The organism is Arthrobacter senegalensis, from assembly GCF_059091765.1.
Window position 1 is genome coordinate 1 of record NZ_JBNHGZ010000007.1, and the last position, 57,671, is coordinate 57,671.

General features: G+C 66.7%; 48 protein-coding genes and 3 tRNA genes (1 of these 51 running past the window's edge). 21 read left to right on the forward strand and 30 right to left on the reverse strand.

All coding sequences use genetic code 11. The features are described from left to right. Positions 1-303: 303 nt before the first annotated feature. The 3 genes from glgB to AC5RVG_RS16595 are packed head-to-tail and all read right to left on the reverse strand — an operon-like array spanning position 304 to position 8,076. Entirely contained in the window at positions 304-4,236 is a 3,933-nt protein-coding gene (gene glgB / locus AC5RVG_RS16585; protein ID WP_494014725.1) for a 1,4-alpha-glucan branching protein GlgB, read from the reverse strand. Then, positions 4,229-6,028 carry a maltose alpha-D-glucosyltransferase gene (gene treS, locus AC5RVG_RS16590; protein ID WP_494002334.1) on the reverse strand — a complete coding sequence of 600 codons (1,800 nt, stop codon included), beginning with the start codon at positions 6,026-6,028 and terminating at the stop codon, positions 4,229-4,231. Before treS ends, glgB begins: the two co-directional genes overlap by 8 nt. After that, a complete protein-coding gene (locus AC5RVG_RS16595) occupies positions 6,028-8,076 on the reverse strand; it encodes an alpha-1,4-glucan--maltose-1-phosphate maltosyltransferase (RefSeq protein WP_494014769.1) in 2,049 nt (682 codons plus the stop codon). The genes treS and AC5RVG_RS16595 overlap by 1 nt, the downstream gene beginning before the upstream one ends. A 146-nt stretch (positions 8,077-8,222) precedes the next feature. On the opposite strand from AC5RVG_RS16595, the gene glgP reads away from it, so the two are divergent. From glgP to AC5RVG_RS16620, 5 genes are all read left to right on the forward strand, one after another. Continuing rightward, positions 8,223-10,856, forward strand: a complete 2,634-nt coding sequence (gene glgP, locus AC5RVG_RS16600; RefSeq protein ID WP_494014726.1) for an alpha-glucan family phosphorylase — start codon at positions 8,223-8,225, stop codon at positions 10,854-10,856. Between the two features lie 251 nt (positions 10,857-11,107). Next, positions 11,108-12,172: a YihY/virulence factor BrkB family protein gene (locus tag AC5RVG_RS16605; RefSeq protein WP_494002332.1), complete on the forward strand. Its 1,065-nt coding sequence runs from the start codon at positions 11,108-11,110 to the stop codon at positions 12,170-12,172. 48 nt (positions 12,173-12,220) lie between these two features. Beyond that, the gene (locus AC5RVG_RS16610; protein ID WP_494002331.1) at positions 12,221-13,045 is read left to right on the forward strand and encodes a hypothetical protein; all 825 of its coding nucleotides are present in this window, start codon (positions 12,221-12,223) and stop codon (positions 13,043-13,045) included. Positions 13,046-13,056: 11 nt separating this feature from the next. Continuing rightward, complete coding sequence (locus AC5RVG_RS16615) at positions 13,057-13,509, forward strand: phage holin family protein (RefSeq protein WP_494014770.1); 453 nt, start codon at positions 13,057-13,059, stop codon at positions 13,507-13,509. Continuing rightward, positions 13,506-14,093, forward strand: a complete 588-nt coding sequence (locus tag AC5RVG_RS16620) for a DUF3618 domain-containing protein (protein ID WP_494002330.1) — start codon at positions 13,506-13,508, stop codon at positions 14,091-14,093. Before AC5RVG_RS16615 ends, AC5RVG_RS16620 begins: the two co-directional genes overlap by 4 nt. Before the next feature lie 82 nt (positions 14,094-14,175). Here the strand turns inward: AC5RVG_RS16620 and glgX are convergent, their stop codons facing one another. From glgX to AC5RVG_RS16650, 6 genes are all read right to left on the reverse strand, one after another. Continuing rightward, positions 14,176-16,269 (reverse strand): glycogen debranching protein GlgX, encoded by a 2,094-nt coding sequence (gene glgX, locus AC5RVG_RS16625; protein WP_494014727.1) that lies wholly within the window; start codon positions 16,267-16,269, stop codon positions 14,176-14,178. 16 nt (positions 16,270-16,285) lie between these two features. Next, positions 16,286-17,266: a 23S rRNA (guanosine(2251)-2'-O)-methyltransferase RlmB gene (gene rlmB / locus AC5RVG_RS16630; protein WP_494014728.1), complete on the reverse strand. Its 981-nt coding sequence runs from the start codon at positions 17,264-17,266 to the stop codon at positions 16,286-16,288. 120 nt (positions 17,267-17,386) lie between these two features. Beyond that, positions 17,387-18,847: a cysteine--tRNA ligase gene (gene cysS / locus AC5RVG_RS16635; protein ID WP_494014729.1), complete on the reverse strand. Its 1,461-nt coding sequence runs from the start codon at positions 18,845-18,847 to the stop codon at positions 17,387-17,389. Positions 18,848-18,893: 46 nt separating this feature from the next. Next, positions 18,894-19,394: a 2-C-methyl-D-erythritol 2,4-cyclodiphosphate synthase gene (gene ispF / locus AC5RVG_RS16640; RefSeq protein WP_494002326.1), complete on the reverse strand. Its 501-nt coding sequence runs from the start codon at positions 19,392-19,394 to the stop codon at positions 18,894-18,896. Positions 19,395-19,396: 2 nt separating this feature from the next. After that, positions 19,397-20,167, reverse strand: a complete 771-nt coding sequence (gene ispD, locus AC5RVG_RS16645; RefSeq protein WP_494014730.1) for a 2-C-methyl-D-erythritol 4-phosphate cytidylyltransferase — start codon at positions 20,165-20,167, stop codon at positions 19,397-19,399. A gap of 89 nt (positions 20,168-20,256) precedes the next feature. Beyond that, complete coding sequence (locus tag AC5RVG_RS16650) at positions 20,257-20,739, reverse strand: CarD family transcriptional regulator (RefSeq protein WP_127513280.1); 483 nt, start codon at positions 20,737-20,739, stop codon at positions 20,257-20,259. Between the two features lie 256 nt (positions 20,740-20,995). Between AC5RVG_RS16650 and AC5RVG_RS16655 the strand changes: the two genes are divergently transcribed. After that, positions 20,996-21,568, forward strand: coding sequence for a hypothetical protein (locus tag AC5RVG_RS16655; protein WP_494014731.1), 573 nt, complete (start codon positions 20,996-20,998; stop codon positions 21,566-21,568). A gap of 81 nt (positions 21,569-21,649) precedes the next feature. On the opposite strand, the gene AC5RVG_RS16660 is transcribed toward AC5RVG_RS16655, so the two are convergent. Further along, the gene (locus AC5RVG_RS16660) at positions 21,650-22,330 is read right to left on the reverse strand and encodes a winged helix-turn-helix domain-containing protein (RefSeq protein WP_494002323.1); all 681 of its coding nucleotides are present in this window, start codon (positions 22,328-22,330) and stop codon (positions 21,650-21,652) included. Then, the gene (locus tag AC5RVG_RS16665; RefSeq protein ID WP_494002322.1) at positions 22,327-23,529 is read right to left on the reverse strand and encodes a sensor histidine kinase; all 1,203 of its coding nucleotides are present in this window, start codon (positions 23,527-23,529) and stop codon (positions 22,327-22,329) included. The genes AC5RVG_RS16660 and AC5RVG_RS16665 overlap by 4 nt, the downstream gene beginning before the upstream one ends. 175 nt (positions 23,530-23,704) lie before the next feature. Between AC5RVG_RS16665 and phoU the strand changes: the two genes are divergently transcribed. Further along, complete coding sequence (gene phoU / locus AC5RVG_RS16670) at positions 23,705-24,364, forward strand: phosphate signaling complex protein PhoU (RefSeq protein WP_494002321.1); 660 nt, start codon at positions 23,705-23,707, stop codon at positions 24,362-24,364. Positions 24,365-24,447: 83 nt separating this feature from the next. Here the strand turns inward: phoU and AC5RVG_RS16675 are convergent, their stop codons facing one another. Next, on the reverse strand, positions 24,448-25,206 hold the full coding sequence (locus AC5RVG_RS16675) for a phosphoglyceromutase (protein ID WP_494014732.1): 759 nt from the start codon (positions 25,204-25,206) through the stop codon (positions 24,448-24,450). 159 nt (positions 25,207-25,365) lie between these two features. Between AC5RVG_RS16675 and AC5RVG_RS16680 the strand changes: the two genes are divergently transcribed. Then, positions 25,366-26,184: a class I SAM-dependent methyltransferase gene (locus AC5RVG_RS16680; protein ID WP_494014733.1), complete on the forward strand. Its 819-nt coding sequence runs from the start codon at positions 25,366-25,368 to the stop codon at positions 26,182-26,184. Positions 26,185-26,196: 12 nt separating this feature from the next. Here the strand turns inward: AC5RVG_RS16680 and AC5RVG_RS16685 are convergent, their stop codons facing one another. Next, complete coding sequence (locus AC5RVG_RS16685) at positions 26,197-26,520, reverse strand: DUF2516 family protein (protein ID WP_493976898.1); 324 nt, start codon at positions 26,518-26,520, stop codon at positions 26,197-26,199. Between the two features lie 38 nt (positions 26,521-26,558). Beyond that, the gene (locus tag AC5RVG_RS16690) at positions 26,559-27,725 is read right to left on the reverse strand and encodes a trans-sulfuration enzyme family protein (RefSeq protein ID WP_494014734.1); all 1,167 of its coding nucleotides are present in this window, start codon (positions 27,723-27,725) and stop codon (positions 26,559-26,561) included. 82 nt (positions 27,726-27,807) lie between these two features. On the opposite strand from AC5RVG_RS16690, the gene tmk reads away from it, so the two are divergent. The 4 genes from tmk to AC5RVG_RS16710 all read left to right on the forward strand — a co-directional run bounded on the left by tmk (position 27,808) and on the right by AC5RVG_RS16710 (position 31,355). Then, entirely contained in the window at positions 27,808-28,458 is a 651-nt protein-coding gene (gene tmk, locus AC5RVG_RS16695; protein WP_494014735.1) for a dTMP kinase, read from the forward strand. Further along, positions 28,455-29,594, forward strand: coding sequence for a DNA polymerase III subunit delta' (locus tag AC5RVG_RS16700; RefSeq protein ID WP_494014736.1), 1,140 nt, complete (start codon positions 28,455-28,457; stop codon positions 29,592-29,594). Before tmk ends, AC5RVG_RS16700 begins: the two co-directional genes overlap by 4 nt. Before the next feature lie 41 nt (positions 29,595-29,635). Next, positions 29,636-31,189 carry an alpha/beta hydrolase gene (locus tag AC5RVG_RS16705; RefSeq protein ID WP_494014737.1) on the forward strand — a complete coding sequence of 518 codons (1,554 nt, stop codon included), beginning with the start codon at positions 29,636-29,638 and terminating at the stop codon, positions 31,187-31,189. A 90-nt stretch (positions 31,190-31,279) separates the two neighbouring features. Then, positions 31,280-31,355 (forward strand) — tRNA-Thr (locus AC5RVG_RS16710). 120 nt (positions 31,356-31,475) lie between these two features. On the opposite strand, the gene AC5RVG_RS16715 is transcribed toward AC5RVG_RS16710, so the two are convergent. Beyond that, the gene (locus AC5RVG_RS16715; RefSeq protein ID WP_494014738.1) at positions 31,476-31,634 is read right to left on the reverse strand and encodes a type II toxin-antitoxin system Phd/YefM family antitoxin; all 159 of its coding nucleotides are present in this window, start codon (positions 31,632-31,634) and stop codon (positions 31,476-31,478) included. A 75-nt stretch (positions 31,635-31,709) separates the two neighbouring features. On the opposite strand from AC5RVG_RS16715, the gene AC5RVG_RS16720 reads away from it, so the two are divergent. Further along, entirely contained in the window at positions 31,710-31,880 is a 171-nt protein-coding gene (locus tag AC5RVG_RS16720) for a hypothetical protein (RefSeq protein ID WP_494014739.1), read from the forward strand. Between the two features lie 211 nt (positions 31,881-32,091). On the opposite strand, the gene AC5RVG_RS16725 is transcribed toward AC5RVG_RS16720, so the two are convergent. The 5 genes from AC5RVG_RS16725 to AC5RVG_RS16745 form a co-directional block, all read right to left on the reverse strand. Beyond that, the gene (locus tag AC5RVG_RS16725) at positions 32,092-32,961 is read right to left on the reverse strand and encodes a hypothetical protein (RefSeq protein ID WP_494014740.1); all 870 of its coding nucleotides are present in this window, start codon (positions 32,959-32,961) and stop codon (positions 32,092-32,094) included. 275 nt (positions 32,962-33,236) lie between these two features. After that, positions 33,237-34,109 carry a hypothetical protein gene (locus tag AC5RVG_RS16730; RefSeq protein ID WP_494014741.1) on the reverse strand — a complete coding sequence of 291 codons (873 nt, stop codon included), beginning with the start codon at positions 34,107-34,109 and terminating at the stop codon, positions 33,237-33,239. Positions 34,110-34,483: 374 nt separating this feature from the next. Continuing rightward, on the reverse strand, positions 34,484-34,723 hold the full coding sequence (locus tag AC5RVG_RS16735; RefSeq protein ID WP_494014742.1) for a hypothetical protein: 240 nt from the start codon (positions 34,721-34,723) through the stop codon (positions 34,484-34,486). Then, positions 34,720-36,126, reverse strand: coding sequence for a hypothetical protein (locus AC5RVG_RS16740; RefSeq protein WP_494014743.1), 1,407 nt, complete (start codon positions 36,124-36,126; stop codon positions 34,720-34,722). Before AC5RVG_RS16740 ends, AC5RVG_RS16735 begins: the two co-directional genes overlap by 4 nt. Before the next feature lie 269 nt (positions 36,127-36,395). Further along, positions 36,396-36,662 carry a hypothetical protein gene (locus AC5RVG_RS16745; RefSeq protein ID WP_494014744.1) on the reverse strand — a complete coding sequence of 89 codons (267 nt, stop codon included), beginning with the start codon at positions 36,660-36,662 and terminating at the stop codon, positions 36,396-36,398. 212 nt (positions 36,663-36,874) lie between these two features. On the opposite strand from AC5RVG_RS16745, the gene AC5RVG_RS16750 reads away from it, so the two are divergent. Together AC5RVG_RS16750 and AC5RVG_RS16755 are read left to right on the forward strand one after the other, a co-directional pair. Further along, positions 36,875-37,333, forward strand: coding sequence for a hypothetical protein (locus AC5RVG_RS16750; protein WP_494014745.1), 459 nt, complete (start codon positions 36,875-36,877; stop codon positions 37,331-37,333). Between the two features lie 199 nt (positions 37,334-37,532). Beyond that, positions 37,533-39,638, forward strand: coding sequence for a fibronectin type III domain-containing protein (locus tag AC5RVG_RS16755; RefSeq protein WP_494014746.1), 2,106 nt, complete (start codon positions 37,533-37,535; stop codon positions 39,636-39,638). Positions 39,639-40,503: 865 nt separating this feature from the next. Here AC5RVG_RS16755 and AC5RVG_RS16760 read toward each other — a convergent pair. The 8 genes from AC5RVG_RS16760 to AC5RVG_RS16795 form a co-directional block, all read right to left on the reverse strand. Beyond that, the gene (locus tag AC5RVG_RS16760; protein WP_494014747.1) at positions 40,504-40,845 is read right to left on the reverse strand and encodes a tyrosine-type recombinase/integrase; all 342 of its coding nucleotides are present in this window, start codon (positions 40,843-40,845) and stop codon (positions 40,504-40,506) included. Then, on the reverse strand, positions 40,727-41,755 hold the full coding sequence (locus AC5RVG_RS16765) for a tyrosine-type recombinase/integrase (RefSeq protein ID WP_494014748.1): 1,029 nt from the start codon (positions 41,753-41,755) through the stop codon (positions 40,727-40,729). The genes AC5RVG_RS16760 and AC5RVG_RS16765 overlap by 119 nt, the downstream gene beginning before the upstream one ends. Beyond that, complete coding sequence (locus tag AC5RVG_RS16770; protein ID WP_494014749.1) at positions 41,755-41,961, reverse strand: helix-turn-helix transcriptional regulator; 207 nt, start codon at positions 41,959-41,961, stop codon at positions 41,755-41,757. Before AC5RVG_RS16770 ends, AC5RVG_RS16765 begins: the two co-directional genes overlap by 1 nt. A gap of 313 nt (positions 41,962-42,274) precedes the next feature. Further along, on the reverse strand, positions 42,275-42,730 hold the full coding sequence (locus AC5RVG_RS16775) for a hypothetical protein (protein WP_494014750.1): 456 nt from the start codon (positions 42,728-42,730) through the stop codon (positions 42,275-42,277). Positions 42,731-42,735: 5 nt separating this feature from the next. Further along, positions 42,736-43,374 (reverse strand): bacterial proteasome activator family protein, encoded by a 639-nt coding sequence (locus tag AC5RVG_RS16780; protein WP_494014751.1) that lies wholly within the window; start codon positions 43,372-43,374, stop codon positions 42,736-42,738. A 52-nt stretch (positions 43,375-43,426) separates the two neighbouring features. Next, positions 43,427-43,633 (reverse strand): YbdD/YjiX family protein, encoded by a 207-nt coding sequence (locus AC5RVG_RS16785; protein WP_494014752.1) that lies wholly within the window; start codon positions 43,631-43,633, stop codon positions 43,427-43,429. Continuing rightward, positions 43,633-45,930 carry a carbon starvation CstA family protein gene (locus tag AC5RVG_RS16790; RefSeq protein ID WP_494002303.1) on the reverse strand — a complete coding sequence of 766 codons (2,298 nt, stop codon included), beginning with the start codon at positions 45,928-45,930 and terminating at the stop codon, positions 43,633-43,635. The genes AC5RVG_RS16785 and AC5RVG_RS16790 overlap by 1 nt, the downstream gene beginning before the upstream one ends. Positions 45,931-46,012: 82 nt before the next feature. Next, positions 46,013-46,993 (reverse strand): NAD(P)H-quinone oxidoreductase, encoded by a 981-nt coding sequence (locus AC5RVG_RS16795; RefSeq protein WP_494014753.1) that lies wholly within the window; start codon positions 46,991-46,993, stop codon positions 46,013-46,015. Between the two features lie 89 nt (positions 46,994-47,082). Here AC5RVG_RS16795 and AC5RVG_RS16800 point away from each other — a divergent pair. From AC5RVG_RS16800 to AC5RVG_RS16810, 3 genes are all read left to right on the forward strand, one after another. Then, a tRNA-Ser gene (locus tag AC5RVG_RS16800) sits at positions 47,083-47,170 on the forward strand. 191 nt (positions 47,171-47,361) lie between these two features. Then, the gene (locus tag AC5RVG_RS16805; RefSeq protein WP_494014754.1) at positions 47,362-47,862 is read left to right on the forward strand and encodes a septum formation family protein; all 501 of its coding nucleotides are present in this window, start codon (positions 47,362-47,364) and stop codon (positions 47,860-47,862) included. A 294-nt stretch (positions 47,863-48,156) separates the two neighbouring features. Next, complete coding sequence (locus AC5RVG_RS16810) at positions 48,157-52,551, forward strand: ExeM/NucH family extracellular endonuclease (protein ID WP_494014755.1); 4,395 nt, start codon at positions 48,157-48,159, stop codon at positions 52,549-52,551. Positions 52,552-52,627: 76 nt separating this feature from the next. Here AC5RVG_RS16810 and AC5RVG_RS16815 read toward each other — a convergent pair whose 3' ends face one another. Next, the gene (locus AC5RVG_RS16815) at positions 52,628-54,631 is read right to left on the reverse strand and encodes an FAD/NAD(P)-binding protein (protein ID WP_494014756.1); all 2,004 of its coding nucleotides are present in this window, start codon (positions 54,629-54,631) and stop codon (positions 52,628-52,630) included. 58 nt (positions 54,632-54,689) lie between these two features. On the opposite strand from AC5RVG_RS16815, the gene AC5RVG_RS16820 reads away from it, so the two are divergent. Together AC5RVG_RS16820 and AC5RVG_RS16825 are read left to right on the forward strand one after the other, a co-directional pair. Beyond that, on the forward strand, positions 54,690-56,756 hold the full coding sequence (locus AC5RVG_RS16820; RefSeq protein ID WP_494014757.1) for a prolyl oligopeptidase family serine peptidase: 2,067 nt from the start codon (positions 54,690-54,692) through the stop codon (positions 56,754-56,756). Between the two features lie 65 nt (positions 56,757-56,821). Continuing rightward, positions 56,822-56,910, forward strand: a tRNA-Ser gene (locus AC5RVG_RS16825). Between the two features lie 354 nt (positions 56,911-57,264). Here AC5RVG_RS16825 and AC5RVG_RS16830 read toward each other — a convergent pair. After that, complete coding sequence (locus AC5RVG_RS16830; RefSeq protein WP_494014758.1) at positions 57,265-57,489, reverse strand: hypothetical protein; 225 nt, start codon at positions 57,487-57,489, stop codon at positions 57,265-57,267. A gap of 25 nt (positions 57,490-57,514) precedes the next feature. Here AC5RVG_RS16830 and AC5RVG_RS16835 point away from each other — a divergent pair, with 25 nt between their 5' ends. Further along, a protein-coding gene (locus AC5RVG_RS16835) for a tyrosine-type recombinase/integrase (protein WP_494014759.1) crosses the window boundary here: on the forward strand, positions 57,515-57,671 show its 5' end (the start). 566 nt of this gene lie beyond the right edge of the window; 157 of the gene's 723 nt are visible here — the first part of the coding sequence; it begins with the start codon at positions 57,515-57,517; its stop codon lies beyond the right edge, outside the window.

Here is a 57,671-nt window from a genome sequence, read left to right on the forward strand (position 1 = left end):
GACACACCACAGGGGCGGCACGCCACGGCACTTTCAACCAATAAATAATTGGTATCAACAAACTTGGCACACTATTGAGTTCTCAAACAACAGGAGCGCCCGGCACCAGGACGACCCTCTCAGGCCCTCCATCGCTCCGGAGCAACTTTTCTAACTTACCCGCGCCGGCAGTTCTTGTCAAACCGCCCGGTCCCGCTCCGCCCGTTGGCAACTGCCTTCGGCCGGTTCGGCGAGGCGGCCTTACCGCCCTGCGCGGCTTTAAACTCTAGCACCGGTCGGCGCGGATGTAAATTCCGCTGCCGTTCATCCTTCCTCCACCCTGGCCGGGCCACCGGCAGCCGGCTTCAGGTACACCACGCCCAGCGGCGGCACCCGGAGCGTCGCAGAAGCGGGGCTGCCCTTCCAGCCGCCTTCCACGGCGGTGACCGCACCTGCGTTGACCACTCCGGATCCGCCGTATTCGGCGGAATCGGTATTCAGGGCCTCGTCCCATTCGCCCGCCCACGGCATTCCCAGCCGGAACCCTTCGTGCGGGGCCCCCGAGAAGTTAGCCACGCAGACGAGCGGGTTTCCGTGCTGGTCCCAGCGGATGAAGGACAGCGTGTTGTGCGCGCCGTCGTTCTCGTCGATCCACTGGAAGCCGGCCGGCTCATTGTCGCGCTCGTACAGGGCCGGCGTGGAACGGTAGATCCCGTTGAGGTTGCGGACCAGGTGCTGCAGGCCCTTGTGCGGAACGTTTTCGGAGAGCCACCAGTCCAGCCCGTGCTGCTCCGACCATTCCGACTCCTGGCCGAATTCGGTACCCATGAAGATCAGCTGCTTGCCGGGATGCGCCCACTGGAAGGCCAGGTAGGCGCGCAGGTTGGCCAGCTGCTGCCAGCGGTCGCCGGGCATCTTGCGCAGCATCGACCCCTTGCCGTGGACCACCTCGTCATGGCTGATCGGCAGCAGGAAGTTCTCCGTGTAGGCATAGACCATCGAGAAGGTGGCCTTGCCGTGGTGGTACATCCGGTTGACCGGGTCCTCGGCGATGTATTCGAGCGTGTCGTGCATCCAGCCCATGTTCCACTTCAGGCCGAAGCCGAGGCCCCCCGCGCTGGTCGGGCGGGTCACGCCGTCGAACGCGGTGGACTCTTCCGCGATCATGACGATGCCCGGCACCCGCTTGTACGCGGTGGCGTTGACTTCCTGCAGGAAGGAAATGGCTTCCAGATTTTCGCGGCCGCCATGGATGTTGGGGACCCACTCCCCGTCATTGCGCGAGTAGTCGAGGTACAGCATGGAGGCCACCGCGTCCACCCGGAGTCCGTCGATGTGGAACTCCTCCAGCCAGTACAGCGCGTTGGCGACCAGGAAGTTCCGCACCTCGCGGCGGCCGAAGTCAAAGATCAGCGTGCCCCAGTCCGGGTGTTCGCCCAGCCGGGGGTCTGCGTGTTCATACAACGGCTGGCCGTCGAACCGGGCCAGCGCCCACTCGTCCTTGGGGAAGTGTGCCGGGACCCAGTCCAGGAGGACTCCGATGCCGGCCTGGTGCAGCCTGTCCACGAGGTACTTGAAGTCGTCGGGGTGCCCGAAGCGCGAGGTCGGCGCGTAATAGGAGGTGACCTGGTAGCCCCACGATCCGCCGAACGGGTGCTCGGCCACCGGCATGAACTCCACGTGCGTGAAGCCCTGCCAGCTGACGTATTCGGCGAGCTGGTCGGCCAGCTGCCGGTAGTCCAGCCCCAGCCGCCACGACCCCAGGTGCACCTCGTACACGCTCATCGGCCCGTTGTGCGGGTCGCGGGCGGCACGCCGCTCCATCCATTCCTGGTCGCCGAAGCGGTAGTGCGATTCGACCACGCGGGACCCGGTCAACGGCGGGACCTCGGTCCAGCGGGCCATCGGGTCGGCCTTCTCCCGCCACTGGCCGTCCTGGCCCAGCAGCTCGTACTTGTAGACGGCACCGGCCTCGACGCCGGGGATGAACAGCTCCCACACGCCGGATCCGCCCATGGAACGCATCGCGTGCCGGGCGCCGTCCCAGTGGTTGAAGTCGCCCTTGACCCGGACCGCGCGGGCATTCGGCGCCCAGACGGCGAAGCTGGCCCCGGACGTGTCGCCCAGCGCGGAGTTGTAGCGGCGCACGTGGGAACCGAGCGCGGTCCACAGGGTCTCGTGCCGGCCCTCGCCGATCAGGTGCAGGTCGATTTCGCCCAGGCTGGGCAGGTAGTGGTACGGATCGTCGCTGATGGCGGGAGCACCGCCGTCGTACGCCACCTCGAGGCGGTAATCCGGGACGCGTCCCGGATCATCGGCCGGGAATACCGCCACCCAGATGCCCTCGTGCTCGTGTTCCATCGGCACGCGCAGTGACGGCGTGATCACCGTGACGGAGTCGGCCAGCGGACGCCGGGTGCGGACGGTGACGTGTCCATGGTCGTCCAGGTGGGCACCGAGCACTGCGTGCGGCTGGTGGTAGGACCCGTGCGCGACGGCGGAGAGCACCTCCGGCTCGACACGCACCGGCGTGCGGGAGCGGCTGCCCGACGGCGATGCCGGTCCGGGGGTGCCGGCCGCGCCGGAAGTGTTGGCCGCGCCGGAAGTGTTGGCCGCGCGGGAAGTTGCCGGGACGGAAGTTCCGGCCGCGGACGCACCCGCGAAGGCGGGAGCTACCGGCGCCGCTGCGCCGACTGCGGCAGACGTCCGGCCGCTTCCGGGCCCGGTGCCGGTGCCCGCCAGTGGTGCCAGGGCCTCGCGTACGCCGCGGACCGGCACCTGTACCCAGCGCGGGCGGTTGCGCTGTTCGTACACCACTTCATAGAGGGCCTTGTCCAAAAGCAACGCGCGGAAGAGCGTGGAGGACGTGTCCACCGGTTCGCCCGTCCCCTCCCGGTAGCCGTCCAGGAAGGCGGAGCTGGCCTGCGCCGCCCAGTTGTCGGCGGCGGCGCCGGCCGCATCGTCGGGCTCCGCGAGCCGGGCAACGCCGGCGGCGTAATCAAACGAGCGGAGCATGCCCACCACATCGCGCAGCGGCACGTCGTCGGTGCCGCGGTCGCCCATGGGCCGCAGCGGTTCGCCCTCGAAATCAAGCACTACCCAGCCCCGCTGTGCCGAGAACAGCACCTGGCCCAGGTGGTAGTCGCCGTGGATCCGCTGCAGCTGAGGAAGCTCGGTCACCTGGTCCAGCCGGTCCAGCAGTTCCTGCACCGCGTCGTCCAGGGGCCCCACGGACGCCCCGGCTTGGGCCCAGCCCCAGCGGATCCGTTCCGCCAGCGCGGCCTTGAACGCCTCGACGGCCTTGGCGTCCGCCGGGGAGGCGCCGGCCGCGTCGCGCAGGCTGCGGTGGATCCGTCCGGTGACGGCGCCGAGCTCGCGGGCCTGGGAGCTGAAGTCCGTGCCGTCCAGGGCGGAGCCCGACGCGGTGCGCCACGCATCCTGGCTGTCCGGAATGAATTCCCGCAGCACGCTCAGGTGTCCGGTGTCCCAGAGGCGGTCGCCGCCGTCGTTGTCCTGTCCGGGAGTCAGCCAGCCGCCGGTCACCCAGCCGTAGGTGACCGGGACTTCGCGGCACCCGGCCTCCGTGAGCAGCACACCGACCTCGACGTCCGGATTGGTGCCGGCTTCCAGCACGCGGAAGAACTTCACGATCAGCGGACCCTGGTCGGACTGGACCACCACCGAGGTGTTCGACTGCTCACCCAGCAGCACGGAGGCCTGCAGCCCGGTGGTGAACTCCGGCCAGGAATCGAATCCGGCCCCGGCGTGGCCGCGGGTATGCCCGTCGCCCGTCACCGACTGCCGCCGCATCAGTTCCAGCCAGGCGGCCACGAACACCGGGTCGTGGGCGCCGTCGTAAATCCAGCGCTCTTCGGTACCGCCCGCAGTACCGCCCGCGGCGCCGCCGGCCGCCCCCGCGGTACCGCCCGCCGGCTTGTCCGGCCCAACGGTCTCGCCCTCTTCGCGGGTTGCCGCCCACGTGTCCTCGGAGCCCTGCTGCACGCGCCCAAGCAGGGCCGCCTCCCCGCCGGCCATGGGCTCCCGGCGGTAGCTCAGCGGCACGTTGACCACGTGGACGGCGTCGGCAGTGTGCACGGCCACGATGTGCACTTCCAGTCCCACCGCCCCGGCCGGGTCCTGCAAGCGGATGCCGCCCAACCGGCGCAGGACCGACTCTTGGCCCTTGGCGGGGAACCAACGCTGGGCGGGGAGCCACTGGTGCAGCAGTTCGGGCAGGCTCGGCGTGAAATCAGGCATGTGATGCCACCTCTGTTCCTTCAGTCGCGGGTCTGATGACTGGGAGTGTCTCGGTCTGTGGAGATGCCGGGTTGGACGCGGCCGAACGCAGCCGCAACCAGAAAAAGTCGTGGCTGCCCAGCGTCAGCGTGAGTTGGCCGGCGTCGTCAAAGGCCGGGAAGGGGACGCCTCCAAACGTGTCGCGCAGCCCCCGGCCGGCAAATTCGGGCAGCCGCAGCGGTGCCGCCACGGGGTGCTGCGACAGGTTGAACACGCACAGCAGCACCTCTTTCTCCAGGCCTTCCGGATTGTCCTCCGGCAATTCGCGCAGAAAGGCCAGCACAGATTCGGAGTCCACCGGCACGTTCCGGTAGGTGCCCAGGCCGAAGGCGGGATGGGCCTTGCGCACGGCCAGCATCTGGCGCACCCAGTGCAGCAGCGAACTGTTGTGCGCCAGCTGCGCCTCGACGTTGACGTAGTTGTAGTGATAGACCAGCGACTGCACCACCGGCAGGTACAGTTTGCCGGGGTCCGCGGTGGAGAAGCCGGCGTTGCGGTCGGGGTTCCACTGCATCGGGGTGCGGGAGGCATCGCGGTCTTCGAGCCAGATGTTGTCGCCCATGCCGATCTCGTCCCCGTAATACAGGAACGGGCTGCCCGGCAGCGACAGCAGCAACGCGTGAATCAGTTCGATCTCGGCGCGCGAGTTGTCCAGCAGGGGGGCCAGCCGGCGGCGGATTCCGATGTTGGACCGCATCCGGGAATCCGGCGCGTACCAGCCGAACATCGCCTCACGTTCTTCGCGGGTGACCATTTCCAGCGTCAGTTCGTCGTGGTTGCGCAGGAACGTTCCCCACTGGGCCCCGGCCGGGATCGCCGGAGTCTGCTCCATGGTGGCGATGATCGGGGCGGCCTTCTGGTCCCGGAGCGCGTAATACAGCCGCGGCATGATCGGGAAGTGGAAGGCCATGTGGCATTCGGGGCGCAACCCGCCGTCGCCGTCCGGCTGGCCGAAGTATTCCACCACCTCGTGTGGCAGCTGGTTGGCTTCGGCGATGATCACGCGGCCGGGGTATTCCGTGTCCACCAGTGCGCGCAGGTCCTGCAGGAAGGCGTGCGTTGCGGGCAGGTTCTCGCAGTTGGTCCCGTCTTCCTCGAACAGGTACGGGATGGCGTCCGCGCGGAAACCGTCAATCCCCTGGTCCAGCCAGAAGCGCACGACGTCGAACAAAGCCTCGATCACCTTGGGGTTCTCGAAGTTCAGGTCCGGCTGGTGGCTGAAGAAGCGGTGCCAGTAGAACTGCCGCCGGATCGGGTCGAACGCCCAGTTCGAATCCTCGCTGTCCACGAAGATGATCCGCGCGTCCTGGTATTTCTCGTCCGTGTCGGACCAGACATAGAAGTCTCCGTACGGCCCCTCCGGGTCCCGCCGGGACTGCTCGAACCAGTCGTGCTTGTCCGACGTGTGGTTTATCGGCAGGTCGATGATCACCCGGACGCCGCGGGCGTGGGCCTCGGCGACCAGGCGTTTGAAGTCGCCGATGGTGCCGAACTCGTCCAGCACGTCGAAGTAGTCCGCGACGTCGTACCCGCCGTCCCGCAGCGGGGACTTGAAGAACGGCGGGATCCACAGGCAGTCGACGCCCAGCCACTGCAGGTAGTCCAGCTTGTCGATCAGCCCGGAGAAGTCGCCCGATCCGTCCCCGTTGGAGTCCGCGAAGCCCCGCAACAGCACCTCGTAGAACACTGCCTTGCGGTACCAGTGGGGGTCATGCGTCAGCCCCGGAGCGTGCAGCTGGAAGGGGCCGGCCATCAGCGGTTCCTTCGGATGTGCAGGATGTGGGCGGGTTCCACGTGTGCGTCCAGCCGCACGTAGTTGTGTTCGCCCCAGCGCCAGCTCTGCCCGCTGAGCAGGTCATCGACCCAGAACGTGCCGTCGTCGTTAAGGTCCTCCTCCCGCAGCCCCAGCGCCGCCAGGTCCAGCGAGACCGTCGATTCGCGCGCGCTGTGCGGGTCCACGTTGACGACGACGATGATCGTGTCCCGCCCGCCGCCGTGGCTTTCGGGCAGGTGCGCCTTGTGCTTGGAGTACACCACCGTGGCCGGGTCGGTGCTGCGGTGCACGGTGAGGTTGCCCAGGTCGCCCAGCGCCGGGTGGGCCCGCCGGATGGCATTGAGCCGGGTCAGGTACGGGGCGAGCGAGCGCCCTTCGGCCTCCGCGGCGGCGAAGTCGCGGGCCTTGTATTCGTACTTTTCGTTGTCGATGTATTCCTCGGCGCCCGGCCGGGCCACGTGCTCGTAGAGTTCGTAGCCGGCGTAGACGCCCCAGAGCGGGCTGGCCGTGGCCGCCAGCACGGCCCGGACCTTGAACGCGGCGGGGCCGCCGTACTGCAGGTACTCGGTGAGGATGTCCGGGGTGTTGACGAAGAAGTTCGGCCGGAAGAACGGCGCCGTCTCGTGGCTGATCTCGGTGAAGTACTCCTCGATCTCTTCCTTGGTGTTGCGCCAGGTGAAATAGCTGTAGGACTGCTGGAAGCCCGCGCGGCCCAGCGCGTGCATCATGGCCGGCCGGGTGAAGGCCTCGGCCAGGAACACCACCTCAGGGTGCTCGCGGTTCACCGTGCCGATCAGCCATTCCCAGAACCACAGGGGCTTGGTGTGCGGGTTGTCCACCCGGAAGATCTTCACGCCGTGCGAAATCCACAGCTTCACGATCCGCAGGACCTCTTCGGACAGGCCGCGCGGGTCGTTATCGAAGTTCAGCGGATAGATGTCCTGGTACTTCTTCGGCGGGTTCTCGGCGTAGGCAATCGTGCCGTCGGCCCGCGTGGTGAACCATTCGGGATGCTCGGTGGCCCACGGGTGGTCCGGGGCGGCCTGCAGCGCCAGATCCAGGGCCACCTCCATGCCGAGCGCCTCGGCGGCGGCCACGAAGGCATCGAACTGCTCAAATCCGCCCAGGTCGGGGTGGATGGCGTCATGCCCGCCGTCCTTGGATCCGATGGCCCACGGCGATCCGGGGTCGCCGGGCCCGGCGGTCAGCGTGTTGTTCGGTCCCTTGCGGTTGACCTCGCCGATCGGGTGGATGGGCGGCAGGTACACCACGTCGAAGCCCATGGCCGCGACGGCCGGAAGCCGCTCGGCCGCCGTCGTGAAGTCGCCGGAGGTCCAGCGCCCGTTCGCCGGGTCGTAATGCGCGCCCTCGGAGCGCGGGAAGAATTCGTACCAGGCGCCACGGCCGGCCCGTTCACGCTCCACCAAAATGGGGTACCGCTTCGAGGGGCTCACCAGGCTGCGGATCGGATGGCTGTTCACGGCGTCCAGCACGGCGTCCGAGGTTCCTGCGGCCAAACGTTCATGCACGGTGAGCGATCCGTCGGCGAGCGCGGCGGCGGCGTCGCGCAGCACCTGCGAGTTGCCGTCCGGCCGCCCGCCCTGGCCCGCGGCCTGCTCCAGCAGCAGCCGGCCCTCGGCCAGCATGAGGTCCACGTCCACGCCGGCGGCGATTTTCACCTCGGCGTTGTGCCGCCAGGTGGCGTAATTGTCTCCCCAGCCTTCCACGTGGAAGGTCCAGAGGCCGGTGCCGGTGGGCCGGAGGGTTCCATGCCAGCGGTCGGTGCCGGGCGTGCCGGGCGTCAGCCTTGCCCGCTGGACGGGCCGGCCGTCCGGGTCGAACAGCACCGCGGTCGCGCCGATCTTGTCGTGCCCCTCGCGGAAGACGGTGGCGGCTACCTCCAGGTCCTCGCCCGGTATCGCCTTGGCCGGAAACTCGCCGCCGCCGACCACGGGCCAGACGTCGACCACCGGGATCCGGCCGAACTTCAGGCGGGGGGCTGGCTGGGTCGTACTCTGCTCCTGCATCGAAGTCGTCACAAGACAGACGTTAGCGAGATTCCTTCCCGATTGCGAAGGATCCCCACGCCCTGCGACCGGGTTGACGGCCAGTTCGACGCGCATTCACCCGCCGGCCATCAACGGCGCAGGGGATCTGCGCTAGCCTAGGCCGGGTGAAGGCAATCCGCAGATTTACTGTCCGAACTGTCCTCCCCGAGAGCATTGCTCCGTTGGCCCGCTTGGCCGGCAACCTCCGCTGGTCCTGGCACCGGCCCACCCAGCAACTCTTTGAACAACTGGATCCTCAGGCCTGGTCCGAGGTGCGCCAGGATCCCGTCGCCCTGCTCGGCTCGTTCACCCGCGAACGGCTGCGGGCGCTGGCCGACGACCGGGACGTCGTCGCGCGGGTGCGGGAACTGGACGCCGACCTGGAGCAGTACCTGACCGAGGACCGCTGGTACCAGACGCTGGGAGCGGACGCACCGGCGTCGATCGCCTATTTCTCCCCCGAGTACGGCATCTCCCATGTGCTCCCGCAGTACTCCGGCGGCCTGGGCATCCTGGCCGGCGACCACCTGAAGGCCGCGTCCGACCTGGGCGTGCCGCTGGTGGGCGTGGGCCTGCTCTACGCCGCCGGCTACTTTAAGCAGTCGCTGAGCCGCGACGCCTGGCAGCAGGAGACGTACCCCGTCCTGGACCCGGACGGCCTGCCGCTGACGCTGCTGCGCGAGCCTGACGGGCAGCCGGCCCAGGTCACGCTGCCGCTGCCGAACGGCCGCAGGCTCGGCGCCTACATCTGGCGCGCCGACGTGGGCCGGGTGCCGCTGCTGCTGCTGGACTCCAACATCCCGGGCAACGACGAGGCCGCCCGCGGCATCACCGACCGGCTCTACGGCGGGGGCGGCGACCACCGCCTGCAGCAGGAACTGCTGCTGGGCATGGGCGGCGTGAAGGCGCTGCGCATCCACCAGCGGCTCACGGGCGCCCCGGCGCCGGAGGTCTTCCACACGAACGAAGGGCACGCGGGCTTCCTGGGCATCGAACGCATCCAGGAGCTGGCGGCCGCCGGGCTGACGTGGGACGAGGCCTTGGCCGCCGGCCGCGCCAACACCGTGTTCACCACGCACACGCCGGTGCCCGCGGGCATCGACCGGTTCGACAAGGCGCAGATCCAGCATTTCTTCAGCGCCGGCCTCGCCCCGGACGTGCCCACCGCGAAGATCCTGGAACTCGGCGACGAGAATTACGACGGCGGAGATCCGTCCAAGTTCAACATGGCCGTGATGGGCCTGCGGCTGGCACAGCGGGCCAACGGCGTGGCCAAGCTGCACGGTGTGGTCTCCCGCGGCATGTTCTCCGGGCTCTGGCCGGGCTTCGACCAGGAGGAAGTGCCGATCACCTCGGTGACCAACGGCGTGCACGTGCCGACCTGGGTGGACCCGCGGATCGCCGAGTACGCGCGGTCGGCGTTCGGCGACGAGCCGGTGATCGCCCGCCAGTGGGACCGGGTCTACGACGTGTCCGACGAGGACATCTGGGCGCTGCGCCGAAGCCTGCGGACGGCCCTGATCGAGGATGTCCGCCGCCGGCTGCGGGCCGCCTGGAAGAAGCGCGGGGCCGCGGACGCGGAGCTGGCGTGGACCGACGCCGTGCTGGACCCGGACGTGTTGACCATCGGTTTCGCCCGCCGGGTGCCGACCTACAAGCGGCTGACCCTGATGCTGCGCGACCCGGCCCGGCTCAAGGCGCTGCTCCTGCACCCGAAACGGCCCATCCAGCTGGTCATCGCCGGCAAGTCCCACCCGGCGGACGAACAGGGCAAGCGGATGATCCAGGATCTGGTCCGCTTCACCGACGACCCGGAGGTCCGGCACCGGATCGTGTTCCTGCCCAACTACGACATCGCCATGGCCCGCACGCTGTTCCCGGGCTGCGACGTGTGGCTGAACAACCCCCTGCGCCCCTTGGAAGCCTGCGGGACGTCCGGCATGAAGGCAGCCATCAACGGCGGGCTGAACCTCTCCGTGTTGGACGGCTGGTGGGACGAGATGTACGACGGCGACAACGGCTGGGCGATCCCGACGGCGAACCCGTCCACCGATGCAGGGACCGCGGACATGTTCAGCGCGGACGATCGGGACGATATCGAAGCAGCCGCGCTCTACGACCTGATCGAGCACCACGTGGCGCCCCGCTTCTATGCCGCCGAGGTCTCCGAGGGCGCTGGGGCGGCCGGCCCGTCCCAGCCGATAGCCGACGATGCCGTACCGCACCAGTGGATCGCCATGATCAAGCACACGCTGGCCAATCTGGGTCCGGCGGTTTCCGCCGAACGGATGCTGCATGACTATGTGGAGCAGCTGTACCGTCCCGCCTGGGCATCCGGCCGGACGGCCCGGGCCGACGATTTTGCGGCGGCGAAGGAACTGGCGGCGTGGACCAGCCGTGTGCATGCAGCCTGGGCCGACGTGTCGGTGGAGCACGTGGACTCGCTCGGCATCACGGACGAGCCGCAGATCGGCGAATCGCTGACGGTCAATGCCTATGTCCGGCTCGGCTCGCTGGCGCCGGACAGCGTCACCGTCCAGGTGGTGCATGGCCAGGTCACCGAAAACGACGACCTCGCCCAGACCTCCAGTGACGAACTTGCCCTCGCCGAACAGCTGGGCGATGGCCGCTATCTCTTCACCGGCCCGGTCACCATCGACCGATCGGGGTCGTTCGGGTACAGCGTGCGGGTGCTGCCCAAACACCCGGCGCTGGCAAACCATGCCGAACTCGGACTGGTGTCCAACGCCACCGGCTGATCCACGGGCAGCGCCCGTTGCCGCTCGCGCCCGTCGCCCGCCCGGGCGGCGGGCGCGAGTGGCAACAGAACGGCTGAAACGTAGCTATCCGACAGTTTCTTTAAATCGGCCGGGACCCCCCGTTTCATGCCGGATTAGAGCGGAAATGTGCTGCTTCGTACGTCCTTCTGTGTGACTCACCCCTTTATTATCAGCATGCTGACTAATAGCATGAGGGTGTTCCGTCCGAATGGACTACGAAGGAGGCGAACATGGGCACGAGTACCGAGCGGGAGGCACCACCGCCGGACCACGGGGACAAGCCGCAGCAACCGCAGCAAGTAAAAAAGTCTTCGTGGAAGTACATCCTCCGCAAGACCATTCGGGAGTTCTCCGACGACAACTGCACCGATCTTGCGGCGGCGCTCACGTACTACGCGGTGCTGTCCCTGTTCCCCGGCCTGCTGGCGCTGGTTTCCATCCTGGGCTTGGTAGGGCAGGCGGAACAAACCACCAACGCCATGATGAACATGCTGGGGCAGGTAGCACCCGGCCAGGCCGTTGATGTCATCCGCCAGCCGATCCAGCAGCTCGCCACTTCCCAGGGAGCCGGGCTGGCGTTCGTCGTCGGCCTCGTAGGCGCGATCTGGTCGGCATCCGGTTATGTCACCGCCTTCGGCCGGGCCATGAACAGGATCTACGAGGTCGAAGAAGGCCGCCCGTTTTGGGTGCTCCGCCCGATGATGCTGTTGGTGACCCTCGTGGTGCTGCTGTTGGCCGTCCTGACGCTGCTGATGCTGGTCGTGTCCGGCCCGGTGGCGGAGGCGATCGGCTCGGTGATCGGACTCGGCGAGGCGGCAGTGACCGCCTGGAACATCGCCAAATGGCCGGTCGTCGTCATCTTCGCCGTGGTGATCGTGGCCGTGTTGTACTACGCGACGCCTAACGTGAAGCAGCCGAAGTTCCGCTGGATGAGCCTGGGCGCCCTGGTCGCGCTGATCGTGCTGGCCCTGGCGACCTTGGGCTTCGCCTTCTACGTAGCCAACTTCGGCAACTACAACGCGACCTACGGAGCCATCGGCGGGGTGATCGTCCTGCTGCTGTGGTTCTGGCTGGCCAACCTCGCCCTGCTGTTCGGCGCAGAGTTCGATGCCGAGACCGAACGCGGCCGCGAACTGCAGGCCGGCATGGCCGCCGAAGAAAACATCCAGCTTCCGGTCCGCGATAACCGCAAGATCGAGAAGAATGCCGAGAAGGAAGAGGAGGACATTGCACGGGGGCGCGATCTGCGCCGCGAGCACGCGCATTCCCACGAGGAATCCCGTGAGCATAGCTGACCAAGATCAGGACTGACAGGAAGAACCCGACTAGGAAAAGGAATTGCCATGACCACGAATCCACATTCCGGCAGTTACGACGAGGGCGCTCCCGTTTACCCCACAGGTGGCACGGCCGTACCGCCGCCGTCGAACCCGCCCTCAACCGGCCAGTCCAGGAGCGAAACCGCCAAGACCGAGGCACGGGAAGTAGGGCGTGAAGGGGCCGAAGCCGGCCAGCACGTTGCGCAGACGGCCAAGGACGAGGCAAAGCAGGTGGCGTACGAAGCCAAAGACAAGGCCCGCAACCTGATGTCCGAACTGGGCGACGGTGTCCGCGGCCAGGCCAACACGCAGCAGCAACGCGTGGCTTCGGGGCTGCGGTCCATCGGGGAGGAGCTAAACTCCATGGCCCGCAACTCGGAACAGTCCGGACCGGCGACTCAACTGGTCAGCCAGGTGGCGGGCCGGGCCGACTCAGTCGCAGGATGGCTCGAGAACCGCGACCCGGGATCCCTGCTGGACGAGGTCAAGCGTTTTGCCCGACGGCGGCCCGGAGCCTTCCTGGCGATCGCGGCGGGGGCCGGCGTCTTGGCCGGGCGCCTGACCAAGGGCCTGACTGCCGACAGCGGAGCAGGCAGCGGCTCCATGACCGGCAGGAGCGTGGGCACGCACCGTGCAACCACCGGTTCCGTCTACGACACGGCAGGAACGGGCAGCTATGAGGCCCAAAGCGCCGCCGGCTTCGCGGCGCCGGGAGCGCAGACGGGTTCCGCCCTCGGCGGCGCCCCGGCACAGCCCGAAACCACCTACCCTGTGGGCGAACCGCCCGTCGGTGGCCGAGGCACCGCGATCCCGGAGCGGAACCCCTATGAGGACGGAGGGACTCGATGAGTCACCAGCAAATGCCGGGCCCGAGCAATCAACGCGTGCCCGGCCAGGATGGCGCCGAACCGACACGGGCGGAAATCAAGGCCGAGAACGAATCCTTGGGCGATCTGCTCAGCCAGGTCAGCAAGGACATCTCCGTCCTGATGCGCCAGGAGGTTGAGCTGGCCAAGGCCGAACTCAAGGAGACCGGCACCAAAGCCGGCAAGGGCGCGGGCCTGCTGGGCGGAGCCGGCGTGGCCGGCCACTTCGTCCTCCTGTTCCTGTCCCTGGCCCTGTGGGCGCTCATCGCCGGCGGGATCGGGTGGGCCTGGTCCGGCCTGATTGTGGCAGTCATCTGGGCCATCATCGCGGCCATTCTGTATTCGGTTGGCCGCAAGCAGCTGAAGACGGTCGAAGGGATGCCCCGGACCACCGAGTCAGTGAAGCAGATTCCGGAAACATTGAAGCCAAGTGAGGAAGCGCTATGAGCCAGTCACCCGAAGAAATCCGAGCCGACATCGAACGTACCCGCGCCCGGCTGGGCACGGATGTGGACGCCGTGGCGGAAAAAGCGTCGCCGTCGAACATCGTCCACCGGCAGACGGACAAAGTGAAGGATTCCGTGGGCCGCGTCAAGGAGAAGATCATGGGCGCGGCTGACGACGCCACCGGCGGCACCCGCTCCATGATGCACGATGCCGGCGAGATGGCCAGCGACGCCCCGCACCAGCTTGCCCGCAAGACCGAGGGCAACCCGGTGGCGGCCGGCCTGATCGCCTTCGGCGCCGGCTGGCTGCTGTCCTCGCTGTTCCCGGCCAGCCGGGTGGAGCAGCAGGCAGCCGACAAGGTCAAGGAACAGGCCGAACCGGTGGTGCAGGAAGTCAAGGACTCCGCCCGCCAGGTGGCCCAGGACATGAAGGAGCCGGCCCGCGAGGCAGCCGAAGACCTGAAGTCCTCGGCCCAGGACTCGGCGGGCAGGGTGAAGTCCGAAGGAGCGTCCGCCGCCGAGGACGTGAAGGCACGGGCACAAGAGGCCCGCGGCAACGTCCAGGAGGAGCCCCGGCAGATCTGACCCCTGGGTGCACGCCGGCTAATGGCCGGCATGCCGGCGCCGGGAAGGCTTTGAGGGCCTTCCCGGCGCCGGCTGCGTTAAGTCAGGAGCGGTAGACGGAGAGGCTGTTGGCGGCCACCATGTCCTTCTCGCCGCTGCGGACCTTGGCGCCGCGCCGCTGCTCCTCGGAATGCGCGGTGGTGTAGAGCAGTTCGAACACGTGGTTCCCGCCGCGGTTCTTGCCGAAGTCCTGCAGCGCGTGCGGGGCCGGCATCACGATTTTCTGCGGCTGGCACGCCCCGTTGATCACCAGCAGACCATCGATCACGCCCTGGGGCGATCCCATCAGCAGCTGGACCAGGCGGCAGTCCGGGTTGTTCCAGTCGTCCGGAGTCATCGGTTCGCCGTCGGCGTTGAACCAGAGCAGGTAGGAACTGTCCGCCCGTGCCGGGTAGTTATACGGCTGGTGCGCCAGGAAGGACCGGCGGATCTGGATAAGCCGGCGGGTGGCATCGAACATCCGGTGTTCGCGCTCGTCCAGCTGCCAATTGGTCCACGCCAGCTCGTTGTCCTGGCAGTATGCGTTGTTGTTTCCCTGCTGGCTGCGGCCGATCTCGTCACCGGCGCAGATCATGGGCACCCCGAGCGACAGCAACAGGGTAGCCATCAGGTTACGCGCGCTCCGGTCCCGGGCGTCGAGGACCCGGCCGTCCCCCGTGTGCCCCTCTATGCCGTGGTTGTAGCTGCGATTATGGTCGTGGCCGTCGCGGTTTTCTTCGCCGTTGTTTTCGTTGTGCTTGCGGTTGTACGCCGTCAGGTCGGCCAGGGTGAAGCCGTCGTGGGCGGTCACGAAATTCAGCGAGGCCAGCGCGGTGCGGCCGGAACCGGCGAACAGCTCGGTGGAGCCGGCCAGGCAACCCGCCAGCCGCGCCACCGTCCCGGCCTGCCCGCCGCCCGCCAACGCGGCCTGGTCCGCCAGCCAGAAATCGCGGACGGTGTCGCGGAAGCGGTCGTTCCAGTCGGCCCAGCCCGGCGGGAAGTGCCCCGTCTGCCAGCCGCCGTCGCCGACGTCCCACGGTTCCGAGATGAGCTTTGCCCCGGAGAGCACCGAGTCGGCGCCCACGGCTACCAGGAACGGATGGCGGGGATTGAAATGGTTGTTTCCGTCGCGGGCCAGGGACACCGCCAGGTCGAAGCGGAACCCGTCGATGTGGAACTCTTCCACCCAGTAGCGGAGCGAGTCGAGGGCCAGCTGGATCACGCGCGGCTCGTTGAAGTCCATGGTGTTGCCGCAGCCGGTGGTGTCCAGGTAATTCCCGTGGCCGTCGTGCCGGTAGTACACGTGGTCCGCCAGCCCCCGGAAGGAATACGTGTCCTGGTCCTTGCCGCCCTCGGCCGTGTGGTTGTAGACCACGTCCAGGACCACCTCGAGTCCGGCGGCGTGCAGCTGCTTGACCATGGTGCGGAACTCGTCCTGCACGGCCCGCGGTCCGGCGGCCTGCGCCGCGGCGGTGGCGTAGCCCGGCCAGAGGGCGAAGAAGCCGAGCGTGTTGTAGCCCCAGTAGTTGGCCAGGCCCAGGTTTTGCAGGTGCGGTTCGTCCAGGTGGTAGTGCACCGGCAGCAGCTCCACCGTGGTGATCCCCAGCTCCAGCAGGTACTCGACCATCACCGGGTGCGCCAGCCCGGCGTAGGTGCCGCGCAGTTCTTCCGGGATGTCCGGGTGCAGCATGGTCTGGCCCTTGACGTGGCACTCGTACACCACGGTGTCCCGCCACGGCACGTGCGGCCGGGCGTCGTTCCCCCAGTCGAAACCGCCGGTGACGTACACCGAGCGCAGCACACCGCCGTCGTCGTCGATGGCGCGGCCGTAGGGGTCCAGCAGCAGCTGCCCGGACGCCGGCAGTTCCTCGCCGTGGGGCCAGAAGGCGTACCGGCTGCCGGCCTCGAGTCCCTCGACCGTGCCGTGGTGGACGCCGTCGGTGAGCGCCGTCAGTTCGACGCGCCGCCAGGTGCCCGCCGCGTCCTGGAAGTGCACGTCCACCGAACCGAAGTCCGGGGCGAAGACCGCCACGTTGACCGCGCCGGGAATCGGCGGCAGGCCCGGGGCGGCGTCGCTCACGCCGAGCGGGAAGGCACGCGAAAGCCGGGCCTGGCGCGTCGGACGCTCAGGGGAAAGGCTCTTGGCGTGACGGGCCACAACGGTCCACCTGCTCCTAGCGCGCGCGCTGCCGCGAAATCTCGTACAGGCTGATGCCCACGGCCATGGAAGCGTTGAGCGACTCCATCGCCGAGTCGATCGGGATGGAGACGATCTGGTCGCAGTGTTCCCGGACCAGCCGGGACAGGCCCTTGCCCTCGGATCCCACCACGAGGCACACCGGTTCGGTGGCCAGCGACAGGTCCGGCAGCGAGACGTCGCCGCCGCCGTCCAGGCCGAGCACGAAGATGCCCAGCTGCTGGAAAGCCTTGAGCGTATTGGTCAGGTTGCCCGCCTTGGCCACCGGCACGCGCACCGCCGCGCCGGCGCTGGTCTTCCATGCGGAGGCCGTCATCCCGACCGAGCGGCGCTCGGGCACGATCACGCCGTGGCCGCTGAAGGCCGAGGCCGAACGGATGATGGCGCCGAGGTTGCGCGGGTCGGTGATGCCGTCCAGGGCCACGAACAGCGGGGCGTTGTTGATGTAGCCCTTCTTGAACTTGGCCATGGTTTCCTCGGCCAGTTCCAGGGCGTCCTGGTAGTCATAGGGCGGGATCTGCAGCACCAGGCCCTGGTGGACGGCCTCATCGGTCATCCGGTCCAGTTCCGGCTTGTGCGATTCGAGCACCGGAATGCCTCGTTCGGCGGCGATCTTCAGGGATTCCCTGACGCGGTCGTCCATCTCGATCCGGACCCCTACGTGCAGCGCCTTGGCGGGAACACCGGCGCGCAGGGCCTCCACCACGGAGTTGCGTCCGGTCACCATCTCGCCGGCGGACTTGCCGCGGCGGGGCGCCGGGCCGCGCTGGCCGGCCGGGCGCTTGGCGGCCGACCGTTCGGAGAGCTGCTTGGTGCGGTACGCCTTGTGGTACGGGCGGTCTTCGGCCTTCGGGGTCGGCCCCTTGCCTTCGAGCGCCTTGCGCCCGTGTCCGCCGGTTCCGGCGGTGGGTCCCTTTTTGGACTTGCGCACCGCTCCGGGGCGAGGTTTGTTGGCCATCGAAAAACTACCTTTGTGTTGGGGAAGATACGTTCCCACGCGCGGCGCACCGGCTGTGAGCGGCAGGCCCGACGGGAATCGTCTGCTTTAAAGGGTACCGCCCAACGGTGCGGGCTGCCGTCAGCCGAGATTCCAGCTGGCGCCCTCGGCCGAATCCTCCACCACGATCCCGGCGGCCGCCAGGGTGTCGCGGATGGCATCGGCGCGGGCCCAGTCCTTCGCCTCGCGGGCCAGCCGACGCTCCTCCAGTTGCGCGCTGACCAGCACGTCCAGGGCCTGAAGGGCCGCGGGGTCCGCGCCGCCGCTGCTCCAGTGCGGATCCAGCGGGTTGATGTACAGCACCTCGGTCATCGCCATGACCTGGTGCAGCGCGCGGGTGGCCGCTTCCTTGTCCCTGGCGTCCAGCGCGGTGTTGCCGGCCCGCACCGTTTCGTGGACCACTGCCAGCGCCTGCGGCACGTTGAGGTCGTCGTCCATGGCCGCGGCGAAAGCCTCCGGGACGCGTTCGGTCACGACGAAGCCGAACTGCTCGCCGTAGAGGAACTTCAGCGCCCGCTGCATGAATCCCTCGATCCGCTCCACCGCGGCGCCCGCTTCCACCAGCGAGCCGGGGTTGTAGTCCAGCGCGGACCGGTACTGGGCCTGGCCCAGGTAGTAGCGGACCACCAGCGGCCTGGCGTCCTGGAGCATCTCCGCGGGGGTGATGATGTTGCCGATCGATTTGGACATCTTCTCGCCCTCGAAGGTGACCATGCCGTTGTGCATCCAGAAGTTGGCGAACCCGTGCCCGGCCGCCTTGGATTGGGCCATCTCGTTCTCGTGGTGCGGGAACCGCAGGTCCAGCCCGCCCCCGTGGATGTCGAACTCGGTGCCCAGGTACTTGGTGACCATGGCCGAGCACTCCAGGTGCCAGCCCGGGCGGCCGGCTCCCCACGGGCTGGACCAGCTGGCGGTCTCCGGCTCGCCGTCCTTGTGTCCCTTCCAGAGCGCGAAGTCGCGCGGATCCTTCTTGCCGCGCGGGCCGGCGTCGGGCGCCGCCTGCATGTCCTCGATCCGCTGATGCGTCAGCGAGCCGTAATCCGGCCACGAGCGCACATCGAAGTACACGTCGCCGGAATCGTCCAGCGCCGGGTAGGCGTGGCCGCGGTCGATCAGCTGCTGGATGAGGCGGTGCATCTCCGGGATGTGGCCGGTGGCCCGCGGTTCGTAGGTGGGCCGTTCCACGCCCAGGATGTCGTAGGCCTTGGCGAATTCCTGTTCGTAGCGGTAGGCCAGCGCCCACCACGGCTCGTCCGGCACCGGCACCATCGGGTCTTCGGCCGCGCCGGGGCGGAAGGATTCGGCGGACTTGACCAGGATCTTGTCGTCGATGTCCGTCACGTTGCGTACCACCGTGACGTCATACCCGCTGTAGCGCAGCCAACGGGTGAGCTGGTCGAAGGCGATGGCCGAACGGATATGGCCGACGTGCGGATCGCCCTGCACCGTGGCCCCGCAGTAGTAGAGCCCGGCCTTGCCCGGGGCCAGCGGGACGAAGTCGCGGACTTGCGCGGTGGCGGTGTCATAGAATCTCAGGCTCACCGCTCTAGCCTAGCCGCGGCCGCCACGCCGGTGCGAACGCACCCTGCTACGGCAGCTTCACGACGACGGCGGTGGCCACCGCCGCGATCCCCTCGCCGCGGCCGGTGAATCCCAGCCCGTCGCTGGTGGTCGCCGAAACGCTGACCGGCGCACCGGCGGCCTCACTGAGCACCGCCTCGGATTCGGACCGGCGCGGCCCGAACTTGGGGCGGTTGCAGACCAACTGGACCGCGATATTGCCGATCTCGAACCCCGCCTCGCGGACGATCCGCGCCGCTTCTGACAGCAACCGGACCCCCGAGGCGCCGGCGTACTCGGGACGGTCGGTGCCGAAGTGCGTGCCGAGGTCTCCGATCCCGGCCGCGGAAAACAGCGAATCCGCGGCGGCGTGGGCGGCGGCGTCTCCGTCGGAGTGGCCGGCCAGGCCTCGCTCCCCCTCCCACAGCAGGCCGCCCAGCCACAACGGCTGGGGGTCGGAGTCCGGGGCGAAAGCATGGACGTCCACTCCGATTCCGGTACGCGGGAGGGGAAACGGGAAGTCGGGCACGGTCAGCCTTTCATGACGGGTCGGGGCCGGCCGGCGGCCAGCAGGGCCTCCGCCACGGTCAGATCCAGCGGCGTGGTGATCTTCAGGGCCCGCGCGGAGCCGGGCACCAGCATCACGTCGATGCCGTGGCGCTCCAGCAACAGGGCTTCGTCGGTGATGGCGGCGGCATCCTCGGGGGCCATGCCGGCCAGGCTCCGGTGCGCCACGGCCAGGGTTGCCGCGTCGAACCCCTGCGGTGTCTGGACGGCGCGCAGCCGGGTGCGGTCCACGGTGGCCGCCACCTTCTCGGGTGAGATTTCTGCCCCGGCGCCGGTGCTCGGCGCGGCCTCCTTGATGGTGTCCACCACCGGCACCGCAGGAACGACGGCGCGCGCGCCGGCCGCCAGCGCGGCGGCGACCCGTTCGAAGACCTCGGGCGGGGTGAGCGCCCGGGCCGCGTCATGCACCAGGACCCCGGACATGCCGTCGCCCAGCCCGCGGAGCGCGGCGGCGACCGAGGCGGCCCGGGTGGTACCGCCGTCGACCGCGGAGATCGGGGTGTCGGGATACTGCGCGGCGAAGCCCGCGCAGAGCTGCCGCAGGGCGGTGTCGCCTGCCGGGACGGCCACACAGATCCGTGACGCGATGCCGGCCGCCAGCACGCCTCGCAGCGCGTGGGAGAGGATCGGTTCGCCGGCCAGCGGGACCTGGGCCTTGGGCAGGCCGTAGCCGAGGCGGGTGCCCGAGCCGGCCGCGACGATGATTACGCCCAGGGAAGTGCTTGCTGTGCTCACCCCTTTAGCCTAATGGGGCGCGGCCGGGCGGTTTGGCCACGAAAAAGCGGCCGGCTTCCAGTGCTGGATGCCGGCCGCTTGGAGCGTGGTCAGGAGGCGAGAACCTCGTCGAGGACCTCGGCTGCCTTGTCTTCGTCGGTCTTCTCCGCGAGGGCGAGTTCGGAAACCAGGATCTGGCGCGCCTTGGCCAGCATCCGCTTCTCGCCCGCGGAAAGGCCGCGGTCGTGGTCCCGGCGCCACAGGTCGCGGACAACTTCCGCCACCTTAATGACATCGCCGGAGGCCAGCTTTTCCAGGTTCGCCTTGTAGCGGCGGGACCAGTTGGTCGGTTCCTCGGTGAACTCGGCACGGAGCACATCGAACACATGCTCGAGGCCTTCCTTGCCCACCACATCGCGGACGCCGACCAAATCCACGTTCTCCGCCGGTACTTCAATCGTCAGATCGCCCTGGGCAACCCGGAGCTTGAGATACATCTTCTCTTCACCTTTGATGGTGCGCATTTTGATCTCTTCGATCTTTGCGGCACCGTGGTGAGGGTAAACAACTGTCTCGCCGACCTCAAATACCATCTGTAGTATCCCCTTTCCCGACCACCAGTTTATCACGGATGGTTTGGCCACTTCCGCGAGTTTGCAGGCCTCTACGCCCGTCCGAGCGTTAGAATGCCGCGCTTTGCCCCCTTGACGGATCGTGGATTTGGTGCTTCGCCCGCGGGTACCTACCGGCGTCGAATCCTACTTTTCACCGGTTTGCCGATAGGCTAGGCGAGGCAAGCTGCCTAGATCTGCAGCACCGCACCCTGACTTTGACTGAGGAGTTTCTGCCGTGAAGATTGCGCCGAAGAACCGTGTGCAGCGCACCCTTGTAGCAGGCGCCGCCGCGCTCACCCTGCTCGCATCGACCGGATGCGGCGCAATCAACGAACAGGCCACCACCAAGTCCTACTCCGCCAGCGACGGCATCGTGGCCAACGTCGGCTCGATCGGACTGCGCAACCTGTTGGTCGTCGCAGAGTCTGCCGACGCCCCCGCCCGTGTCCTCGGCACCGCCTTCAACACCTCCGATTCTCCCGTGCAGTTGGCCCTGACCGGCCCGGGCAGCACCGCCACCGTCACCATCCCGGCAGACGGGAAGGTCATCTTCGAAGAGGATGAGAACGAGACCATCGTCGGCAGCCCGGGTGCCGCTCCCGGCGCCCTGGTGGACATCACCGTCCGCGTGAACAACGAGTCCGCCGACGTGCTGGTGCCGGTGCTCGACGGCACGCTGCCGGAGTACCGGGACTTCGTTCCGTCGGCCGAGCCCACGGAAACCGCGGCGCCTGCCGAGACCGCCTCACCGACAGACGGCGCCGCGGAAGAGCCGACCGGCGAGCCCACCGAAGAGGCCGGCGCCTAACCCGGCCATCGCTTCACAAAAGGCCGGGCCGCTTCCCTTTCGGGAAGCTGCCCGGCCTTTTGCCGTGCTGACGCCCTCGGTTTACGGTTCGAACTTGTAGCCGAGCCCGCGCACGGTGACCAGGTAGCGGGGCGCGGACGGATCGGGTTCGATCTTGCTGCGCAGCCGCTTGACGTGCACGTCCAGGGTTTTGGTGTCGCCGACGTAGTCGGAGCCCCAGACGCGGTCGATCAGCTGCCCGCGCGTCAGGACCCGGCCGGAGTTGCGCAGCAGCATCTCCAGCAGTTCGAACTCCTTCAGCGGCAGCGACACCGGCTCGCCGTCCACGCTGACCACGTGCCGTTCCACGTCCATCCGCACCGGTCCGGCGGAGACTGCATTGGGCACCAGTTCTTCCGGTTCGGCCTGGCGGCGCAGTACCGCGCGGACCCGGGCCACCAGCTCGCGCGAGGAGTAGGGCTTGGTGACGTAGTCGTCGGCACCGAGTTCCAGCCCCACCACCTTGTCGATTTCGGAGTCCTTGGCGGTGAGCATGATGACCGGAACGGCGGAGCGTTGCCGCAGCTGCCGGCACACCTCGGTTCCGGACTGTCCCGGCAGCATCAGGTCCAGCAGGACCAGGTCCGCTCCGGAGCGGTCGAACGCAACGATGGCGTCCAATCCGTTATCCACCACCTCGACTTCGAAGCCCTCTTTGCCCAACAGATAGCTCAACGGATCGCTCAGCGATTCTTCATCTTCGACGACCAGAATGCGGGTCAAGCACCGACTCCTTGTTCATGCGCCACACCGGCGCCCTGCGTGCGCGGCTCCACGGATTCTGTGGTGCCGCCGTCTTCCTGCTCCATTTCCGGCAGCCGCACGGTGAAGGTTGAGCCCTGTCCGGGCTGCGACCACACCGATACTTCCCCGCCGTGCTGGGAGATGACGTGTTTGACAATGCTCAGGCCCAGGCCGGTTCCCCCGGTTTGCCGCGAGCGGGCATCGTCGATCCGGTAGAACCGTTCGAAGATGCGGTCTTGCTGATCGGGGGTGATGCCCGGGCCCTGGTCGGTCACCGAGACAGTGGCCAGACCTTCGCGCACGCGCAGCCCCACACCCACCTTGCTCCGTTCGGGCGCGTAGCGGATCGCGTTGTCGATCAGGTTCCGGAACGCGGTGGTCAGCAGTTCGGCATCGCCGAAGACCGGCCCGTCAATCTTCCCGCCCACCGACAGTTCGATGTGCCGGCTTTCGGCCATCAGCTTGTTGCGGTCCACGGCCTCGGCCACCACGGCATTCAGGTCCACCTCGGTACCGTCCTGCACCACGTCCGCGCCCTGCAGCCGGCTCAACTCGATGATGTCCTGCACCAGGGCGCCCAGCCGGCGCGACTCCTTGTGCATGCGGCCGGCGAAGCGGCGCACCGCTTCCTCGTCGTCGGCGGCGTCGTCGATGGCCTCGGCCAGCAGCGAGATGGCTCCGACCGGGGTCTTCAATTCGTGGGACACGTTGGCCACGAAGTCGTTGCGCATCGCTTCGGTGCGGGTTATCTCCGTCCGGTCATCGGCCAGCAGCAGGATGTACTCCTCGCCGATGGGTGCCACGCGCACCTGGACCACAATGGTGCCCTGGCCGAGCGGACCGCGCGGCAGCTCCAGTTGCCGCTCCTCGATCACGCCGTCGCGGCGCACTCGGGCGGTCAGGTCGAGCAACTCGGAATGCACCACGGTGTGCCCGCGGACCAAACCGAAGGCATAAGCGGCGGGGCTGGCCCGGACCACGCCGTCGATCGCGTCCACCACTACATAGGCGCGGCCGACGACGGACAGCACCTCGGCGGCACCGTCCGGCAGCGTCGGTTCGTCCACTTCCTGCAGGCGCCGCCGTTGGCGATCGCTCAGGCCGAAGGCGAGCACACCGAAGCTGCCCAGCACCAAGCCCACGAGCCCTGCCAGCAAGCCAAATATCAGTGGATCCACGCCTCTAGCTTAGGCGCAGCCGGGCACGTGCCAGGGCCGTTCCGGTAGCAATCGCCTCCCCGTTCAACTAACGTTCACTTGAGGTGGCGTAATAGTTCACCGCGGGCTGAGAGGGTATGAAGCCAGTGGGATGCTAGGACCCCTATGCTCCACGTACACAAGCGAAAGGACGCCAGTGCGCAAGGTTTTCCAGGCCGAACTCCATCAAGTCGGAGAGCAGCTGGTAGAGATTTCCCGGTTGGTCACCGAGGCGATGCAGAAGGCAACCACGGCGCTCGACACCGCCGACATCGATTTGGCCCAGGAAGTCATTGCCGCCGACGCCCGGATCGATTTCCTCCAGACGGACCTGGACGAGCGTTCCATTGACATCCTGGCGCTGCAGGGTCCGGTCGCCTCGGACCTGCGGATGATTGTCGGCGCCCTGCGGATGAGCGCCTCGCTGGAGCGGATGGGCGACCTCGCCCGGCACATCGCGCAACTGGTCCGGCTGCGTTATCCGGACCTCGTGATCCCCGCCTCGCTGCGCGACACGTTCCGGGAGTTCGCCGAGAAGGACATTGCGATCTCCGAGAAGCTGACCGAGCTGCTCGAGACCCGCGACCTGGACCTCGCCGCCCAGATCGACACGTACAACTCCCGCATTAATGAGCTGCATGCCGGCGTCTTCAAGGCGATTGCCGATCCGGCCTGGAACTCCTCCGGGCCGACCACCGTGGACGTCTCGCTGGCGAGCCGTTACTTCGAGCGTTTCGCCGACCACGGCGTCTCCGTGTCCCGCAAGGTGACCTACCTGGTCACCGGCGAGTGGCGCCCCAACGGCCAGTCCGTGTAACGCAGGACCTTAAGCAGGAAGGCCGGCTCCCCGCGGGGAGCCGGCCTTCCTGCTTAAGCGTGTGGCAACTTCTTGGCGTGTGGCTACTTCTTGCCCTGGTTCGCCACGGCCTGGATGGCTTCCGCCGCGGCCGCGGCATCCAGGTAGGTGCCGCCGGCGGTGACGGGCTTCAGGTTCTCGTCCAGCTCGTACACCAGCGGGATGCCGGTAGGGATGTTCAGCCCCGCGATGTCTTCGTCGCTGATGCCGTCCAGGTGCTTGACCAAGGCGCGCAGCGAGTTGCCGTGCGCGGCCACGAGCACCGTCTTGCCCGCCTTGAGGTCCACGGAAATGTCCGATTCCCAGTACGGCAGGAAGCGCTCCAGCACATCCTTCAGGCATTCGGTCCGCGGCACGGCGTCCCCCAGATCCGCGTAGCGGGGGTCGTTGGCCTGCGACCATTCGCTGGCGTCGTCCAGGGCGGGCGGCGGCGTGTCGTAGGACCGGCGCCAGACCATGAACTGTTCCTCGCCGAACTCATTGCGGATCTGCGCCTTGTCCTTGCCCTGCAGGGCGCCGTAGTGGCGCTCGTTCAGCCGCCAGCTGCGCTTGACGTCGATCCAGCTGCGGTCGGCGGCCTCCAGCGCGAGGTTGGCTGTGACAATGGCCCGCTTCAGCCGCGAGGTGTACAGGACGTCGGGAAGCAGATTGTGCTCGACCAGCAGCTCGCCGCCACGGTGCGCTTCCTTGCGTCCCAGGTCGGTCAGCGGGACGTCGACCCAGCCGGTGAACAGGTTCTTTTCGTTCCAGTCGCTCTGCCCGTGGCGCAACAGGACCAGCGTGTGTTTCGAGATGGAAGTCATGGCTGCCATCCTAGCGGAGCACCGCACGGCACCGGCGGCAGCGGCATGACATTACGGGGTCAAACCCGGGGGCAGTCCCGCAATTTCCGCCAGTGACCTTGCGCACATCCGGCCCGTAGCGGCCTGTGCGGGCCCGCCGTGCCCCTATTCTTTTTTCTCGTGCCTCAGACGACCGCCGCCGCCAGCCGTCCCGTCCGCCGACCCATCGGCACGGCCACCCGCGGCACCACCAGTCCCAACCGGCTGCGCCGCGCGGACCGCTGGCTGGCCGGTCCGGCCGCCGGCTGCCTCCGCGGGTCGACGGACCCGCTCGTCATCGACTTGGGCTATGGGGCGGCGCCAACCACCGCCGTCGAACTCCACCACCGCCTGTCCCGGGTGCGCCTCGACATTGAGGTGATCGGGATCGAGATTGAGCCGGCACGCGTCGCCGTGGCCAAGGCCTTGGAGCGGCCTGGCCTGACCTTCCGGCAAGGCGGCTTCGAAATCCCGGTGGCAGGCCGGCGGCCCGCGGTGGTCCGCGCGTTCAACGTGCTGCGGCAGTACCCGGAATCCGAGTACGGCGCGGCGTGGGACACGGTGCGGGGACGGCTGGCGCCGGGCGGGCTGTTCATCGACGGCACCTGCGATGAGATCGGCCGCCGCGCCACCTGGATCGCGGTGGCGCCGGAAGGGCCGCTCTCGCTGAGCATCTCGCTGCGGTTCGGCGCCTTCTGCCGGCCCTCCGAGGTGGCCGAGCGGCTGCCCAAGGCGCTGATCCACCACAATGTTCCCGGCGAGCGGGTGCACAGCTACCTGCAGGCGCTGGACCGCGCGTGGGCGGACGCGGCTCCGCTGGCCGCGTTCGGAATCCGGCAGCGCTGGCTGGCCATGTGCCAGAGGATGCACGACGCCGGGTGGCCGCTTCTCGACGGGCCGTCGAGGTGGCGGCTGGGGGAAGTCACCGTGGCGTGGCACGCCGTCGCGCCCGCGGGGTGAGTGAGGCAGAACCTACCAGGGGTAGGCGGACCCGCCGCCCTTGACCTCGATCAGGGCGGGCTTGACGTCCGCCAGGTACACGCCGGCAGCGGCAACGGCGGCCAGTTGGAAGATCATCCACGTGCCCAGGCCGCCGGCGCCCAACGCGGCCAGGGCCCCGACCGCCGTGGAGGCTGCCAGCACGCCGACCCAGAAGCCCTTGGTCTTCTTGAATGCGGCCTGGAAGTAGTCGGCCTTGCGGCCCACGCAATCCGCCAGCGCCCATATCTCGATCACCAGGGCGACCAGCCCCAGGACCGTGTAGAGCCAGTATTGGATGTCGTAGGCGAGTAGCACGGCTTAAGCCTAACCGGTGGGGGTGCGTTTCGGCAGCCTCACACGTCCGCCGCGGCGAGTGCCTGGTCCAGGTCCGCCCAGAGGTCGGCGGGGTTCTCGATTCCCACCGACAGCCGCAGCAGGTTCTCCGGAACGCTCTCGGGTTCGTTGACATGGCGGCGGCGCCGCTCGATCAGCGATTCCACGCCGCCCAGCGAGGTCGCCGGCAGCCACAGCCTGAGCGCATCAATGACCTTGTCCGCGGCCGCCGCCCCGCCCTTGACCTGAATGGCGATGATGGAGCCGAAGCCGTCCATCTGCGCCGCGGCGCGGGCGTGCCCCGGGTCTTCGGGCAGGCCCGGGTAGCGCACGGCCTCCACGGCCCGGTGTTGCTGCAGTTTTCGGGCCAGTTCGCCGGCAGTGGCCTGGGAGCGTTCCACCCGCAGCGCCAGAGTCCGCACGCCGCGCAGTGCCAGCCAGGTCTCGAACGGCCCGGCGATGGCGCCGCGCAGCGACCGGTGCACCAGCAGCTTCGAGCGCAGGTCCTCGTCGGACGTGACCAGGGCGCCGAGCACCACGTCCGAATGGCCGGCCAGGTACTTCGTCACCGAATGCACGACGACGTCGACCCCCGCCGCCAGCGGGCGCTGGCCCAAGGGTGTGGAGAAGGTGTTGTCCGCGACCACCAGGGCGCCGGCCGCGTGGGCGGCCCGGGCGAGCACCTCCACTTCGGCGATCTCGAGCATCGGGTTGGTCGGGCTTTCCAGCCAGAGCATGTCGGCGCCGGCTAACTGAGCCGTGACGGCGGCGGTGTCGGCGATGTCCACCGTGCGCAACTGCAGTTCCCCGCGCCAGGCCAGCTCCTCGGCAATGGCCAGGCTGCCCTGGTAGCTGTGCCGCGGCATCACCAGCACGCCGCCGGGAGGGAGCAGCGACAGCGCGGCCGAAACGGCCGCGAGCCCGGACGCGAAGACCAGTCCGGGCAGGGACGCGCCTTCCAACTCGGCCAGGGTTTCTTCGAACGGATCCCAGGTCGGGTTGGAGTAGCGGCCGTAGGCGCGGTCCCCCTGCACCACTTCGCCCCGGCCGAAGAACGTGGAGGACAACACCAGCGGCGGGTTGACCGGTGCGTCGTGGTCGCGGGGCGGCCGTCCGGAGGAAACCACAACGGTGTCCGGGGCGAGTTGCCCGGCATCCTGGCGGCCGTGGGAGAAGGCGTCGGTCATGAGAGCACATTAGTACCACCGCCATCCACACGCTAACTGTGACCGTCCCGCGGGCCCCGGCGATTCCCGCTAGGCTAATCAGGTGAGTTCCGACCGCCAGCCCGCCACCGTACGCGGCCTCTTTATCGCATTCGAAGGCGGGGACGGGGCGGGGAAATCAACCCAGGCCGCCGCCGTCGAACAGCGTCTGCAGGGGATGGGCCGGACGGTGCTACGTACCCGGGAACCCGGCGGCACCCCCGTGGGGGAAAAGCTGCGCGCGCTGGTGCTCGAACACGGCCACGGCGAGATCGACGCCCGCACCGAGGCCCTGATCTTCTCCGCCTCCCGGGCCGCCCACGTGGAACAGGTCATTCGGCCGGCGCTGGAGCGCGGCGAGGTGGTGGTCTGCGACCGGTTCATCGACTCCTCGGTGGCGTACCAGGGCGCCGGCCGCGGGCTCGGACTGGCGGCGGTGCGGGAGCTCAACCTGTGGGCCACGGACGGGCTGCTGCCCGACCTGACCGTGCTGCTGGACGTTGCCCCGCAGCAGGGCCGCGAGCGGCGCACGGCCGGGGATGCCGCCGAGGACCGGCTGGAGTCAGAGGCCGACGACTTCCACTCCCGGATCCGGGACGCCTTTGTGGAACTGGCCGACGCAGCCCCGGAGAAGTACCTGGTCCTGGACGCCGCCGCCGACCGCGACGACCTGACCGTGGCGATCATGGCCCGGGTGCGGGAGCTGCTGGCATGAGCGTCTGGTCCGACCTGCCCGGCCAGGCCGCGGTAATCGAACAGCTCAGCCGGGCGGCCGCCGCCGAACGCCCCGCGCACGCCTGGCTCTTTACCGGCCCGCCCGGCTCCGGCCGCAGCAACGCCGCCAAGTCCTTCGCCGCGGCGCTGTTGTGCGACCACGCGGATCCGGCCGAACGCGGCTGCGGGGCCTGCCATGCCTGCCGCACGGTGCTGGCCGGTTCCAATGCCGATGCCACCCTGGTGGCCACCGAGAACGTGACGTTCTCCATTCAGGAGATGCGCGAACTGGTCGGCAAGGCGCAGGACAAGCCGTCCTCGGGGCGCTGGCGCGTGATCATCATCGAGGACGCGGACCGGATGACCGAGCGCACCACCAATGTGCTGCTTAAGGCCATCGAGGAACCGCCCCCGCGGACCATCTGGATCCTGTGTACGCCCAGCCCGGCGGACGTGCTGGTGACCATCCGCTCGCGCTGCCGCCCGGTCAGCCTGCGCATTCCGCCGCCCGACGACGTCGCCGCCCTCCTGGTCCGCCGGGACGGCGCGGATCCCGAGCTGGCCGGCTTCGCCGCCCGGGTTTCGCAGAGCCACATCGGCGTGGCCCGCCGCCTGGCCACCGACGCCGATGCCCGCCACCGCCGCGACACGATAGTGCGGCTGCCGCTGCGGCTGCGCGGTGTGGCCGACGCCGTCACCGCCGCCGGCGAACTCGTGGAGATCTCCAATGCCGACGCCGCGGCCGCCTCCGAACAGCGCAACGAGGCCGAGCGAGAGGCGCTGCTCGTCGCGCTCGGGGCACCCGAAAAGGGCGCCATGCCGCCGGCCATCCGCAGCCAGCTCAAGCGGCTGGAGGAAGACCAGAAACGCCGCGCCAAGCGCAGTGTCAGCGACTCGCTGGACCGAGTAATGATCGACCTGAGCACGTTCTTCCGCGACGTGCTCAGCCTCCAGCTGGGTACCGGCACCGAACTGGTCAACGAATACCTGCGCCAGGATCTGACCGCCTACGCGGAACGATCCACCCCCGAACAGACGTTGGGCAGGATGGACGCCATTGCCCAGGCCAGGCAGCGCCTGGGCACCAACGTTGCCCCCGTCCTGGCCATGGAAGCCATGGCCGTCAGCCTGCTCTGAGTCCCCGGACCCGCACGCAGCACTATCCAGGAGCCGCCCGCATGCCCCGCACCCGCCCCAGGCACCCCGCTTCAACGCGCCGTTCCCCAGCAGCGGTGCTGGCCGCCGTCGTCCTCCTGCTGGGCACCGGCTGTTCCGTGATCGCCCCGGAACAGGAGCGCGAGGCCGCGGACCCGGCGCAGGTCACCAACGGGGTGGCCGAAGAACTGATGCCGTACTACACGCAGGACGTCGACTGGCAGCCGTGCGAGAGCGGATTGGAGTGCGCGGACGTCGACGTGCCGCTGGACTACGCGGACCCCGGCGGCGAAAGCATCCAGATCGCCGCCATCCGCAGCGACGCCGGCGGTTCGGCGCAGGGGTCAATCCTGGTCAATCCGGGCGGGCCCGGCGGCTCCGGCTACGACCTGCTGCGCGACGGCCTCCAGACGATGTTTTCCGAGCAGCTGCGGAGCGAGTACGACCTGGTCGGCTTCGATCCGCGGGGCGTGCAACGCTCGGCGCCGGTGACCTGCCAGACCGACGCCGAACGCGACGAGTCCCGGCAGACGGAGTACGACCGCGGCTCGGCCGAGGACCTCCAGCGGGCGATCGACGATGCGGCCGAGCTCGCCGCCCAGTGCGCGGAGAAGACCGGCGAGGTCCTGGGCCACGTGGACACGGTCAGCGCCGCCAAGGACATGGACATCATCCGGGCCGTCGTCGGCGACGAAAAGCTGAACTACTTGGGCTTCTCCTACGGCACGTTCCTGGGTGCCACCTACGCGGGGCTGTTCCCGGAGCGGACCGGGCGAATGGTGCTGGACGGTGCGCTGGATCCCTCGCTGAGCAACGAGCAGATCACGCTGGGCCAGGCGGCCGCCTTCGAGGACACCATCCACGCCTACGCGGAGTTTTGCCTGGAGAATGCCGGCTGCCCGATGAGCGGCGGCGTGGACGACGCCGTGGCCCAGCTGCGCGACCTGATCCGCTCCGTCGAGGAGAGCCCGCTCACCGCGTCGGACGGCCGGCTGGTCCCGGTCGGCACCTTTGTCTCCGGCCTGCTGGTGCCGCTGTATGACGACGCCAGCTGGCCGCGTCTCACGCAGGCGCTAACGCATGCATTCCAGGGCGATCCCAGCACCGTGCTGTCGTTCGCAGACAGCAGCGCCGGACGCGCCCCCGACGGCCGCTACACCAGCAACGGCACGTTCGCCTTCATGGCGGTCAACTGCCTGGACTATCCGATGGAGACCGATTTGGCCGCCATGCGCGAGGACGCCAAGGAACTGGAGCAGGCCTCCCCCACCCTCGGCCGCTACCTGGCCTACGGCGGGGTGAACTGCAAGAACTGGCCGTACGAGCCCACCGGTGAACGCGCCCCGATCCACGCCGAGGGGGCCGCGCCGATGCTGGTGATCGGCACCACCGGCGACCCGGCCACCCCCTACGAGTGGGCGGAATCCATGGCCGAAGACCTGGCGTCGGCCACGCTGCTGACCTACGAGGGCGAAGGCCACACGGCGTACGGGCGCGGCAACACCTGCATCCGTGATGCGGTGGACAGCTACTTCGCCGACGGCACCATGCCGGCCGAGGGCACCGTCTGCTCCTGAGCCAACGCGGGCCGGTCGTTTTGACCGGCCCGGCACGGCTCCCATATAGTTGTTCTTCGTGGATTCGGCCCGGAAACGGTCACAATCCCCGCCTCCTTAGCTCAGTCGGTAGAGCGTTTCACTCGTAATGAAAAGGTCGCCAGTTCGATTCTGGCAGGGGGCTCCATTTCCGGGGATTTCCGGGGTTCTCCTCTTTGGCAGACCGCCATCAGACCCAGCTCTTCGACTGCCGCGAAGAGGGTCCCGTCGTTCTGCTTCACAGCAACGGCTTGCAAGACCATCGCCTTCATAGCCGCCTCCGGTGCCGGAACGCCGTTTCCTGGGCAGGCACCAAAACGACTGCTTGCTGCCCCTTCATAGTGATGAGAAAGCTCCGGCCCCGTGTCGCCTGACGGAGATAGTGCCAGGCATGACGCCCCAACTTGGTCACTGTGATGGTGTGCATGAATCCACCCTCTTCCAGTTGCCGCTGACAGACACTTGCCCTAGTTGTGGGCGCGGATGGCTACTCTGTCTTGTCATGGATGCAGAGATGGATCGACAGCGGGCCAGCGATCTGCTGGCACGCATTGCAACCCTTCGCGGCGCAGATCCCGCATTTGAGCTCACCCCCCGGGAGCTGATTCTGGGAGCATACGTCGACGGATTTCCACGGCAAGAGCTGATCCAAGCGCTAAAGAACTTTCCTTGAGGCTTCGGCGTCGACGCTCCCGGACCACATGACGGGCGACTACCGGGTACCAGGTACCAGGTACCCGGTAGTCGCCGCCTACGTCAGAACTTGATCACTCAGGAAGAGTTCACCGAGATCAAGGCGGGCGTAGGGGAACGCCCTGAATCGTCTCAATAGGAGCGGCCCCGCGCACCGAAACAGGAAGCCCCCCAGAATGACGCTTGGCCCGCTACCTGACCTGGATGTCTCCGACCACTTCCCAGGAGTAATCCTGAATCTTCCAGCGGCCGTCTTCCAACCCCAAGGTGTACTGCGACTGGATGTCCATTGATCCGGTCCGGCCATCAGCCAGTTCCACCGTATTGTCGTCTTGGGTAGTCAGCACCACCGCGTGCGTGGGATCGTTTTCCCGAGGTGCATCGGTGAGGCTGATGAGGTAGTAAGGCCCTTGCATCTCCGGCTTTGCACCGTGCTTGACCGGGATCCAGGCATCCTCTGCCTTGATGTGGAACCAGACAGCGTCATCTTCGTACCCAGGCCAATCCGGGTAATCGGCCTCCCCGCCCTGGGCCGCAAAACCGGGGTGGATCGAGTACGCGAGACTCTCGCCCTCCGCCAGCTTCGGCGCCTTGCCGGCCTCCTCGGCTTTGAGGTGATCGAGTGTTTTCCGGGCGTGCTTCATGAAGGCCTTCTTCGAGGATTTGGCAACGAAGTGCTCAATGTCCTTGATGTGCCCCTCGGCCACCTCTACGGTTGCCCCGTCGATCAGCGTGTTGCGCTCGAAGCCCACCCAGCGCAACTGCGCAGCAGTCCGGATTGCCCCGGCCAGGTCGACTCCCTCTTGATCTGCGCCGGGCTCAAACAAGTAGTAGAACGCCGACTTCGGGTCCTTGGCCGCCTGCTCGATGCTGATGATCTCAACATCGTTGTCAACCATATTGAGCGGATTTTTGGGCAGCCGGTCCAAAGGGTCTACGACCGGTGCGGCGGATGGTTCAGAGGACTGGGACTGCGCCTCGGCCGGACCGGATACAACGGCGCAACCTGCCATGCCAAAGACTGCCGCGAGGGCAATAACGTGTGCCAGAATCTTCTTCAAATGTTCCCCTGAGAGTTGCAACGGACTCCCGACTGGAGAGCCCATCTGTGGGTGGTGCGTCACATTTCTTGGTCGGACGCTTTTGCAGCCGCGGCGGCATTAGCGCTCTCGTCGAGGGCAACGGCATGACCGGGCGGTCTCTTCCGCGCTAGGGTTGGCCGCGGTCTCGGAGACGGCGGTGGTGCCGCCGGCAAGAATCAGGCTGTCCGCCGCGAGGATCGCGGCGAGCTTCCTGCATGACCTCGGCGTCTTCGTGGTCTCGTCAGCCTGGGCAATCAGCCACCGATCCAGTTGCCGTTCGTATCGCGCTGGTAGTCGTAGACCTCGGCCTCCGTGACGTTTAGCGCGCCGCCCTTCATGATGTTGAAGCTGAAGGAGGCGAATGGCGCGTGCTGGTTGACCTTGCCATCATCGCCGGTGGCCTGGAAGTCGAAGGTGGCCGTGTCTTCATCAGACACAGGGGAGAGGGCGCAACCCTGCACGATGGTCAGCGTCTTATGGTCATCGGAGAAGTACCAGCCCTCTTCGGTGTTGGCCAGATCGAGCTCGTTGACGGATGGCACCGAATCGAGTAGCCCCCAGGAACTCTTCGGTTCGTATGGACGATACTCGGCATCCGACGGCGTGTAATCTTCGACGAACGCATCCACATATGCGGGATCCGCCCCTTCCTTGAGCTTGGTAGCCGCCCACTCCTCGAGGGAATCGACTCCGAACTCGCTCCGCAGGAAGCCCCTCAGGTCTTCGGCTGCCTCCTGGCGGTATCCGTCGATCTCCTGGTTGTATTCCGCCTCGGTCTGTACGGGCCTGGACAGCTCATCGAGTCCGGCTCCGCGGTAGGTAATGGCGAGGTCGGCGGCGCAGTATTTGGACGAATTCAGATCCCGGGCCTTCGCCTTGACCTCGGAGATGAGCAACCTGTCAGCGTCCGCGCCGGCGGCCTTGATCAGAGCCTCGGGGATGCGGACGGTCAGTTCTCCCTCGGCGCCGTAGCGCGAGGTCTGAAACTCGAAAACGCCCTTCCCCGCGTGTGGATCCACGGGAGCGCCGTTCTCGAACTTGGTGTCGGCCTTGGCTTCGGCACCGGAACCAGCGCAGCCGCTAAGGACAAGCGCAACGCTTGCGGCCGCCAGGGGGAGGGTTTTCATTGACTTACGGAGCATCTCGGTGCTTTTCGCTTTCTGCTGGTCTGTGAGTGGAGCTTAATGTAGTGAAACGTGTAACTTTGCAGTGGGCCTTCCTCCTGGCTCTTGAGTTCGCGTCGGAACCACGAGGCGATCAATTGATACCGTCCAGTTCGCCCCGACGAGAGTGACTTGGCGGCGGCTTCGTGCCGATGCGCTGCGGCACAGGATGACATAGTCAGAGCCTCTGCGACGGTAGCCGCCCTGCGGTAGAAGGCCTCAACCGCCACCGCTGCAGAGGGCAGATGGCAGAGCACTGTTCAGCGCCGCCACCTGATGCTTCATCAGGGCATTCGGTTCTTTCCCGTTCCCGGCTCGCTCTCTCCAATGCCACGGCGTTAGCCGATCCGATAGGTCGTCTCGGATGAGTGGGCAATTGCTGAGCCGTAGCCGGAGCGCTTGGCTGTCACCTTGACCTTGACCTTGTAGGTGCCCTTTTGGTCCAACCTGTAGGAGGACTTCGTGGCCCCGCGCACGGCCTTGCCGTTGACGTACCACTGGTACTTGTACGAGGTCGCAGGGCCGGCCCAAGAGCCCTTCGTGGCAGTGAGCTTGAAACCGCCACCGGTGTAGCTCATGAGGGAGTCCCGCGTACTTCCGGCCGCCTCGTATTCTTCATGGACTTCGGCACTGAAACCGTGGGACTGGTCTTCGACACCGTGCCGAACCCGCTGCGACTGCCCGTGGCGGTCACGGTGATCTTCCGCCCCTTGTCTGCTGAAGTCAGTTTGTAGCTGGACTTCGTCGCTCCCTTGATAGCCTTGCCGTCACGCTTCCACTGCCAGGAGACTTTGGTGGCTTTCGGTGTCCAGCCCTTAACCGCGGCCTTCAGGGTCTTGCCGGGGATCAGGCTGCCGGTCACCTTGGGAGCGTAAGTCTTGCTGAAGGGCAGGCCGACGCTGGAAGCTGCCGTGACGGTCTGCGAATAAGGCACGGTCCGGGATGCGTAGTAGGGATTCTTGGTCGGCTTCGTGTCTGTGCCGCGAACAGTGATCTTCGAATTGACGTCGGCGGCGGCCAGCTTGTAACTGGTTTTAGTCGCGCCCTTGATTACGCTGCCGTTGCGGTACCACTGGAACAGGTCGGCGTAGGGATGTGTGACCTTCAGCGTGCTCCCGACGGCTGGTGTTCCGGTGACCTTCATCGCTCTGCCCTGGTTGTGGAACCATTCGGCTTGGCCCGCGACGTCTACAGAGTTCCAGATGAGCATGAAAACACCCTTGACGGATGGCATCGACTTGGGCAGCTTGTCGGACACGATGCTTTGTCCGTCGCTCATTCCAATGTTGTACTTGATGCGCCCAGTGGCGGCGTCGAACTGGTATGTCGGGACTTTCTTGCCAGCGGAGTTGGTCACAGTCTTGTTCTCAGGTAGGACCCAATTGCCATCCAAGTCCCGGGCGAAGCCGCCCGGGGCCCAGGAGCCCTCGGTGTGCTTGGTCCACCCGCTGTCCTGCGAGATCACCGAAAAGTATTGGAGCTTTTTGAGCGCGGACAGAGGCCGGAAGTTTGCTTGCTGATAGCCGTCGTCCATGAGCTCGAGTGTCTGCAGGTTGGGCACGGCTGCAGCGAGGCCCTTCAGGTCCTTCACTGGCACGTTGAATACCGTCAGGTCCTCAAGGTTCGGAGCCGCTTTCAGTCCGCTGAAGTCCGTGAGCTTTGAGGCGTTAATACCGAGGAACTTGAGGGACGCAGGCAGGGTAGGCAGCCTGGTCAAAGTGGTGTTTTGATTGTTATACGTCTCGGATCCGCCCAGTTCCCCTAGCTCAAGGAGGTACAGGCCGGTGAATCTGCTCAGGTCGACACCGTTAGGAAGGGTCCTGCAGGTCATGCGACCAACCTCGTCAATGCTGGTCGCATCTTTATCATGGTTGACGCAGCCGGCTGGCAGCGCGATGGCAGCCTCTGCGGGTACGGCCGTCAGACACGCGGCGAGTACGGAGAGGGCTGCCATGGCGGCGCCCATGCGGAATTTCTTCATCGTGTTTCCCCAACGCTGAAAGGGTTGCCCCGAGTCGTAGTCAATATGTTGCGGCTGCTTCTCTGCACAATCGGCCGAGTGCTGACGGTGGTTAGACAGGGCGGTGCGCCAGCCGATGTCTTGCCACTGAAGTCGGAGCTTGAGGATGTCGATCTTCGCTGGGCGGAGGGCCGCCTCACACCTGCAAAGGTCCGGCTGTTTGGGGAGGAGCCCAGCGACCGCATGCTTCGGACAGGACTCTATTGGACCCGGCGGTCAAAAGCGGTGGTTCAGGCCGCGGTAGCAGTAGCAGCCTCGGGGCTGCGCAGGAGCCAGGCAGCAGCATTCGCGGCGGCCCGTTCGCCGTGCCCGCGGAAGAGTAGGCGGGCCTCGGCCTCGGCACGGAAGACCTCCGCGGCCTCGTCGGTCAAGGCGCGCCGGCCCAACTGGGCCCGCAGCCTGGCCAGCCAAGCCTTTTGCTGATCGGCCGGCGCGTCGACGGCCGGAAAGTCGCCCCGGGTCGCCCCGATGTAGTCCAGGGCAGCACCGGCCTTCACCCGCAGGGCCCGATCCCTGGGCGCATCCTCGACCTCGGCGCCGGCCAGGATCCTGCAAGAGCTTAATGAGCAAAGTCGACGCCGATTCCACCGGGCATTTCGTGCAAGTCGGCAAACGCCGAGCGGACCTTCCAGCTGACCGAGGACTGGGTGACGGGAATGCTGCTAAGCCGCTGGGCATACGCCCGCTGGCTTGCAAAAGGAAATCTGAAATGACAGCCGATATCCCAGAGGGCGTTAGCGATATGGTCGACGCCCTGACCGAACTCATGGTCGCCAGCATCGCGGGACATCCGGATGACCCGGGGGTTGTTCGCCGCTGGGCGACGGGTTTGGCTGCGCCGGACGCCGACGAGCGGCAGCGACTGGAAACCGCTTGGGAGGCCTTCCTGTGCATACAGGGGCATCACGAGCGTGCTGCAGCGCAGCGGTTCCTCCTCTCACCAAATCCCCGCACGGACTACAAAACTCCAATCGCGGCCATTCGGGCCTGCGAATACAACGCGGTCGTAGCAGCGTGCAATCGGCGCTGGAAAACGAAACTTATGACGGGTGATGCGTCTCGAGTAATGCAATGCGTTTCGGGCCATGACGGAGGCATGGACTGCGAAGAACCCGAGAGCGATCAGTTGGAGCTGGAGGATTTAGTCCGCCCGCCGGATCCACACTGAATCTGCACAATCACTGTCATCGCTGGCAGCCGAGCTTGGAATAGACCGCGATTCTGGGGTGGGCTCGAAGGAGCCAGACTGAGGCCCAGGCCCTAGGCCATGATCGCCTTAACACGCCACAGCGCTGCGTTAGGATACAACAATCTGCCTTCTATCTACCTGGCTCACACGAATACTCCATCTACAGTAGGGAATCTACATGAATTTCAGAAAAGGGATGCCGCTGGTTTTAGCGGCTGCTGTCCTTTGCTCTGGCGGCGGCGTTGCCGCAACAGCTTTCACTGCTCCACCGGCCTACGCAGCTACTGTCCTGCCGCAAGCGCCAAACGCTCCAACCTCGTTACAAGCATCAGAAATGTCCTTTGACTCTGCTGTGCTTACTTGGAACAAACCAGCAGGACTGGCCGGGGAAGGTTACGGCTATAGTGTGGTTTTGAAGAAGAACGGAAACATTGTTCTCAGTACTGGTCTCAACGCTAATTCCAACACTGTTTCGTTCTCTCTCAGAGATTTGACTGAAAACACAGCCTACACTGCGGAAGTTACTGCTGACGCCTGGGGTGGTAGCGACCTCGTTCAATCACCCGCAGCAACCCTTAGTTTCACCACCACTGTGAAAGCTGACACGGTATCAGTGAAAACCCCGGAAGTGAGTTTCCTTGGAAGCCCCCGGCATCCGGGTGGGGTTACAAATAATACTGTCGACTTGACTTGGGCAGCGCCCGCTTATGTTGGCAAACTGGTTGATTACACTGTCACCATCAAGACAGGCACCAAAGTTGTGAAAACTGCTAGCATGCAGCCGGGGGGTGGGGTTTTTGGTAGTGTGTGGTTTCAGTACGATGGTTTGACTCATAGCACTACTTACACTGCGGAGGTAGTCGCTAACGCTGTTTCTCCTAGCGGAAAGAAAGCTTCTTCCGCTCCGAAGGTTGTCAAATTCACTACTCTGAAGAACCCTGCTGCGAACATTTACAATTTCTCAGCATCACCTGCTAATGTCCTCGGGGACCGGCTCACAATGGTGTGGAAGAAGCCTGCAACTGACGGGACAATCACCGGTTATCGAGTAACAGTTGAAGAGCGCGGCAAGGTTGTTAAAACCATCAACGGCATCAGCCCGAATGCTACCTCACAACTGATTACAGGTTTGAAGGAAAACACTAGCTACTATGTGACAGTGTTCGTTGAATCTGTTTCTGATGACGGTCAGCATAAAGCTCTGGAATCAAGCGGTAAATATGTGAGCACAGGCTTTACTGCTGCTTCTCAGGTGAAGGTAGCTGCACCTGTCATCACGCAAACTTCCACTACCGTTAACACTGCAACTGCGGCCTGGAGCAAACCGGCTGTGACCGGCAAGATTGTCAATTACACTGTGACTTTGCAGGAAGGCACATATGCTCAGGGACGGTACGAAAATAAGAACACCACAACTTTCACGACCACCAACACCGCAATGACTTTCAAGAGATTGAAGGAAGGTCTCACTTACACGGTCTATGTGAAAGCTAACGCAGTTTCCGCTAACGGAAAGTATAAGAAGTCTTCCGCTGCTGGGTACAAGCAAATGACTACCATCAATCCTTGGAAGGTGGCTGTAAGCGCACCATCTTCAGTGAAAGCTTCCTCTTCAACTGGAAGTGTCACTGCTTCATGGGGCAAGCCTGCTGTTACCGGAAAGCTCACAAGCTACACTGTAACATTGAAGCAAGGCAGCAAAACTGTGAAAACCTACACCACTACGAAGACTTCACAAACTTTCACCGGATTGAAAGATAACACCAGTTACACCGTGCAGGTTAAAGCTAATGCTAGCTCTTTGAACGGCAAATTGAAGAAGTCGTCTTCAACAGCGAGTAAAACAGTGAAGACGGCTGTGTTACCTGTGAAAGTGGCTGCGCCGAAATCTTTAAAAGCAGCAGCCGGTAACGGGAATATGGAGGTTTCTTGGAAGAAGCCTGCTGTTACCGGCAAAATCACCGGCTACACCTTGACTCTGAAACAGGGAGCTAAAACTGTTAAGACTCACACCACAGTCGGCACCGATGTGGTTTTCACGAGGCTGAAGCCGAACACCAGCTACACGGTGTACGTGAAAGCGAACGCTAAATCTGCTGACGGGAAGCATAAGAAATCATCTTCCGCTGTTCGTAAAACTGTGAAGACGTACCCGCTACCTAAGCGCGATGGTGGAAGAGGTGGGGGTGTTATCCTTTTCCCCGATGGCGGTTCTAACGGCGTCTGCTGGGCCAGCAACGGAATGGGCGGTCTAATGCCCTGCCCGAATCAGGTGCCCGTGTAAAATAGGTGAGAACGAAGAAATAGAATCAACAGGTTGGGTCCAGAGCAAAGGTTTGGACCCAACCATTTTTTACTTATGTGAGGGGAAGACGAAAAGTGCAAGAAAATTTTTCTTCCCTCTTGAACTAGCGGCCGTAACCCGCCGAGTCACCGTGACGCAAGGTTTGGCGAGGTCACCAAGGTCAGCTTTGCGGGCAAAGCGTTGTCCTTCAAGAAGACATCCACGACTGTGATCGTCACACTGCCCCGCTCCTCGGCTCGGGGCCTATACAGCTTGGCAGTCGCTTCGGCCGCTCGAAGCTCCCGTACGTCCGTGGCTGTCGCCAAGGAGATCGATGATGAATCCCGCGCCTACATCCTCAGTGAACTACGCAAAGGATGTGCCCCCACACGGGGTTTTCGCGCTTACCGCACCGCTTCAGAAGAACTGAACTATTCGGTTATCACCCTGGACGAAGCTGTGGATCAGTTCCACATTGCCGATGCCTCTTGCCCGCCGAGGCCAGCATCTCCTACGCCAAGTCCACTTAGGTCGATAACAAGCGCGAGGTCGGGAAACTCAGGCCTTCCGCCCGCGGCATTCCCTATATCAGATACAACACCGACCTGTGGCCCGGCAACCTCGCCTTGGGCAAGTCCTACAAGCAGTCGACTCCGACGCGAAGGGCGAAATCAATACCTCTAGTCCGTGCGCGCACCTCCGACATCAAACTCCCCATTACAAGTATCCGCTCGCCTACGAAGCCCTGAATGGTGCCATCACCCTCACATAATCGGCCTTACCGCTCACAGGACTGGCTGCCGACATCTGGGCGGCGGCATCAGCACCGGGCGGGGTTTCGAAGTGCTCGACTCCGACGTCGGCTTCATGCCAACTCCTCTGCGGTTCTGTGCGGCGCCATCCGGGCCAGCCCTGCTGAGTAGTCCGGGACCAGGGCTGCGCGAGCGATGTACCACTTCGCGGTCGTAGCCTCCGAGGCATGACCCAGCTGCAGCGAAGCGGATTTGGCGTCAAAATGCTCGGCCAGCTGCGTAGCCACGGTTTTGCGGAAGAGGTGCGGGGTGATCTTTTCGGTGATCCCCGCCGCGTTAAGTGCCCGGGCGAGGTTTTTGCGAAAGTTGGACGGCCGCACGAACGTTCCGTTGCGGGTTGCGAACACCGCCCCCGTCGGGGTTGCCAGGGCGTTTGCCCAGCGGCGCAGCAGCATTCCCGTCACCCAGTGCTCGGTCAGCTGGAAGGTCCGCTCTGCGTTTGCCGACTTGCCGAATTCCTGGCGGAAGAAAGCTCGTATCCTCCACGAGCGTTCCGCTCACCGTCACCGTCACCATGCCGTCCAAAAAAGCGACGTCCTCCCAGCGGACAGCCAGCGCCTCCCCGATCCGCATCCCCGTGGCTGCCAACAACGTAACAATGTCCCCCGTCCGACTGGTAGGCTTCGGTCCGCCAACCCCTGGCTCGACCTGGCGTTGCTCGACAGCACGGTGAACGGCCGCTACCGTTGCCGGATCCATAGCTGCCGGCCGCCGGCGTTTCTGCGGCACACGCGAAACCGACTTGACCGGGTTGTCGTTCCGGTAACCCTGGCGCACTGCGTAATCAAGCACCTGCTGGAATATCCCCTTGGCGAGATCTGCGGTCCGGAATCCTTTCCCCGCCACCTTGTCGTAGAGGCTGTGGATGGCTTCTTCACACATCGGGGTTGAAAGGTCCGCAACAGAGACGGCGCCCAGCAGCGGCAGGATGTGATGCCGGAGGTTCTTGTCGTACTTTCTCCACGTCTGAGGGCGCAGCCCCTCTGTCGGCGAGGAGCCCGACTGGCTGTGCGGATCGATGTGCTCTGGTGCCGGCCTGTTGTTTTCCAGCCAGGCATGGACCAGGGCGTCCACGGTCAGCCCAGTTTTCACCTTGTCTGCCGCGCTGTGCGCGTCTTTTTCGGCCTGCTTGATCGCAGCGCGGACCGCCTGCTCGGCGCCGCCCTTTGTCCGATACTTCCGTTTGACCTCCCTCAGCTTCCCCTCGTCGTTGCGGTAACGGGCCCGGGCAACCCAAACGCCCTCGGCCTCGCGGACAGCAGTAATCGCCTGAGGGGACCAGGCAGGTGTTTTTGCCCGCCCCATTAGGCTGCGCTCCGGTCCCGGGCGGTGACCCATGCGTCGACGTCTGCCCGGCGGTACAGGACTCGCCCGCGGTTGGGGCGGTAGGCGATGGGGCCCACTCCCCGTGAATGCCAGTTGGCGAGGGTCTGGGTGCTCAACTGGAGCTGCTCGGCAGCTTCCTTGCGGGTCATCCAAGTGGTGGGCTCTTGTGATGTGTTTTCCTGCATGACCGCTTCTATGCAGCCGGATCCAAAACGGGTATTGCGCTTTCGGTTGAACTCGTCATGACACGCTTTGCGACACGTTTTGACTGGTAACTCCCGGTAACTCCCGGTAAGAGTGCTGGGGCGAAAATCCCCTAGATTCTGCGGAAAGAGGGTTTTTCGGTAAGCAACGGTACTGGCCGGTAACCCCTTACCTGTTGAGAAAAGGTCGCCAGTTCGATTCTGGCAGGGGGCTCCATCGAAGCTCTCCGCACGGCAGGCAGCCGGCGGAGGGCTTTTTTGTTTCCCGGCTTCCGCCGCGTAGGCAGGCTGTGGGTCAGTGTTTCAGGCCGGCCAGCAGGCGCTCGGCATCGGCCAGGTCCGCGAGCACGACGGCGGCGCGCCGGCGCACGTTCTCGACGCCGGCTTCGTAGCCTTGGCTGCCGCCGAGCCTGACCATCGCCGCGGCCTGTGCGGCCGCCGCCAGGGAGTTGCCTGCCCTGGAAAGGCTGCGGTGGACATCTGCCAGCACGCCGCCGGGAATATCCAGTCCGTCGGTGGGATGCAGCGACTGGGCGGTCGTGCAGCAGCTGCGCACCCGTGGCAGGAGGCCGGCGAGCTGGTCGGCTACCGGCAGCAGCTCGCCGTAGAGGCCGTCGTCCTCCACACCCTCGAGGACCTGGTGGTAGCGCTCCAGGGCGCGCCGGAAGCGGTCGTGCGCGCGGCGCCAAATGCCCTTGCCGAGTTCTTTATCCTCCCGGCGGGCCTGCCGGGCGGCACCGAAGAGCGCCACCGGCCCTACAGGTACTGTCCGGGTCCGGCGTGCCGTTCGCCGCCCTGCACCGAGCCGGCGTTCTCCCCCTCGGCTCCGGTGGCCCGTCGCGGTTCACCGTCGTCGCCAATCACGACGCCGGGCGCGATCATGGTGCCGGGCGGCAGCTGGCGCATTTGCATGCGGGCCGCCATCTGCTGGTTGAGGGCCTGCTGGGCCGCGATGGCGGTCTGGATGCCGTGGAAGAGGCCCTCCAGCCAGCCGACCAGCTGCGCCTGGGCGATGCGCAGCTCGGCGTCCGACGGCGTGGAATCGTCGGTGAACGGCAGGTTGATCCGGTGCAGTTCCTCGATCAGCTCCGGTGCCAACCCGTCCTCCAGCTCCTTGACGGACCGCTCATGGATTTCGGCCAGGCGGACCCGGGCTGCGTCGTCGAGCGGGGCGCTGCGCACTTCCTCGAGCAGTTGGCGGACCATCGTGCCGATCCGCATAACCTTCGCCGGTTCATCGACCAGGTCGGCCAGCGCCGAATTGCCGCGGCCTGGCCGCCGCGCGGCGGGACCGGGCCCCGGGCTCGAGGGCTCTCCGCCGGCCGGGCTGTGGCCGCTGGGCAGCGCGGGGAGGATGACCGGTTCTGCCGGCTGCGGCGTCTGCTCTTCGCTCATGTTTTCATCTTGCCAGAGACGGACAGCGGGCGCAGAGCATATCCGACCCCGGTCAGCAGCAGCGTCCCTGCGGGTTGTTCTCCTGCCGGTCCGTCTTGTCCCGCCAGAACTCGCGCTCGCTCATCGGCTCCGTGCCGGGATGTGCCCGCCGGTGGTGCCGAAGATAGTCCTGGTAGGCGTGCTCGCCCATCACCCCTTGGAAGAACCAGGCGAACCTCTGCCAGCCGCTCCGGGCGCGGGGCCAGATGACGCCGGACATCAGTGGCCCGCCTTGGCCCGCCCGGTGTCGGCCGGCAGTTCGTTCCATTGCCTTTCCAGTTCCTTCTCCGGCCGGCTGGCCAGGAGGCCGGCCGGCGCGTAGATGGCGGAGACCACCGCGGGGTCCTCGTGCGAGGGTTCCCCGCCCAGCCGCCAGGACTTGTAGGTGGCGATGAGGGCGGTGGCGATGACGATGATGGTCAGCACCACGAACACGATGGACAGCGTGCCCTGCACCGCGGTGTTGCGGACCACCGCCTCCATTTCCGCCACTGAGGCGGCGTTTCCGAGGCTCGTCTCGCCGGCAGCCAAGGCTTCGCGGTGGGCGATGTGGTTTGCCCAGTAGCCCACCTTCACATCCGAGCTGAAGATCTTCAGGATCGAGGCCCAGATGGTGATCACGGCGGCGAAGGCCAGCGGCAGCCCGATGATCCACAGATACTTGAACGCCCCGCGCTTGGCCGCGATGGCCAGGCAGACCGCGAGCGCGATGGCCGCCAGCAGCTGGTTGGCGATGCCGAAGAGCGGGAAGAACGTGTTAATGCCGCCCAGCGGATCGGTGACGCCCAGGATCAGGATGTAGCCCCAGCCCGCCACCATGATGGCCGTGCAGATCCAGACGCCGGGGCGCCATGACATGTTCTTGAACTTCGGCAGGACGTTGCCGACGGTGTCCTGCAGCATGAAGCGGGCCACGCGGGTTCCGGCGTCGACCGCGGTGAGGATGAACAGCGCCTCGAACATGATGGCGAAGTGGTACCAAAAGCCCATCATCCCGATGCCGCCGATCAGTCCCTGCATGATGTGTGCGAGGCCGACGGCGAGGGTGGGCGCGCCGCCGGTGCGCGAAACCACCGATTCCTCGCCGACGTTGCTGGCCAGGTCGGTGAGCATGTCCGGTGTCAGGTTGACGCCGGCCAGGCCCAGGCCATTGACGAAGGCGACCGCGCCTTCCACCGTGCCGCCGGTGGCCGCCGCGGAAGCGTTCATTGCGAAGTAGATGCCGCGGTCAATCGAGATGGCCGCGACCAGCGCCATGATGGCCACGAAGGACTCCATCAGCATTCCGCCGTAGCCGATGAAGCGGGTCTGCCTCTCCTTCTGCACCATCTTCGGCGTGGTCCCGGAGGAGATCAGCGCGTGGAATCCCGAGAGTGCGCCGCAGGCAATGGTGACGAAGAGGAAGGGAAACAGCGAACCTGCCACCACGGGCGCGTCGTCGCGGCCGGCGAACTCGCTGAACGCCGGCACGTTGATCTCCGGGCGCACCAGCACGATGGCCAGCGCCAGCATCAGGATGGTGCCGATCTTCATGAACGTGGAGAGGTAGTCGCGCGGGGCCAGCAGCAGCCACACCGGCAGTACCGCCGCGATGAAGCCGTAGATGATGATGCCCCAGGCGATGGTGGTCCGGTCCAGCGTGAAGACCGCCGCGCCCCACTCGGTGTCCGCGATCATCCCGCCGCCGATGATGGCGGCGATCAGCAGCACGAAGCCGATGAGGGAGACCTCGCTGACCTTGCCCGGCCGGAGGAAACGCAGGTAGATGCCCATGAAGATCGCAATGGGGATGGTCATCGCCACCGAAAAGACACCCCAGGGCGACTCGCCCAAGGCGTTTACCACGACCAGGGCCAGGATCGCCACGATGATGATCATGATGGTCAGCGTGGCGATCAGGGCCGCGGTGCCGCCGATAACGCCGAGTTCCTCGCGGGCCATCTGGCCCAGGGAACGGCCGCCCCGGCGCATGGAGAAGAACAGCACGAGGTAGTCCTGCACCGCCCCGGCCAGGATCACGCCCACGATGATCCACAGGGTGCCCGGCAGGTAACCCATCTGCGCCGCGAGGATAGGTCCGACCAGCGGACCGGCGCCCGCGATGGCGGCGAAGTGGTGGCCGTAAAGCACGCGGCGGTCCGTTGCGACGAAGTCCTTGCCGTCCGCGTTGTACTCCGCCGGCGTCGCCCTCAGGTCGTTGGGGCGGGTGAGCTTGTTCTCGATGAACTTGGAGTAGAACCGGTAGGCGATGAAATACGTGCAGACGGCCGCGAAGACGAACCAGATTGCGTTAATCGTTTCGCCCCGCGAAAACGCGAGAATGCTCCAACTCACGGCCCCGAGCAGGGCAATGGCCACCCAGATCACGATCTTGGTCGGGGTCCACCTGTGGGCCTCGGCGTCCGCGGCCGGATCCAGCGCTACCGGCGGGAGGGTGGGATCCTGCACCAGGACGTCGGATCCGGGACCATTCCTTTCGGGTTGCCCGGGCCGGGGTCCGCTGAATTTCTCGCTCATGATGCTCCCCTCATGGAACGCCGTCCGCTTTCACGAAGCACCGTAGCAGCGACGCCGCTCGGAGGGAACGGGAAGGTCGATTTCAGGAGGTAGTGAGCAGGATCTTGCCGGTGTGTTCGCCGGAATCGAAGTACTCGTGGGCCGCCGCCGCCTCCGACAGGGCGAACGTGCGGTGCACCTGGGGTTTGACGTCGCCGGAGACGACCAGCGGCCAGACATGCTCGGCGACCGCCCGCACGATGGCGGCTTTCTCCTCCGCGGGCCTGGCCCGGAGGGTCGTGCCGATGACCGCACCCCGTTTGGCCATCAACTGGCCGAGGTTCAGTTCGGCCTTGGCCCCGCCCAGCAGCCCGATCACCACCAGCCGCCCGGAGGTGGCGAGCGCGTCCACGTTGCGCTGCAGGTATTTGGCACCCACCACGTCCAAAATGACGTCGGCGCCCCGGCCTCCGGTGGCGTCCTTGATCCGTTCCACGAAGTCTTCCTCGCGGTAGTTGATCAGCACCTCGGCACCCAGCCCGCGCGCGACGTCGAGCTTTTCCCGGCTGCCGGCCGTCACGGCAGGGATCGCGCCGAAAGCGGCAACCAGCTGGACGGCCATCGTGCCGATGCCGCCGGCGCCGCCGTGGATGAGCACCGTTTCCCCGGCCTGCACGCCCGCGGCCATGAAGAGATTGGAAAAGACGGTGGCCGCCACCTCCGGCAGGGCCGCGGCCGTCACCACATCGATTCCCCGCGGGACCGGCAGCACCTGACCCGCCGGAACCGCCACCTGCTCGGCGTAGCCGCCGCCGGCCAGGAGGGCACATACTTCGTCGCCCACCCGAAGCCCGCCGACCCCCGTGCCGACCGCCGATACCCGGCCCGACACTTCCAAGCCGGGGATCTCGGACGCACCGGGCGGCGGCGGGTAGACGCCCAGGCGCTGCTGGACGTCGGCGCGGTTCACTCCCGCGGCGGCGACGTCGATCACCACCTCGCCCTCGGCCGGTTGCGGTGCTTCGGTCTCCCGCATGTTCAGGACCTCGGGTCCGCCTGCTCCGTCGTAGAAAACCGCCTTCATACCAGCCTTTCGCCTTGTCCGGGGCATCAAAACCCCGGTGCCTGCGCGCTTTGCCCGGGTAGACCCCTCCGTGTCAGACTACAAGGTGAGGAAGGTTGTCCGAGCGGCCGAAGGAGCTGGTCTTGAAAACCAGTAGGCGGTAACCCCGTCTCATGGGTTCAAATCCCATACCTTCCGCTTCCAGCAGGTGTCCGGGCCGTTTCGCCCGGGCACCTGCTGCATTTGGCTCCCACACCGGGCCGCGGTCCCGGGCCCGTCGGGCGCATGGTCCGGACGCCGGCCATCCGGCGTCAAGTATTCTGGCCCGGCGCTCCCCCGGTATACCCTCGGCTAGGAGTCGTTCGCACCAAAGCTTGAGGAGTCCACCCGTGCCCAGCCAGCCAGCACCCGTCCGCCGCCCCCTCAAGGCGGCCACCGCCGTCGTCCTTCTGGCGCTGCTTAGTGGCTGCGGGGGTGAAACGGAGGAACCGCCGCGGGATGAGTCCGGTGCGGTGACGGAGGCCGCCGCGGCCGGCGCCTACGCGATCAAGGTGGGCGACTGCCTGAACAATCCGGACACCGACCGCCTGACCGAGGTGGAGTTCGTGCCGTGCGACCAGGCCCACGAGCTGGAGGCGTTCGCCGCCAGCAACCTGCCGGAGGGCGATTTTCCCGGCGACGAGGAAGTGGCGGCCAAGGCCGAGGAGTTCTGCGTGGCCGAGTTCGAGGCCTTCGCCGGCATCCCCTACGACGATTCGGCACTGGAGCTGACCTACCTCAACCCGACCGAGGCCAGCTGGACCGGCGAGGAGGACCGGGAGCTGCTGTGCCTGCTCGGGGAGGAAGGCTCGAAGCCCGTCACCGGCACGCTGAAGGACGCCCGGCGGTAACGTCCCGGCCGTCGCCCCGAATGTACCTTCCCGGTGGCAGCTCCGCCTAGCTTCCCAAAGCTAGCTACCCGGACGCCGCCCCAACCCTTCCTGTCAAGAGCGGGAGCCGTTCCGCGGCGAATTTAAACGTTCTTTCGCAGAAGTCTTCCACTGCTTCTGGCCCTCGGGTAACCTCCCGTTCATCCGTGCCCGCTGGACTGGGGGCGGTGCGCTCTGTGCACCGTGCAACCAGCTGTGCCGCAGCCCTTCCCTGCGGTTCGAGGAGCATTACTTCCACCTGAGAGATAGGGCCACATGGCTACTTCATCACCGAAGACCGCGCTGGCGGCGGTCCTGACGGCAGGCTTGGTGGCGGCGCCTTTCGCCGCGTTGCCTGCGCACGCGGCCGACCCGGTCGAGCTGAACCTGCTGAGCATCAACGATTTCCACGGCCGGATCGACGCGAACACCGTCAAGTTCGCCGGCACCGTGGAGCAGCTCCGCGCGCAGAACCCCGAGGGGACGCTGTTCACCTCCGCCGGCGACAACATCGGCGCCTCCGTCTTCGCGTCCTCCACGCAGCAGGACCAGCCGACCATCGATGTGCTCAACGCCCTCGAATTGGCGACGACGGCGGTGGGCAACCACGAGTTCGACGGCGGCTTCGCCGACCTGACCGACCGCGTGGCCGCCGCGTCCGACTACCCGCAGCTGGGCGCCAACGTGTACCGGGCCGGCACCACGGATCCGGCCCTGCCCGAGTACGAGCTGGTCACGGTCAACGGCGTGAGCGTCGGCGTGGTCGGAGTGGTCACGGAGGAAACCTCCTCGCTGGTGTCCCCGGGCGGGATCGCGGACCTGGAGTTCGGCGACCCGGTGGACGCCGTCAACCGGGTGGCGGCCCAGCTGACCGACGGCGAAGGCGACGAAGCCGACGTCATCATCGCGTCCTTCCACGAGGGAGCGAACACCAACACCGATCTGGGCGGCGCGGTGGGCGCCAGCGCCGTGTTCAACCGGATCGTTAACGAGACCAGCCCGGACGTGGACGTCATCTTCAACGGCCACATCCACCAGGCCTACAGCTTCGACGCCCCGGTCCCGGGTGCGGAGGGCAAGACCCGGCCCGTGGTGCAGGCAGGCTCCTACGGCGAGAACATCGGCCAGGTGCAGCTGAGCTATGACGCCGCGTCGGACGAGGTCGTGGCGCACACTGGGGCTGTGGTGCCGCGGACCAAGACCGCGGACGGTGACTTGGCGGCCGCGTACCCGCGGGTGGCCGCGGTATCCTCGATCGTCCAGGCCGCACTCGAGCACGCCGCGGAGATCGGCGCCCAGCCGGTCGGCTCCGTCACCGCCGACATCACCACCGCGTTCCTGCCCGACGGGCCGGATGCCGGCACCGAGCCGGACCGCGACGACCGCGCCTCGGAATCGACGCTGGGCAACCTCGTCGCCGACTCGCTGCTGGCGTCGCTGTCTTCCGCCGAACGCGGCGGCGCGCAGATCGGCGTGGTGAACCCCGGCGGCCTGCGCAACGAGCTCTACTACGCGCCCGACGGCACCGTCACCTACGCCGAGGCCAACGCGGTGCTGCCCTTCCTGAACAACCTGTGGACCACCACGCTGACCGGCGCGCAGGTCGAGGCCATGCTGGAGCAGCAGTGGCAGCGCACCGCCTCCGGCGACGTGCCGAGCCGCGCCTACCTGCAGCTTGGCCTGAGCAAGAACGTCAACTACACATACGACCCGGCCCTGCCCGAGGGGGAACGCATCACCGGCGTCTGGGTCAACGGCGAACCGCTGGACCCGGAACGCGGCTACCGCGTGGGCACCTTCAGCTTCCTTGCCCAGGGCGGCGACAACTTCCACATCTTCAACGACGGGACCGACACCCGCGACTCGGGCCTGGTGGACCGCGACGCGTGGATTGCCTACCTCCGGGGCAACAGCCCGCTGTCCCCGGACTTCGCCCGGCGCAGCGTGCAGCTCACCGGCGCGCCGGAGTCCGTCAGTCCCGGCGAAAAGGTCAGCGTGCAAGTGGCCAAGCTGGACCTCACGTCGCTGGGCGCCCCGGTGACCACCGAGGTGTCGCTGGCCTACGTCGACGCCGCGGGCACCAGCACCACGCTGGGCACCTTCCCGGTGACCGACGGCGCTGCCTCCATTGAGTTCACCGCACCGTCCGCGCTGGACGGCGGCTACTTCACATTGACCGCGGATGCGTCCGGAACCACCTTCCGGCTGCCCACCACCCTCATCGCCGGAGACACCAGCGCCGGCCATGTAGTGATCAACGAAGCCTATCTGTCCGGCGGCAGCGCCGGCGCGGCCTACCGGAACAAGTTCGTGGAGTTGTACAACCCCACGGACGCCGACATCAGCCTCGACGGCTGGTCGCTGCAGTACCGCTCGGCCACCGGCACCGGAAACCCCAGTGCCGTGGCGGAGCTGTCCGGCAGCATCAAGGCCGGCGGGCACTATCTGGTGCAGGCCAACTCCAACGGCAGCGCCGGCGAAGACCTGCCGGAGCCTGACCTGGTGACCGGCATGGCCCCGTCCGGCACGAGAGGCACCCTGGTGCTGTCGAACCAGGCCGGTGCGGTGGCGGACCTGGGCACCGGCTCGGTCGTCGACCGTGCCAACGTGGTGGACCTGTTGGGCTACGGCACCTCGAACACCTTTGAAACCGAAGCGGCCCAAGCGCCGGACAACAACCAGGACGTGCGGTCGCTGAACCGCGCCGAAGGAACGGACACCGACAACAACTCCGCGGACTTCAGCCTCAGCGAAGACATCACCCCGCAGGGCACCGGCGGGGGCGACGGCGGCGGTGATCCCGAACCGCTGCCGCGGTCCGTGGCCATCGCCGACATCCAAGGCACCGGCATGCAGTCCCCGCTGGCCGGCCAGACCGTGACCACCCGGGGCGTGGTCACCGCCGCCTACGCCACGGGCGGCTTTGACGGCTACTACATCCAGACGGAAGGCACCGGCGGTGACACCGACGCGGCAGCCCGGACGGCGTCCGATGCCGTCTTCGTCTACTCCCCGGCCACCGTCGGCCAGGTAGAGGCCGGCGACTTCGTGGAGGTCACGGGCAAGGTCAGCGAGTTCCACGGGCTGACCGAGCTCACGGTGGCCGCCGACGGACTGAAGCTGCTCACCGAGGCGGCAGCGGCCCCGAAGGCGGCCGCCATCGGTTGGCCCGCCAGCGACGACGAGCGCGAGAAGTTCGAGGGCATGCTGCTGGCTCCCCAGGGCGGCTTCACCGTCACCGACAACTACTCCCTGAACCAGTACGGTGAAATCGGCCTGGCCGCCGGAAACTCCCCGCTGGTGCAGCCGACCGCCGTCGGGACCTATGGTTCGGACGCGTTCTGGGCCGAAACCGAGAAGAACGCCGCCCTGGCCGTCACGCTGGACGACGGCTCAAGCGTCAACTACCTGGGCGCCGACGCCAACAAGGACATCCCGCTGCCTTACCTCTCCGCCGAGGATCCGGTCCGGGTGGGGTCCCCGGCCACATTCACCACCAACGTAGTGCTGGATTACCGGTTCGATCTCTGGCGTTTCCAGCCGCTGGGACATCTGACGGTGAAGAACGCGGAAAGCGTCCAGCCGGCGTCGTTCCAGAACACCCGCACTGATGCTCCGGAACAGGTTGGCGGCGTGAAGCTGGCCTCCTTCAACGTGCTGAACTACTTCACCACCACCGGCGATCAGGTGGCGGGATGCGGTGCCTTCACGGACCGCGATGGCAACCCGGTCACGGCCCGGAACTGCGACGCCCGCGGCGCCTGGGACGCTGCGAACCTGGAACGCCAGCAGGACAAGATCGTGGCAGCCATCAATGCGCTGGACGCGGACCTCGTGGCGCTGGAGGAGATCGAGAACTCCGCGCAGTTCGGCAAGGACCGCGACGCCGCCCTGGCCGCGCTGACCGAGGCACTGAATGCGGACCTGGGCGACACCCGCCACCACGGCAAGCATTCGGGCAAGGGGCCTCAGCACGGCGGGTGGGACTACGTCCGGTCGCCGGAGGAGCTGCCGGCGCTGGCGGATGAGGACTTCATCCGCACGGCCTTCATCTACAAGAAGGACGAGGTAAAGACGGTGCGAGAGTCGGTGATCCACAACGACACCGCAGCCTTCGCCAACGCCCGCAAGCCGCTGGCCCAGGCGTTCAAGGCCAAGAACGGCGCCTCGGATACCTTCATCGTGATTGCCAACCACTTCAAGTCCAAGGGCTCCGGCCCGAAGTCGGGCGAGAACGCCGACCACGGCCAGGGCGCCTGGAACGCCGCCCGCACCGCGCAGGCGCATTCCCTGGTGGACTTTGCGGATCGGCTGCAGGAGCAGTTCCGGACCAACAAGGTGCTGCTGACCGGCGATTTCAACTCCTACGCGAAGGAGGACCCGATCAGGGTCCTGACCGACGCCGGGTACGTCGACCAGGGCGCCAAGACCGGCGAGCACAGCTACAGCTTCGGCGGCATGGTCGGTTCGCTGGACTACATCTTCGCCTCGCCCGCCGCGGACGCGAAGGTCGAGGGCGCCGACATCTGGAACATCAACTCGGTGGAGTCGATCGCGCTGGAGTACAGCCGGTACAACTACAACGCCACCGACTTCTATGCGCCGGACCCCTACCGGGCGAGCGACCACGATCCGATCATCGTGGGCCTGGACATGGGCAAAGACAAGTAAGGCGGCAAGGCCGGTTAGAAACCACTGCGTAGGCCCTCCCCCGCCGGGGAGGGCCTACGCGCGTCCGTGGCCGGGGTCAGTACCCCGGCACCCCGCTGGCGACGACGTCGGTGCCCGCCTGTGCGGGGCCGGCCAGGCTCCTGTTGTCTGCTGCGGCCAGGATGGCGCGCGCTATCCGGTCCGCATCCTGCAGCGTACGGCCGCCGGTGTCGCCCGGCGCCCCGGCCTCGGCGGCGATCGACGTGCCCCACTGGACCGAGGACAGCTGCAGCCCGATCACATACAGGCTCCGGGCCGGATGGCCGTTTCGGTCCAGCGGACGGTAAGGCGGCAGCGTCACGTCCAGGCCCGAAGAGGTCACCGGCTGTCCGTTGGGCCCGATCATCAACCTCGGCCGGACCAAGCCGTCCTCGAGCATCCGCCGCAGCAGCGGAGACCGGTTGTGGGCCACCCGGTTGGCCGGCATCATCGCCTCCACCAGGTACGCGCCGGTGTATTCGGCGCCGTCGACCCACGGCGACGTCACCCGGAACCGGCCGCTGTCCGGGTCCACCTCGTAAACCGGTTCCGGCCCGGCGAACCGGACGATACCGGCCCGCGCCAGGGCGGCCAACTGCTCGATGCGCTGGGCCGGCGGTCCGCTCGCCAGCCCTTCGACCAGCGGTTCGAACCAGCCGCGCAGTTCGGCAAGCCACGATTCCTCCGTGATGCCGCCGTCGGCCACAATCTTCTTCAACAGCGAGCGCCCGGCGTTGAGAGCCCCGATGGCCATCTTGAGCGGATCGTCGGTGCCGCGGGCGGAACCCATGGCATCGGCATCCAGATAGTCCAGCACGGCCTGCTCGTAGTCCGCCGCGGAGGCAAACTTGCGCCCGTTGAACGGCTTGGCCAGTGCCTCCACGTCCAGCAACCGGTGCCCGGCGACCCGTTCCGACAGGTAGGCCCCCGCACGCACCAGCAGGGTGCGGCTGCCCGGCTCCGTCTTCTCCGCCAGCAGCCGCTCCAGCCCGGCCAGCAGCTCCTCCGGCGGCACGCTCAGGCACTCCGGTTCCACCCGCGCGAGCGTGGAGTAGTAGGCCCAGTAGACGTCGCGGTGCAGCATCGGCCACAGGTCGTGGTCGAAGCCGGGCTGCACGCCGGCTTCGGCATACAGGCTGGCCGCGTGCGTGGTGAAATGCCGCAGCTCCACGCCGGCCGGGATGTAGCTGTCGATCCTGGCCTTCGCCCGGTACGGCGTGCCCCGCCGGGAGCCAGCCACCAGCCGCGGTTCCTTCCCCGAAGGGACGTAGCGCAACGGCTCGGTGTCCGTCGCCGGGAGGAACCTTCCGCCGCGGCCTTCGGTGACCTGCACCATCAGGTCGAAAAAGTTCAGCCCCATGCCGCGCACCAGCACCGTGCGGTCGGGCGGGAGCCTGTCCCAGTCCACGTCGGCCGGCACATTCGGCGGCAGGTAGTTCAGGCCGTGCCGGGCCGCTGCATCCTGCAGCTGCTGCTGCTCCGGATTCAGCGCCGCGGGAACGTGCCCCAGGGCAAGCACCACGGCGTCCGCCGCCACGGTGGCACCGTCGGCCAGCTCAAGCTGCCATTCGCCGTCGTGCTCCGAGAGACCGGTGGCCTCCGCCGAATGCACGGTGAGGGACACGTCCGCCCCGGTCCGGGCGGCCAGCTGCGCGAAGGTCCAGGTCAGGTAGCGCCCGTAGAGTGCCCGGCTGGGAAAATCGGCCGGCCCCAGCGCAGCGGCCTCCTCGCGGTCGTCCTGCGGCACCTCGGGAAAGCTGCCGGCCGCGACCGCGGAGCGCCAGGCCTCGAAGGTCATGCCCGCCACCGGATCGGGGCCCACCTGTGGGGTCCCCGGGGCCGGCACCACCGTGGGGAACAGGCAGGGGGTGTTCATCAGGAACAACCGGGACTGGCCCGGCTGCCAGACATGCCCGGCGCCGGGAGGATAGGGATCGATCAGGTGGATCCGCAGGCGCGCCCCGCCGTGGGCCCGGTGGTTGGACAGCAGCCGCTCCAGCACGGAGGTGCCCCGCGGGCCGGCGCCCACGATCGCCACACGGTAACTGCCCGGATTGTCCATCCGTCTAGCCTACGGGTTGGAAACCGGCTCCCCGTGGCGGCATGCCTAGGATGGGTCCATGGCCAAGGACACCGCGCATCTGCCCCAGGACGACTTCATCTGGCTCGAGGACATCTACGGCGACAAGCCCCTGGAGTGGGCGAAGGCACAAAACCGGCTCACCGAGGCCAAGCTCGTGGACGACTCGTTCACGGCGCTGGAGGCCGGCATTCTGGAAGTCCTGGACGCGGAGGACCGGATCCCGGCCGTCATCAAGCGCGGCCCGCACTACTACAACTTCTGGCGGGACAAAGCCAACCCCCGCGGCCTGCTGCGCCGCACCAGCTGGGAGAGCTACCTGACCGATTCCCCGGACTGGGAGGTGCTGCTGGACGTCGACGCGCTGGCCGCCGCCGAGGGCGTCGACTGGGTCTATGCCGGTTCGTCCTTCCTGCGCCCGGCCGACGGCACCAGCTACCGGCGTGCCATGCTGCGGCTCTCCCCCGACGGCGGCGACGCGGTGCGGCTGCGCGAGTTCGACGTCGAGGACCGCGCCTTCGTGCCCGGCGGCTTCGACATCCCGGTGGCCAAGAGCTATGTCTCCTGGCTGGACGAGGACCACATCCTGCTGGGCACCGACTTCGGCCCCGGCTCGCTGACCACTTCCTCCTACCCGCGGACCAGCCGCATCCTGCGCCGCGGCCAGGCTCCGGAGGCTGCCACCGAGTACTTCGACGTCCCCCAAGACCACATGCTGGCCCAGGTGGGCCACGACTCCACCCCCGGCTTCGAACGGGACGTGGCGGTGGACGTCATCGATTTCTTCAACTACCGCACCTACCTGCGGCGCGACGGCGAGTGGCTGCCCATCGACGTTCCCACCGACGTGAACGTGGATCTCCACCGCCAGTGGCTGCTGCTGCGGCCGCGGGACGACTGGGAACTGGACGGCACCGTCCACCCGGCCGGGTCCCTGCTCGCCGCCGATCTGGAGGCGTTCCTGGCCGGCGACCGTTCCCTGCAGGTCCTCTTCGCCCCCGACGCGGCAACCTCGCTGCAGTCCTGGAGCTGGACCCGGAACTACCTGCTGCTCAACCTGCTGCAGGACGTCTCGTCCCGGATCCTGGTGCTGGATCCGGCCGCGCAGTGGGCCGCCTCCGAACTCCGTGACTGCCCGGCGCTGCACGCCGTGGATGCATCCGGGGTGGACGACGACGAATCCGACGACTACTGGCTGGTGGCCACCGGCTACCTCACCCCGTCGACCCTCTCGCGCGGCACCATCGGTGGGCCGGCACTGGAAGTCAAGGCATCGCCGTCGTACTTTGACGCCTCCGCCTACGAGGTCCAGCAGCACTTCGCCACCTCCAAGGACGGCACGCAGGTCCCCTATTTCCAGGTGGGCCCCAAGGATCTTGCGTACGACGGCGGCAACCCGGTGCTGCTCTCGGGTTACGGCGGGTTCGAAGTCGCGCGTACGCCCGGCTACAGCGGCACGGTGGGGCGGGCCTGGCTGGAACAGCGCAGCGAGGAGGGGCGCGGCGGCGTGTACGTGGTGGCCAACATCCGCGGCGGCGGCGAGTACGGCCCGGGCTGGCACCGGGCGGCGCTCCAGGCCAACCGGCACCGCGCCTACGAGGACTTCGCCGCGGTGGCGCAGGACCTGATGGACCGCGGGGTCACCCGCCGGGAGCGGCTGGGCTGCGCCGGCGGATCGAACGGCGGCCTGCTGGTGGGAAACATGCTGACCGGCTACCCGCACCTCTTCGGCGCGGTGTCGTGCGGGGTGCCGCTGCTGGACATGGCCCGCTACACCCGACTCTCCGCCGGTTACTCCTGGATCGCGGAGTACGGGGACCCCGAGGACCCGGCACAGTGGGAGTTCATCCGCACCTTCTCGCCCTACCACCTGCTCCAGCCCGGCACCGAGTATCCCGACACACTCATCTGGACCGCCACCTCGGACGACCGGGTGGGCCCGGTGCAGGCCCGCAAGATGGCCGCCCGGATGCAGGAACTCGGGATCGAAAACGTCTGGTTCCACGAAGCCCTCGAGGGCGGACACGCCGGCGCCAGCGACAACAAGCAGACGGCCCGGTTGCAGGCGCTCTCGCACGCGTTCCTGTGGCGCGCGCTGACCGGCTGAGCCCTTCGCGGTTTTGCTCTTGGCCCCGGATTCTGGGTAGTCTTGTGAGGCTAGCAATAGCGTATGGAGACGTGCCAGAGCGGCCGAATGGACTTCACTGCTAATGAAGGGTCGGGGTTAAACTCGACCGGGGGTTCAAATCCCCCCGTCTCCGCCCTTGGATGCCCGGTAACTCAACGAAGTTACCGGGCATCCCCCTGAAACCGAGAAAATCCCCCCACGACCTGTTAAAGTCAGGTCCAGAATGCCCCCGAACAGTTGAGCTCACGGGGATTTCGACCGAGAGGCCGAATCGCACACCGTTCTCCCGGTCTCACAAAAACGAGGGGGACGTATGGCGACGATCGAGGCTCGCAAGAACAGTGCTGGGCGGATCACGAGCTACCGCGTCGAGTGGTACGACAAGGGCACGCGGCACAGGCAAACACTGCCGACGGAGACAGCCGCGGTTCAATGGAAAGAACTGCTCGAGGCGGTCAAACACGACACCCAGGCCGCCCAAACGGCGCTACTCCGACAGGTGTCGAAGTCTCCCCGCTTCGAGGACGTAGCTCACGGGCACATCGAACGGCTTATCAACGTCGGCGAGTACACGCTCAAGCGCTACCGCGGCTACATCAAGAACCACTTCGCCGGCATCGGGCACCTTCCCGTGGATCAGATCACCGAAGACGACCTCATTCGCTGGGTCAAGAGCATGTTCAAGAAGGGGTTCCCCCAAGACCGTCGCCAACGTTCACGGCTTCATCCACGCGGCCATGAACTCCGCCGTCCGGCGCCGACTCCGCCCGGACAACCCCTGCAACGGAAGACTGCTGCCAAAGGACGACGCGACCGAAGACAAGGCCATGTTCCTCACCATGGAACAGATGAACGCCATCATCGACAACGCCGAAGAATGGCACCAGCCGATGT

What these genes read in the sequence shown, in the direction of transcription:
- glgB (WP_494014725.1), bottom strand. Translation starts at nt 4,236, where the DNA reads ATGCCTGATTTCACGCCGAGCCTGCCCGAACTGCTGCACCAGTGGCTC.
- treS (WP_494002334.1), bottom strand. Translation starts at nt 6,028, where the DNA reads ATGGCCGGCCCCTTCCAGCTGCACGCTCCGGGGCTGACGCATGACCCC.
- AC5RVG_RS16595 (WP_494014769.1), bottom strand. Translation starts at nt 8,076, where the DNA reads ATGCAGGAGCAGAGTACGACCCAGCCAGCCCCCCGCCTGAAGTTCGGC.
- AC5RVG_RS16605 (WP_494002332.1), top strand. Translation starts at nt 11,108, where the DNA reads ATGGGCACGAGTACCGAGCGGGAGGCACCACCGCCGGACCACGGGGAC.
- AC5RVG_RS16610 (WP_494002331.1), top strand. Translation starts at nt 12,221, where the DNA reads ATGACCACGAATCCACATTCCGGCAGTTACGACGAGGGCGCTCCCGTT.
- AC5RVG_RS16615 (WP_494014770.1), top strand. Translation starts at nt 13,057, where the DNA reads ATGCCGGGCCCGAGCAATCAACGCGTGCCCGGCCAGGATGGCGCCGAA.
- AC5RVG_RS16620 (WP_494002330.1), top strand. Translation starts at nt 13,506, where the DNA reads ATGAGCCAGTCACCCGAAGAAATCCGAGCCGACATCGAACGTACCCGC.
- rlmB (WP_494014728.1), bottom strand. Translation starts at nt 17,266, where the DNA reads ATGGCCAACAAACCTCGCCCCGGAGCGGTGCGCAAGTCCAAAAAGGGA.
- AC5RVG_RS16650 (WP_127513280.1), bottom strand. Translation starts at nt 20,739, where the DNA reads ATGGTATTTGAGGTCGGCGAGACAGTTGTTTACCCTCACCACGGTGCC.
- AC5RVG_RS16675 (WP_494014732.1), bottom strand. Translation starts at nt 25,206, where the DNA reads ATGACTTCCATCTCGAAACACACGCTGGTCCTGTTGCGCCACGGGCAG.
- AC5RVG_RS16690 (WP_494014734.1), bottom strand. Translation starts at nt 27,725, where the DNA reads ATGACCGACGCCTTCTCCCACGGCCGCCAGGATGCCGGGCAACTCGCC.
- AC5RVG_RS16700 (WP_494014736.1), top strand. Translation starts at nt 28,455, where the DNA reads ATGAGCGTCTGGTCCGACCTGCCCGGCCAGGCCGCGGTAATCGAACAG.
- AC5RVG_RS16705 (WP_494014737.1), top strand. Translation starts at nt 29,636, where the DNA reads ATGCCCCGCACCCGCCCCAGGCACCCCGCTTCAACGCGCCGTTCCCCA.
- AC5RVG_RS16715 (WP_494014738.1), bottom strand. Translation starts at nt 31,634, where the DNA reads ATGCACACCATCACAGTGACCAAGTTGGGGCGTCATGCCTGGCACTAT.
- AC5RVG_RS16720 (WP_494014739.1), top strand. Translation starts at nt 31,710, where the DNA reads ATGGATGCAGAGATGGATCGACAGCGGGCCAGCGATCTGCTGGCACGC.
- AC5RVG_RS16730 (WP_494014741.1), bottom strand. Translation starts at nt 34,109, where the DNA reads ATGAAAACCCTCCCCCTGGCGGCCGCAAGCGTTGCGCTTGTCCTTAGC.
- AC5RVG_RS16735 (WP_494014742.1), bottom strand. Translation starts at nt 34,723, where the DNA reads ATGAGCTACACCGGTGGCGGTTTCAAGCTCACTGCCACGAAGGGCTCT.
- AC5RVG_RS16740 (WP_494014743.1), bottom strand. Translation starts at nt 36,126, where the DNA reads ATGAAGAAATTCCGCATGGGCGCCGCCATGGCAGCCCTCTCCGTACTC.
- AC5RVG_RS16750 (WP_494014745.1), top strand. Translation starts at nt 36,875, where the DNA reads ATGACAGCCGATATCCCAGAGGGCGTTAGCGATATGGTCGACGCCCTG.
- AC5RVG_RS16755 (WP_494014746.1), top strand. Translation starts at nt 37,533, where the DNA reads ATGAATTTCAGAAAAGGGATGCCGCTGGTTTTAGCGGCTGCTGTCCTT.
- AC5RVG_RS16760 (WP_494014747.1), bottom strand. Translation starts at nt 40,845, where the DNA reads ATGCTGCTGCGCCGCTGGGCAAACGCCCTGGCAACCCCGACGGGGGCG.
- AC5RVG_RS16765 (WP_494014748.1), bottom strand. Translation starts at nt 41,755, where the DNA reads ATGGGGCGGGCAAAAACACCTGCCTGGTCCCCTCAGGCGATTACTGCT.
- AC5RVG_RS16770 (WP_494014749.1), bottom strand. Translation starts at nt 41,961, where the DNA reads ATGCAGGAAAACACATCACAAGAGCCCACCACTTGGATGACCCGCAAG.
- AC5RVG_RS16780 (WP_494014751.1), bottom strand. Translation starts at nt 43,374, where the DNA reads ATGAGCGAAGAGCAGACGCCGCAGCCGGCAGAACCGGTCATCCTCCCC.
- AC5RVG_RS16785 (WP_494014752.1), bottom strand. Translation starts at nt 43,633, where the DNA reads ATGTCCGGCGTCATCTGGCCCCGCGCCCGGAGCGGCTGGCAGAGGTTC.
- AC5RVG_RS16790 (WP_494002303.1), bottom strand. Translation starts at nt 45,930, where the DNA reads ATGAGCGAGAAATTCAGCGGACCCCGGCCCGGGCAACCCGAAAGGAAT.
- AC5RVG_RS16795 (WP_494014753.1), bottom strand. Translation starts at nt 46,993, where the DNA reads ATGAAGGCGGTTTTCTACGACGGAGCAGGCGGACCCGAGGTCCTGAAC.
- AC5RVG_RS16810 (WP_494014755.1), top strand. Translation starts at nt 48,157, where the DNA reads ATGGCTACTTCATCACCGAAGACCGCGCTGGCGGCGGTCCTGACGGCA.
- AC5RVG_RS16815 (WP_494014756.1), bottom strand. Translation starts at nt 54,631, where the DNA reads ATGGACAATCCGGGCAGTTACCGTGTGGCGATCGTGGGCGCCGGCCCG.
- AC5RVG_RS16820 (WP_494014757.1), top strand. Translation starts at nt 54,690, where the DNA reads ATGGCCAAGGACACCGCGCATCTGCCCCAGGACGACTTCATCTGGCTC.